Source organism: Chloroflexota bacterium (assembly GCA_018648225.1).
Classification (GTDB): Bacteria; Chloroflexota; Anaerolineae; order Anaerolineales; family UBA11858; genus NIOZ-UU35.
Window position 1 is genome coordinate 1 of sequence record JABGRQ010000104.1, and the last position, 46,559, is coordinate 46,559.

The following is a 46,559-nucleotide window of genomic DNA, read 5'->3' on the forward strand; positions in this document are numbered from 1 at the left end:
CCCGAACTTTTTTCACTTGTCTGTTTTCGGTTTTCAACTGACTGAACGAATACATTAATCCTTTCAGAATTTATTGGGATATAGTATTACTTTCAAGCCTTCGCGCGCTTGTGCAACTTTGAAGGCCTGCTCAAAGTTTAATAATGGATAACGGTGTGTGACGATGGAGCATACATCGACCAGTCTTTTTTCGACCAGCCCAATCGCCCGCGGGCAGGTATGTTTCATTCGCCGCGCCGCCAATGTCGAAAACATTGACGATCCAATTCCAGCTTTCGACGAGTACTTCATCCATTTTTTGCACAGATGAAAAAGGGCGCTCACAATATCAAATCACATTAGCGTGTCCAAAATGAGTATCAGCGGTGAACCAAGCCTTTATATTCTATCCTCATTCAGGCAAAATAGAGTCAAACCGATTTATGGGAGCGTAATATCCTAAAGAAATCATGGTTTCCAATAGCACATCGGCTTCTGCTAGAGTGCATAACTGCTCTACAACTGCGAGAATCAAGATGCCAATCGTTCCCGTAACAGGTACGCTCCCCAGCGCCAAGATGAAAAAATTGTCCCAAAGCATCTTCTATTTCTCCAATTGTCAACTTGACGATTGTTAGATCGCCCCAATTATTCGACGAGCTCTTCCCAAGGGAATGCCGCGTTGATACTCCCTTTTCACCGCAGGAGTGCTGTATAATAACTCTCATGACCGATCTCTTCGACCACGCCATGCAGCAACAGATGAAACACGAAGCCCCGCTGGCAGCGCGCTTACGACCGCGCAACCTCGACGAATACGTTGGGCAGGAGCATATCATCGGTGAAGGCAAGCTAATGCGGCGCGCCATCATTGCCGATCGGTTGTTCGCTTCTATCATTTTATGGGGACCTCCAGGGACAGGCAAAACCACCCTCGCAATGGTCATCGCCAATCAGACCAAAGCACACTTCGAGACGCTTTCCGCAGTGCTGGATGGCAAACCACGCCTGCGTGAAGTTGTGGATGAAGCCATTGAGCGCAGACGGCTCTATCAGAAGAAGACGATTCTCTTCGTCGATGAAGTTCACCGCTGGAACAAGGCCCAGCAAGACGCTCTGCTACCGCATGTAGAAAACGGCACCCTGACGTTGATTGGCGCGACAACCGAGAATCCCTATTTTGAAGTGATCGGCGCGCTGGTCTCGCGCTCGCGCGTTTTCCAGTTGCGGACATTGGGCGATGAGCATGTGCGTATTCTGCTGGAACGCGCCCTGCGCGACCCCGAGCGCGGCTACGGCAACCGCAAGGTTGATCTCGCCCCAGAAGCGCGTGACCACCTTATTCATGTCTCTGGCGGCGATGCGCGTAATGCCCTCAACGCCCTGGAACTAGCCGTCGAGTCCACGCCGCCGGATGATGCTGGGGTTATTCGCATCACGCTCGATGTTGCTCAGGAATCAATCCAGCGCCGGGCGGTGCTCTACGACAAAGATGGCGATTCGCACTACGATACAATTTCGGCTTTCATCAAATCCGTGCGCGGCTCAGACCCCGATGCAGCGCTCTACTGGTTGGCGAAGATGCTCTACGCCGGGGAAGACCCGCGTTTTATCGTCCGCCGCCTGCTCATTTTAGCTGGTGAAGATATTGGTCTGGCCGATCCACTGGGGTTGGTTGTTGCCAATGCTGCTGCACAGGCTTTTGAATTTGTGGGTATGCCGGAGGGGATTTACTCGATTGTAGAGGCCACACTCTATTTAGCAACCGCCCCCAAGTCAAATTCCGCTACACATTATTTCAAAGCTTTTCAATTAATAGAAAAAGACGGCGTCGGCGAAGTCCCTAATCACATCAAAGATGCCAACCGCGATGCAGTTGCCTTAGGTCACGGCCAGGGCTACAAATATTCCCACGCAGGTCCCGGTCATTTCATTCCTCAGCAATATCTTCCCCAAAAAGTTTTAGGTACGTATTTTTATCGCCCATCAGATCAGGGCTACGAGACTGAAGTCAGCGAGCGCCTGGAACGCTGGCGGGTGGCGCAGCGCAAGGCTCTGGGCATTGACAAGGCCGAAACCCTGCCCGAACTCACCGAAGATACCATCACCAATATCAAACGCAAGCACAAATAAAAAAATAACCGCAGATGAACGCAGATTTATAGTTTTTATCCGCGTGTATTTATGTTCATTTACGGTAAAAGAATGCTACCCGCAATACGCCAGCGCCGCGTCGGCCAGCACATAGGCCAGATCAATCGTGGATTGAATATCCACCCATTCTTCGGCGCTGTGCAAGCCATAGCCGATTGGCCCTAGCAGCACCGTTTCCATTCCGGCATCGGCAAACAAGGCTGCGTCTGTCCAGAAGGTTTGCCCGCTATGGGCCGATGATTTCCCCAGGCGGGATTCCAGCACCCGGTCGAGAATCTGCACAATGGCGGCATCCGGGGCGACCACGAAGGGGGCGCGCTCGAAAGTAGGCCTGATCGTCGCCCGGAAAGTTTCATCTTGCGCGGCCAGTTTGTCGATGATGGTCTGCAATTCAGCGGTGGCCTGCTCAACCGTTTCTCCGGGGGCGGTACGACGTTCGAGTTGCAGCAAACAACTCGCCGCGTAGATACTGACCTCCTTGCCCCCTTGCAGCCGCGCCGCATGGAGCGAGGGCGGCCCGGTTAGGGCGTGTCCCTCTCGTTTGAGCAAATCCTGTTCCAGCTTGTCCAACTCCCCCAGAAAACGCCCCATGCGCATATTGGCATCGATTCCCTCGGCGTAGCGGCTGCCATGCGCGGCGCGGCCAATCGTCTCGACATCGTACCAGATGAACCCGCGGTGCGCCCGGCAGACGTGCATATCGGTGGGCTCGGTGACAATGGCGGCATCGGCCTGCACTTGTTGAACAAGCGCCTCGGTGCCAATGCTGGCGTATTCTTCGTCGGCCACAGCAGTGATGATCAGATCGCCCGCCAGCGATATTCCAGCATCCACAAAGGCTTTGGCGACTGCCAGCATGGCGGCCAGACTGGCTTTCATATCTTGTGAACCGCGCCCGTAAAGCCGCCCTTCACGAATTTCTGCACCGAAGGGATCCATCGTCATGCCCTCCACACCGACGGTATCCATGTGGGCATTGAGCAGTAGCGAACGTCCTTGCCCGCGGCCTTTGAGAATGCCGACTACATTCACGCGCCCCGGCTCAATTTCGTGCAATGTGGTTTCCAGTCCCAATTTTTTTAGAGCATCGGCGACATACGCGCCCAGTTCGGCTTCGCCCTGGCCCTCCGGTGTCAGCGAGGGGTTAACCGAGTTGATTCGCACCAGGTCTTTCAGTGTTTCGATCAGATACGTTTCATCAAGCGTAATTTTCATAGATACTCCTTGGCTCCGAGGTATTATACGCTGTCAACCGTCGGACGTCAGGATGTCTGACGCCAAAAATAGAGTATCATATAGCACTAAACTTTCTGTCTTCAACTTTCAACCTATAACGTGCAAATATGCCAACTATTTTACTGATTCGCCACGCTGAAAATGAATACGTCAAGAAGGGCCGCCTGGCCGGACGCCTCCCGGGTGTGCAGCTTAATAAGAAGGGGCGGCAACAAGCCCAGGCATTGGCCGAGACCCTCAAGGATGCGCCGATTAAAGCCATCTACGTCAGCCCGCTGGAGCGCACGCTGGAGACTGCCGCGCCTATCGCGGCCGCCCTCAACCTAGACGTGATCCCAAATTCGGGTTTGCTGGAAATTGACTTTGGCGACTGGCAAGATAAAACGCTCAAGGAATTGCGCCGTCGAAAATTATGGCGTACCGTTCAGCAAGCCCCCTCACGCATGTGTTTCCCCGGCGGGGAGAGTTTTGCCGCCGCGCAGGCGCGAATTATAACTGCCCTCGAAGCGCTCTGTCAGAAACATAGCCCCAAAGAAATGCTTATTTGCGTTTCGCACAGCGACAGCATCAAACTGGCCGTAGCCTACTACCTGGGGATGCATATTGACCACTTCCAACGGCTAATGATTGCGCCTGCGTCGATCACAACCCTGTTTCTTGGCGAAGGGCAGACGCGGGTTATTAATGTGAATATGGATGCAGGCCACAAGTTGCAGGCTGAACATTAACGTAAACGTGTAACCTTCAACCCGCAAAATGGTATACTTCTCAAACAAATTATTAACCCATCGGAATAAATCATGCCAAACCAAGAATTTGATCTTAACCCCGTTGACCATATCACCGTAGACGCGCTTGGAGCCGCCGGACAGCGCGTTTTTTATATTCAGGCTCAAAAAGGCGCTCAAACGATCACGCTGATCGCCGAAAAATTCCAGTTACAATCGCTCGCCATTGGTATCGAGCGCTTTTTGGCCGAAATCGCCGAGAAATTCCCTGATCTACCTGCTCCCGTAGCCGAGTTTTCTGAAACCCAGATGCACATTCACCCGCCGGTTGACCCGCTCTGCCGCATTGCCAATATCGGGCTGGGATTTGACATTGAAGCCGATCTGGCTGTACTGGTCATCCACGAATTGCTGCCCGAAGGCGATATCATGGAGGAAATCGAGGATGCGATCCAATCCAATGACGATACCATCGAAGGGGATGTACCCAACGTGGTGCGTCTCTGGTGCAGCCGCGATCAACTGCTGGCGCTCAGCCGCTGGAGCATCGAAGTTGCATCCCGTGGTCGGCCCATTTGCCCCCAATGCAACGAACCAATGGAGCCTGAAGGCCACTTCTGCGTCAAGAAAAACGGCGGACACGCGCGCAAATGAATGCATGGCGAATAGCAAATCGCCATCCGTCTTCCCATGCACGAGCCAATTCTCACCGCGCTAAACTCTGGCACGTTCTCCCTCGAGGGGGAATTCATCCACGGGGCAAATTACTCCTTTCTCGTCCAGATTCAGCACCAGGGCGAAATCACGCGCGCGGTCTACAAACCCGAGCAAGGCGAACGCCCGTTGTGGGATTTCCCCGACAATACCCTGGCGCACCGCGAAACCGCCGCTTATCTCGTCAGCCAGAGCCTCGGCTGGGAGTTAGTACCCCCCACGGTTTATCGCAGCGATGGCCCCTACGGCCCCGGCTCACTGCAATATTTCGTTCCTCACGACCCCAATTATCACTATTTCAATCTCAGCGAAGCGCATTTTCAGTGCATGCCGCCCGTGATTCTCTTTGATCTGCTGGTCAACAATGCCGACCGTAAAGGCAGTCACCTGGTCTTTGATGCCGACGACCATCTCTGGCTGATCGACCACGGCCTCTGTTTTCATGTGGAGGACAAACTGCGCACCGTAATCTGGGATTTTGCCGGAGAGCCGGTGCCGCCTGAATTTTTGGTCGATTTACAAACCCTGAACGGGAACCTCGCGCTTGGCTCCGAGTTGGTTGCCGCACTCGCAGCGCATCTCGCCCCCGAAGAGATCGCCGCCCTGCACGCCCGCGCCGAAAGATTGCAAACTTTAGAGAATTTCCCGCATCCGCCCAACGACCGGAGAGCGTATCCATACCCGCCGTTATAACCCCTCACCCACCCTCCGCTACGCTTCGGATTTCCCTCTCCCTTAGGGAGAGGGGCCAGGGGTGAGGGAAATAGGAGAACCAATGCCTCATTATAATCTCGCCTTCCTCGGTTTTGGCAACGTCGGCAAAGCCTTAGCCGAATTATTGCTGCGTAAAGCCGCCGATATTGTAGCCCAGCGCGGCGTAACCTTCAGCGTAACCGGCATTGCCACCGGCAGCCGCGGCATCGCCATTGACCCCAACGGCATTGACCTTGCCAAAGCCCTCGAACTCGTCAAAAGCGGTCAATCTATCAACGAACTCAACCTTCAACCTTCAACCTTCAATTCACAAACTTTCATCGAAAACTGCGGCGCCGATGTACTCTTTGAAACCATCCCCGTGAACTACGAAAGCGGCCAGCCCGCCATTGACTATATCCGCGCTGCCCTCGAACTAGGCATGCACGTTACCACTGCCAACAAAGGCCCGGTGGTGCATGGCTATCACGAACTAACCGCTCTCGCTAAATCCAAAGGGCGCAAATTCTATTTCGAATCTGCCGTGATGGATGGCGCGCCGGTCTTTGGTCTGTTCCGCGAGACGCTACCCGCCGCCAATCTCAACGCCCTGCGCGGCGTGCTCAACTCGACGACCAATCTTCTGCTCACGCGCATGGAAGCTGGCGAGAGTTTCGAAGATGCCGTGGCCTACGCCCAATCGATTGGCATTGCTGAAACCGACCCCAGCGGCGATGTCGATGGCTGGGATGCGGCGATCAAAGTTTGTGCGCTGGTATCGGTGATGATGGGTGTGCCGCTCAAACCGCACGATGTAGACCGCACGGGCATCGGCGGTATCTCGGTTGACGATGTGGCGCAGGCCAAATCCGAGGGCAAACGCTGGAAACTGGTCTGCGAAGCGCTTCGGGATGGGGATCAGGTGCGGGCACGCGTGGCACCCCAAAAGGTCGGTGTCGAATCGCCCCTCTATGGGGTCATGGGCACCACCTCCATCGTCGAGTTTGAATCCGATGTGCTGGGCAAACTCTCGCTCATCGAGGCCGATCCCGGCCCCCACACCACGGCTTACGGTCTGCTGGCCGATTTCCTCAACGCCGTCGCCTGAACGACACAAATCCCCATGACTGATTTAACGCCTGCTTTGCTGCCCGCTATTGAAAAACATCGCCTGCCCGGTTTGGATTTGGACGCTGATTTTATTTACCCCAAATATGATGGGGATTCGATCCTCAACATTCCCAGTTCGATCTGCCGCTGGCTGAACGTGCCCGGCCTGGGGGCTGGCGCGCTGCGCCCGGAGATTTTACAACCCCCGGGGGAGGGTATCCGCAAAGTACTCCTGATCCTCATGGATGCGCTGGCCCTGCATCGTTTTCAACGCTGGCTGGATGAAAACCGCAACCCGGTGTGGAATACTTTGCTGCAAAGCGGCAACCTGGCCCCGCTGACCTCGATCAGCCCCAGCACAACTTGCGCGGCGACAACCTCGTTATGGACGGGTGCTAGCGCGGCCGAGCATGGGATCGCAGGCTACGAACTCTGGCTCAAGGAATACGGCATGGTCGCCAATATGATCTTGCACACCCCGATGGCTTTCCGCCGCGGGGTAGGTGAACTTGCCAAAGCCGGATTCAACGCATCGGAATACCTGCCGATGACCACGCTGGGCGAACATCTCAGCACGCACGGCGTACAGCCGTATGCTTTTTTGCATCACAGTATTGCCCACTCCGGGCTTTCGACGATGCAAATGCGCGCTGTTGAAGTAGCGCCCTTCAGCACGCCGGTTGATTTGTGGGTGACGATGCGAGAATTATTTGAAGAAAAAGCCCGGCAACGCCTGTATACCTGGGCTTATTGGGGTGTGGTGGATGGTTTTTCGCATCAGTACCAACCCGAAGACGAGCGCGTTTCTGCTGAATTTACACAGTTTAGCGAGGCTTTTGAGCGTCATTTTCTTAATCAACTTAGCGCCGCGGCGCGGCAAGATACGCTGGTGCTGCTGACTGCCGATCACGGGCAGATTCGCACCTTCGATCAGGGCCGTTATCACCTCAAGAACCACCCCGAACTGGATGCTATGCTGCATATCCGTCCAACGGGTGAAAACCGGCTAATCTATCTCTATGCCAAACCCGGGCAAAAAGAGGCCATCCGGCAATATTTCGAAGCGGCCTGGCCGGACGAGTTCGCTGTTTTCACCCCGGAGCAGGCTTTGGCCGCCGGTTTATTCGGCCCGGGGCTGGAGCACCCGCTTTTGCGCGACCGTCTGGGCGACCTGATTGTAATCCCGCGCGACAACGCCTACTTGTGGTGGGCAGACAAGCCCAATCCGCTGATTGGGCGACATGGCGGTCTGCACCGTGAGGAGATGTTGGTGCCATTTTTGGCAGCCCGATTAGGGTAAATACGCTCAAAGAACCATTTTCATAAATAAGGATTCGCCATGACCCAACCACTCAGTGAAAAAATATCCCAGATCATGCTTTATACCCGCCAAAGCCTGGTCTGGGGGAAAGTGCGTACCAAACCTGCCATCCGCATCAACACCTGGCTGCGTACAGACATGGCCCCAACATATATGAAACTCTTTGACGCTCAAATGTTGCCGCTTACCGGCGCGCAAAAGCCGCTAAAATTTCCCCAAATGTTTTTCCATACCGATCAAATTATCGCCTACCATATTTTGCCCCCCACCGAAGAACCGCTCGACTACGATCCCGGCGAACCCAACCGCAAACGGATACCAATGACTGCCATTGTCGGCGGCTTTCGCTTCGATGGTTTTTTACGCATGGCGCAACAAACCAAGATTGAGAGCTTTCTAAGCGTATCCAAGGCGAATTATCTTTCATTTTATGATGCGACCATGTCGTGTCCGGCGCTGCCCGCCATTAAGGGGGTGAGCGCTGCGCTGATGCTGATTCGCCAAAGTGATGCCAGTTTTATCCCAGGATAAGCGAAACGCCTGCGCGGCGCTAGACCCTTCGCTACCGCTCAGGGTGACAACGAATATCCCGCTCACTTTCTACATACTCAGCGGTGAAATAATTCCAATTGTAGTTGGAGAGTGCAATATGCAGTGGCAGCGCGAAAATTTTATCATCAGCGATGCACATAGCGCCGTAGACCTGGATTTTGTCGAGGCGATGTTGCGCAGCAATTATTGGGCGCCTGATCGTCCGCGCCCGGTGATTGAAGCGGCTATTCGAGGCTCGATCCCCTTCTCGCTTTTCGATGGTGAGCAGTCCGTTGGCTTTGCGCGTGCCGTCACCGACCGCGCCACCTTCGCCTGGATCGCCGACGTGATGATTGCCCCAGCATACCGCGGCCAGGGCCTGGGGAAATGGCTGATCCAATGCGTCTTGGAACACCCGGCAATCGCATCGACTGCGACGCAATTATTGCGCACGCGCGATGCCCACGGGCTGTATACCAAATTTGGATTTGAAGTTGTTGAAAGTATGGGGCGTAAACCCTGATGCTAATCGGCCCGGCAGGGGTTATCGGGATCGGGGTCGTTAGGAGGCATTCCGTCGGTGCCGGGGCCATATTCGCAGACCGCACGCCAGGGGATATAGTTGGTCGTAAATACATCTTCATTAATCACATCGCCGCCGCGTGTAACGGTGCGGGTTACAGTTACAGCCGCCCCCTCTACTGCCCAATCGACCTGATGAATTTCACCCGTGCCCAATTCTTCGTTTTCCTCATAGCGCGGTTCTGGTGCGTCTTGCTTGTTGGTCAGGCCGCTGGTGGACCAATCGACCGTGCGCCCATCGGAAGTAGAGTAGAACTTCCAGGTCAGATAATATTCCCCAATATACGTCTCCATTAGCAGCCAGTAACCAGTATCATTGGTGAATTTAAAATCCACCACGGGCACATAAACAGTGGCATCCAGCCCGGCCCAATCGGAATCGTGCCCGCCGCCGTAGGTCTGCTCGTAGTAGTAGACGCGGTAGGCGTGCGGATAACGTTCTACGATAGAGAAGCCGCCAAAAAACACGGTTCGGAATAGCGTGGTGCTGACCTGACACACACCACCGCCCACGCCCTTGATCGTGCGGTCGCCGAAAATAATCCAGGCTTCAGCATAGCCAGTATCCAAACTGACATCGCCCAAAATCCGAGCCATCGAAAAGGTTTCGCCGGGGGCTACCAGCAAGCCGTGGAACCGCGAAGCTGCCGTGCGGATATTTTGTTTGCGCGAGGCGCTGGAGCCATAAAAATAGGTCGTGTGTGAATTGACCAGTTCGGTAATACCCAATTCGGCAGCGGTGGCATCATCATTGACTTGCGGGGCTTCGTAGTCCATGTCCAGGTTGATGTCGTGCTCGCCCGCCAGCACTTTACTTTGCACCGCCAAAATAGTGGCTTCAATATCCAGCGATTGGCCCTGGGTAGCATGGGCAATCGCTTCTAGTTCGCGCGTATCATCATCAAAAATAAAGCGCGCGTTTTCGGGTCTGCGCTCCAGGCCGGGGGCAATTTGCTCTAAAAAGCTGCGCAAACGCGCTTCGTCCAGGCCAATTTGGTATTCTTCCCCCTCGGGGGTGGGTACGCGCTCGAAAACCAGCATCCCGCCCAAGTCTTCGCGGGCGAATCCCCACGGGCCGGGGCCATCTTCTCCCGCTCCGGGCATGCGCAGCGTCAACGGGGCGCTCAAAATCTGGCGGGCAATCTGCGCCTGGGCCTCCACATCCATAATCACTGGCGGGTCTTCATCCACCACCAGATCAATTTCGCCATCGATCAACGCCCGCGTCAGGGTTTCAATTTGAGCAAGATTGGCGGCGATCTCCAGCCTGCGCCCAATTTGACCGCGCTGAACAACCACATCGGCGGCCTCAACCCGCAGCGAGGCCTCAATGGTGGGTACATTAATTTGATTGGCAATATTGGTAAGTTGATAGTGGGCGATGCGCTGATCGAAGGTCATGCGCGGCGGCAGGGTGAGGCCCTGAAACCAGCCCTGAAAACGTTCGCCCAGACGTGTGGGCAACGGCCCTGTGCGGCCCAATTCAAAAGCCATTTGTGCATTTTCAGCGGGATCAATAAAAACGCCCAGTTCCTGGGGAGTCGCCATCCAGAGATTTTCGCCATCTCGCAGCAGGATTTGCCCGCGCTGGGGATAATCGTACGCCGCTCGTAGCTGATCGGTGGCCTCGAGGGAAGTCAACCCCGAGAGATCAACCCAGCCCACGCGCACCCCGGGGAAGATGCGCCCCGAATAGCGCAGGCCATAACCGAGGCCGAGCAGCATCAGCGCCAGCCCAAAGAGAAACAGGCCGCCGATGAAGGCGATGATGATGCGTTGCAGGGGAGATGGGGCATTTGAGCGTTGCATACTGGGAAGCATTGTACCAAATAACAAGCCCCAAAGGTTTGGCTATGCGGCAGCAGGTCGCTTTCTGAACCAAATCCCAAAGCAATCTAAATAAGTTCTGAATATCTTCCGGGTAAGATAGGGGTCAGGTAATCAGGCGCATAGGTAATAGGCGCCCAATTGCCCAATCAACGAATACACCCGAATCCAGGAGTACATCATGAATACTAAAAAATTCATTCCCATCATCTTTATCGTAATTGCATCACTGGCTTGCAGCCTTTTTCAGGGAACGATACCCGAAGCGCAGGCAGCGGGAGATTCGCCCGCGAGTGAAGCGAGTGAAGCGAGTGCAACGAGTGCAACGAGTGCAGAATCCGCACCGGAAACAGAACCAGCCCTTCAATCCGTTCGGGACGAATCCCAAATCGCTTTTGATGAAGCGCTGCCCGATGATCTGCCCTATCCCATTGTCGACACGGGACAGGTTTATTGTTACGACGACAGCGGCGGCAGCCAACCCTGTCCCACGGCAGGCGAAACTTTTTACGGTCAGGATGCCCAATACAGCGGCTATGCCCCCAGCTACAGCGATAATGGCGATGGGACGATCAGCGACAATATCACCGGGCTGATGTGGCAGCAAGACCCCGGCGAGAAGATAAGCTACGCCCAGGCCGTGACCGGGGCTGATAACTTTACCTTGGCCGGATACGACGACTGGCGGCTGCCGACGATCAAAGAACTGTACTCGCTGATTTTGTTCAGCGGCTACGATGTGAGCGGCTGGAATAGTGGGGACACCTCGGGGTTGACCCCGTTCATTGACGCTGTCTTTGCCTTTGAGTATGGCGACACCACCAACGGCGAGCGCATCATCGACTCGCAATGGGCCACCAACAGCAAATACTTTAGCACCACCATGAACGGCACAGAAACCATATTTGGGGTCAACTTTGCCGACGGGCGCATTAAAGGTTATGGCACGCAAGACATGCGAGGGAACGGTGAGAAAACCTTCTTCGTAATCTACGTGCGCGGCAACCCCGATTACGGCATTAACGACTTCACCGATAATGGCAATGGCACGATCAGCGACAACACTACCGGCCTGACGTGGATGCAAAACGACAGCGGTAATGGCTTGGATTGGGAAGGTGCGATCAACTACTGCGAAAGCCTCGACTACGCCGGAAGCAGCGATTGGCGTTTGCCCAACGTAAAAGAACTGCAAAGTATCCTCGATTACAGCCGCTCACCGGATGCCACCAACTCCGCGGCAATTGACCCGCTTTTCAATGTCACTTCCATCACTAACGAGGCCGGGCAAGTTGATTACCCCTTCTACTGGAGCAGCACCACGCATGCCAATATGAAGAATGGTTCGGGGGGCGCGTATGTCGCCTTCGGCAGGGGCCTGGGATATATGAATAATCAGTGGATAGATGTCCACGGGGCGGGCACGCAGCGCAGCGACCCCAAAAGCGGTGATCCAGCCGATTGGCCCACCGGCCACGGGCCGCAGGGTGATGCCATTCGCATCAATAACTACGCCCGTTGTGTGACCGGCGGCGTGAGCAGCGAAGTCGCCACTGGCGGCGCAGCAGACCCGCAAATTGGCGCGGGCGCAGCATTCCCCGGCGGGAACGGCGCGCAAAACAGTCAGGGTCAGCAAGCACAAGGCCCCGGACTGGGCAGTCCCCCGCAGGAAGCCATCGATGCCTGCTCTGGCCTGAGCGCGGGCGCGGCTTGCTCGTTTAGTGTACCCGCCGTTGGCACCATCAGCGGAACCTGCACACAAGTTCAAACCGAACTGGCCTGTGTCCCGGAAGGCGGGCCTCCGCAGAGTGGCGGGGGACAACAACCATAGCGTTGATGAAAGCGCAAACCACAAAAATTCATCCGTGTTTATCTTGGGCCGTTGAAAAAAGGAAAAGCAGCGTGAAAACCCCAAAATACCTGAACTTGCTCACATTAATCCTGTTGACACTGGTCTGCTCGCTGGTCGGCAGCGCAAATGCCGCCGAAGAGCCAGAAGCGCTCTATCTCTTCGCCCCTATCCAATCCACCGAAACCTACCTGATGAACCGCGCGGGCGCCGCCCTCTACACCTGGACAAGCAACTACACCCCCGGCAACGCGGTTTATCTGTTGGAAAACGGCAATTTGCTGCGCACCGGCATGGTTCGCAACGGCGCATTCGATGTCGGGGGCGCGGGCGGGGTTGTGCAAGAAATTGCCCCCGATAGCTCAATCGTTTGGGAATACCGCCTGGCCGACGAGAACGCCCAACTACATCACGACATTGAACCGCTGCCCAACGGCAATATTCTAATGATCGCCTGGGAGCGCAAAACCCAGGCCGAGGCCATCGCCGCCGGGCGTGACCCCAGCCTGCTGCAAGATGGCGAACTCTGGCCGGGTTATATTTTTGAAGTTGATCCTGCCGCCAACGAGATCGTTTGGGAGTGGCACGCCTGGGATCATCTGGTTCAGGACTACGCCCCGGCGCAGGCCAACTACGGCGTGGTGAACGAGCATACCGAAAAAATAGACCTCAACTTCACCAGCGCCCAGGCCAACGCCGACTGGCTGCATATCAACAGCATTGACTACAACGCCGAACTCGACCAAATTTCACTCAGCGTGCATAATTTCAGCGAAGTTTGGGTCATAGACCACGGCGCAGCCCCCGCACAGGCCGATCTGCTTTACCGTTGGGGCAATCCTCAAACCCACGGGGCTGGAACAACTGCCGATCAGCAGCTTTTTGCTCAGCACGATGCCCAATGGATTGCAGCCGGACTCCCCGGCGCGGGCAATATGCTCATCTTCAACAACGGCGCACGGCGCACACGGCCCTATTCTTCAGTGGAGGAGATCACCCCGCCCCTCAACGCCAACGGCTCATACACGCTCGAAGCAGGCACAGCCTACACGCCCGCTGCACCCGCGTGGAACTTCACCGGCGACTTTTTTGCTCAGAATATCTCTGGCGCGCAGCGGCTGGCAAATGGCAACACCCTCATTTGCAACGGCCCAGACGGAATTTTCTACGAAGTTACATCGCAGGGCGAAATTGTTTGGGAATACAACTATGGCGGGGGTGTTTTTCGGGTGACGAAAATTTCCGCTGATGATCCCCGTCTGTCGGGGTTGAATTTGATACCCGGCGAAACTCTCATCGCCGAGGCGGGCGCAGCAGGACAGACCCCAGGGGTGGTGCCAGCCTCCGGGCAGGGCGGCCCACCCCAAAGGGCGCTAGACGCGTGCACTGGCTTGGCCGCAGACGCGTCTTGCTCGTTTGAAGGACAAAAAGGCACAGTCAGCGGCTCTTGTAAAAATCAGCAAAATCAGTTGGTGTGCGCGCCGCAAAACAAACCATAGCGGTACAATTGGGTACATGAGTACAGTGATTTCTACTATCCAATGGCCGCGCGCCCTGAGCGCCATGCGGCATCGCAATTTCCGTTTGTTTTTCGTGGGACAGCTCGTTTCGGTGGTAGGCACGTGGATGCAATCCACAGCGCAGCAATGGCTAGTGTATCGTATCACCGGCTCACAAACCAGCCTGGGCATGGTGACCTTTATCGGTTTTCTGCCGGTGCTGCTGCTTTCGCTGTTCATGGGCGTGTTGGTTGATCGAGTCTCCCGCCGTCGTTTGCTGGTCTTCACGCAAAGCTGGTTTATGCTGTTGGCCGTGGCGATGGCTGTACTAACCGCCACCGGCGTGGTGCAATACTGGCATATCCTGATTTTAGCCGGATTATTGGGCATCGGTAACGCCCTGGATATGCCCGCACGGCAAACTTTTGTTGTCGAGCTGGTCGATCAGGATAAAGGCGATGTGATGAACGCGATTGGCCTGAACTCATCTCTGTTCAATTTGGCGCGTATTGTTGGCCCCGCTATTGGTGGAGCCGTGGTGGCAGCCCTGGGTGAAGCCCCGGCTTTTGCCATTAACGCGGTCACGTTTCTGGCGGTGATCGCGGCATTATTGCTCATGCGCCTGCCAACTGTAGCAACAGAGACCAATCAACACCGCCCGTGGGAAAATTTGCTGTATGGCTTCCGCTATATGAAGCGCACTCGCCGGGTGTTGGGATTGGTGGTCATGGTAGCTGCCTTTAGCATGGTGGGCTTCGGCGCACTAACTTTGCTGCCGGTCTTTGCCAAAGATATTCTCAATATTGGCGTAACCGGCTTCGGGCAACTGCTTTCTGTTCAGGGTGTAGGGGCCTTGATCGGCGCGCTGTTGCTGGTTGTCGCTGAAGAACGCTTTCACAAAGGGCGTACCCTGCTTTTTAGCCGCGCCCTCATCGGGTTGGCGATCGCCGGTTTGGCGCTCTCGCGCATCCCCTGGGTGAGTATGCTCATCCTGGGAATCGCCGGATACGCCTTCATCACGCAGCTAATCATCACCAACACGCTCATCCAAACCATCGTCCCCGATGACTTGCGCGGGCGCGTGCTCAGCACCTACACCTGGGCGTTGGGCGGTTTTTACCCTTTGGGGTCGCTGCTGATGGGATTTTTGGGCGATCAACTGGGCGCGCCCAGCGCGGCGATGATTGCCGCCACAGGATGTCTGGTTTTGGTCGTCATCAATCTGCTGGCGTTCCCCAAGATGCAGCAACTGCGATGAGTGCGCGAAAAATTACCACGGAGCCACAGAGAACACAGAGATTCCCTGTGGTTTAACTTGCCTCTGAAAACTTTGGATGGAGCGATGAACAAAACGATTCTGGTTGTAGATGATAAAGCCAACGTGCGCACATTGCTGCGCGAGTATCTCAGCGAAGAGGGCTTCCGCGTGGCAACCGCCGAGAACGGGCAGCAAGCCCTGTATGTCGCCCGCGACGAAAAGCCCGATCTGATTATTCTCGATATTATGATGCCCGAAATGGGCGGTTATGATTTTTTGCGCGCTTACCGCAAAGAGTCGCAAACGCCGGTGATTTTGCTGACAGCCCGTCTGGAAGAGACCGACAAGGTGCTCGGCCTGGAATTGGGCGCCGACGATTATGTCACCAAACCGTTTGGGATGCGGGAGATCGTAGCGCGCATTCGGGCCGTGTTGCGCCGCACCGGGCAGATTGCGCCCCCCGCAGAGATTCTGCGCGGCGGGGATATTACCCTCGACATCGACGGGCATACCGTGCGCGTGGGAGGCGAGTATGTGGACCTAACGCCCTCGGAGTTTGATCTACTGGCAATTTTGATGCAAGCCTCCGGGCGGGTACTCTCGCGCATGGATTTGCTCGAAAAATTGCAGGGCGCGGCCTTCGAGGGCGTAGCGCGCACGATTGACGTGCATATTCGCAATCTGCGAACCAAAGTCGAGGCCGACCCCGCCAACCCGCGCCACATCGAGACCGTGTTTGGGGTGGGATACCGCTTTAGAGAATAAAACCAGCATCATGCGTTCACTTACCTTCAAACTCCTTTTGGCCTTTATCGCCGTCAGCCTGACAGTAGCGTTGTTGGGCGCAGCGATGATCCACTATACTACCCAGCGTGAATTTGCTGAACTGGCACTCAATAATGCCCAGCGCACTTTCATTAATCGCGCCCTGACCTATTATCAACTCAACGGTTCGTGGCAAGGGTTCAATCGGGCTTTGTTCCAGCAACTCGCTCCGCAGCAACAACTTCAGAATCCCCCCCCCCAGCAGCCGCAACAGCAATCCGTGCCTCCCGATCCGCAAAACTCGGCCTATATCTTCATGCTGGCCGATGCCGATGGCAAGGTGATTGTGCAGGTCAAGCCTTATCGCACCGGTGAAATTCTGCCTGCTGATGTGCTGGTCGATGGCACTCCCATTTATCTTGAAGGGCAGTTGATCGGCACGGTTATCATCAGCGGCAACGCGCCATCATTGGCTCCACGCGAACAGCAATATCTCGAAAGTGCCAACCTGGCTCTGTTTTATGCATCGCTGGGGGCGTTAGCCGTGGCAATTTTTATGAGCTTGCTGCTCACCAATAGCCTGACGCGTCCGCTGCGCGAATTAACCCAAGCCATGCGCCTCACCGCGCGTGGCGAATTTGGGCATCAGGCTGTGGTGCGCTCGAAAGATGAAATCGGTCAACTGGCACAAGATTTCAATCAGATGAGCGCCGAACTGGCGCGTCTCAACGAGCAACGCAAGCAAATGACCGCCGATATCGCCCACGATCTGCGTAGCCCGCTGACGGTGATTGCCGGCTACGTCGAATCGATGCACGATGGTGTACTCAAGCCAACCCCGGAGCGCCTGAAGGCCATTCAGGACGAAGTGCGTCATCTGGAGCGTCTGGTGGAAGATTTGCGCACGCTCTCTCTGGCTGATGCGGGTGAACTCTCGCTCAATCTCGCTCCGGTTGCTTCCGATGGGCTATTAGAACAGGTTTACGCGGCTTATAATCACGCTGCGGAACGCGTCGGGGTGGCACTCACCACTCAGGCCGAGTCCGAACTTCCCCACATTCAGGTTGATCCCGACCGCATGATGCAAGTTTTGGGAAATCTGGTCAGTAATGCTATTCGCCACACGCCGCAGGGTGGAATGGTCAGTGTACAATCTGCCATCCGTCGTCCGTCATCCATCATCTTCACTGTTACCGACACCGGCCCGGGAATTCCTGTCAAAGATTTACCGCGGATTTTCGACCGCTTCTACCGCGGGGATGATTCTCGTCAAAGCAGCAGCGAATCGGGCCTGGGGTTGGCGATTGCCAAATCGATTGTCGAAGCGCATGGGGGGAAAATTAGCGTTGAGAGCAAAATTGGCGAGGGGACTACGTTCAGAATCGTGTTGCCGATTTCAATTGCCTAAAGAACGATTAGATTCACATAGGTGCAACGCACTTTAGCGAGCGTATTGTAGCCACTGCTCTGGTTACAGAAAAAATTGTGGCGATATACCCGTGCATTTGCGGAAGTGCGTCGCACCTGCTAACGAGTATATCGATATTATGTTTGCCCTGGCCTGAGTCGTTGGCGCACGGTTTTCTTAAAGTCGAAAAAGGGTCATGCTGAGATCGCAGGTCGAAGCATCTAGCGAAGCGAAAAGTTCCATCTTCATCGAAAATCACGCTGCGCTAGACCCTTCGGCTCCGCCTCAGGGTGACAAACAGCATTTTCGAATAAACACGGTGCGACTTCATGAAAGCCGCACCCGTTGGCGGGTTGGCGGGTTGGCGGGTTTGACATTGCTCAAGAGTAGCGTATAATTCAGAGTGCGAATAATATCATTTGGCTTTATGAAAACCCCGCAAAATATCGGGGAAGCAACGAAACTAGCCAAAGAATGATGAAAGGAGGATTACAATTCAGTATATTTTCCCTTATATTCCATCCACCCAAGTTTCTATTTCGCTTGAACCCCTTCTAAGGAGGAAGATTTCATGAAAAGTAAGACCCTATATATTGTACTGGCTTTGCTCCTGGTCGCCAGCGTTGTTTTAGCGGCATGCCAGCCCAAGGCTGAAGACGTTGCCGTTGTTGAGCGTGCCTATGAGGAAATTGCCTATGGCGAACCCCTCTCGGTGGCCGCACCTGATTGTGAATATGGCGGAAAGATCGCCTCGATTGCAGCGGTTGATGAACTCACCGTTGAATTCACCATGTGTAAACCCGATCCGGCGTTCCCCACCAAAGCCGCCTTCACGCCCTTTGGCATTTATCCGCAGGAATGGTTGAACACCTACGCCAATGCCGAAGGTCAGGAAACCCTGCTTTCCCACCCCGTTGGTACCGGCCCCTTCTATCTGGATACCTGGGCACGTGGCGACAGCATTACCTTCAAGAAATTTGACGGTTACTGGGGCGAAAAGTCTGCCTATGATACCTTGGTCTTCCGCTGGGCAACTGAAGGCGCGGCCCGCTTGCTCGAACTGCAATCTGGAACCGTGGATCAGATCACCAATCTTAGCCCCGATGACTACGCGACTGTACAAGAGGATGCAAATCTGACCTTCTTGCCGGTTACCAACCCCAATGTCCTGTATCTGGCAATGACCAATACCTTTGAGCCGTTTAACGACGTCAAGGTTCGTCAGGCAATTGCTATGGGCATTGACCGCCAGCGCATCGTAGACAACTTCTACGCCGAAGGTTCCGTCGTTCCCTCGCACTTCACCCCCTGCAGCCTGCCTAATGGTTGTGTTGGTGATGCCTGGTACGATTTCGATGCCGCAGCCGCCAAGGCTCTGTTGGCCGAAGCTGGTTATCCCGATGGCTTCGCAACCACCATCTACTATCGCGATGTTTTCCGCGGCTACCTGCCCGAACCCGGATTGGTTGCTGTTGAATTCCAGACCCAGTTGCGCGACAACCTGGGCATCGAAGCTGATGTTGTTGTGATGGAATCGGGCGAGTTCATCGACGAATCCACCAATGGCCGCCTGGATGGCCTTTACCTGCTCGGCTGGGGTGCTGACTATCCTCACGTGACCAACTTCCTGGACTTCCACTTTGCGGCCTCTAACCCGCAGTTTGGCGATCCGCATCCCGAAGTCTACGAAGTGCTTGAAAAAGCTTCCCAGATTGGTGACCCGGCTGAAGCCGAGGCTCTCTATGTTGAAGCCAATAATGCGATCCGCGAACTCGTTCCGATGGTTCCGATTGCCAACGGCGCTTCTGCATCTGCAGCTCTGAACACGCTTGAGAACGCCCACTTCCGCCCCTTCGGCGCTCCGCTGATGGCGAAAGTAAATCCGGGCAAAGACACCTTCGTCTTCATGCAGAATGCTGAACCGATCAGCTTGTTCTGCCAGGATGAGACCGATGGCGAATCACTAGCTCCTTGCCAGCAAGTTGTGGAAACCCTCTTGGGCTACGCAATTGACTCTGGTAATGTTGTGCCTGAATTGGCCACCGGCTGCACAGCCAATGCAGACTCCACTGTGTGGACCTGCACCCTGCGCGAAGGCGTTACGTTCCACGATGGCACCAAGCTGGACGCCAACGATGTAGTCGCCTCCTGGGCTGCTGGTATTGACGCGGCGAATGCCAATCATATTGGTAACACCGGTGCGTTTGAATACTACTCATACCTGTTTGACGGCTTGATGAACATCGAAGAGTAAAATCTTCGTTGCCATCTAGCTCGATCTAACTAACTCAATGCGGGATGGTACAATGGCCTTTCGAGGCATATACCATCCCGTATTGTCCTTAAAAACTCAATCCGTGCCCCATACACTACTCGACGACAAAGCCTATGATTCAGTACACAATTCGACGCCTCTTGTTAGCAATACCAGTAATATTTGGTATTCTCCTGGTCACTTTTGTCCTGGCGCGCTCGATTCCCGGCGACCCCTGTAAAGCGATGCTGGGAGAAAAAGCCTCGGCAGAAGTCTGCGAACGCTTTACCCGCGAACGTGGTCTGGACAAGCCTATTCCGGTGCAATTCGTGATTTATATGAAAGAAATTGCACAAGGTGATTTTGGCAAATCCATTCGCTTTAGTCGCCCTGTGATGCAAATTCTGATCGAGCGGTTACCAACAACGATCGAACTAGGCTTGATTGCACTTATCATCGCCATTGTTGTGGGCATCCCGATGGGGGTCATCTCTGCGGTACGCAGAAACTCTGTCATTGATGTCACTACGATGATCATCGCCAATACTGGGGTTTCTATGCCGGTTTATTGGCTGGGGCTGATGCTGGCGTATGCCTTCGCGCTGCTGCTGAGGGGTACTCCTTTTTGGCTGCCTCCATCAGGGCGGCTTTCATCCGGTCTGGCATCCATTCCTTTTTTTGAAGCATTTGGCTGGAATTTGACACAAGGCACATTTGGCTATCAGTTTGCGGATTTCTTCTCGAATATGCTCATATTCAACTCACTCATCACTGGCGACTGGGTAATTCTGGGGGATGCGGTAAAACACCTGATTCTGCCTTCAATTGCATTGAGCACGATTTCGCTATCCATTATTGCCCGTATGACGCGCTCGAGTATGCTGGAAGTACTGCGGCAGGACTATATCCGCACGGCGCGCGCAAAAGGGCTTACCGAGCGCCTGGTGATCTTGCGGCATGGTTTTCGAAATGCGCTGCTGCCCATCGTCACAATCATTGGTTTGCAGGTTGGCACCCTTTTCGCCGGTGCCGTATTGACCGAATCGATCTTTAGCCTGGCGGGCGTGGGACGTATGCTCTTCGAAGCGATTACGGCGCGCGATTTTCCCATCGTCCAGGCTTTTACGGTGGTGATTGCCGTTGGGTATGTTCTCGTAAACCTGTTGGTAGACCTGTCATACGTATTTATCGATCCGCGCATCAAGCTGGAGTAAGGAAGAAGCAATTATCATGGCCGTAAAAACTGAAACAACTTCAAACGATGCTCAGAACGATTATCGTTCAAACAGCCTGGCTCGCCTAACTTTGCGACGCATCTTTCGGCAGCGCTCCGCAATTATTGGCGGCACGATCCTACTATTGCTGGTTTTGGTGACCATCTTTGCCCCCATTCTGGCGCCCTACGATCCCGAAGAAGTCCTCATCGGCAAGGAAGATATTACCCGGCGCTCTGCGCCCTGTATCCATTTATTGGGTTGTCCCGAAGACCAGCCCCAACATATTTTGGGGACAGACGGCAATGTGCGCGATGTTTTTAGCCGAGTTATTTTTGGGACGCGCGTCTCTTTGTTCATTGGCTTTTCAACCGTCGGCTTCGCCATCATCATCGGCACATTTTTGGGATCGATTGGTGGCTATATGGGGGGATGGGTTGACAACCTGATTATGCGCTTCATGGATGTGCTCTTGGCCTTCCCTTCGCTATTATTAGCGATCGCCATTGTCTCAGTGTTGGGACGCGGTCTACAGAACGCACTTTTGGCGATTGCGATTGTCACCATCCCCGTGTACGCGCGCGTGGTGCGTGGCAGCGTGCTCTCGGTAAAAGAACAGCCTTATGTCGATGCCTCCCGTGCGCTGGGTGGCAGCCATTTCCACATTCTTTTCAAACGGATATTGCCTAACGCAATCCCCCCGTTGATCGTTCAGGGCACCCTGGGGATCGCTACTGCCATCCTCGATGCGGCTGCGCTTTCTTTCCTGGGGCTAGGCGCGCAACCGCCCACGCCTGAGTGGGGCACAATGCTCGGCTCGGAACGCAATCAGGTGTTCACCGCCCCGCATCTGGTATTCTTCCCTGGGCTGGCAATTATGATTACTGTGCTGGCTTTCAACTTGTTGGGCGATGGGCTGCGCGATGCCATTGATCCGCGCTTAAAGCAATAACTGAATTTCCAATGTATCTGATGCTCAATAACACAATCCTCAGCCACAGATGAACACAGATACTCACGGATGAAAAAATAATCAGCGTTGATCTGTGGTTCTTGAAGTCATAAAAAAATTATGCCTGAAAACAACTCTCAACCTTTACTAGAAGTCAAAAACCTGAAAACCTACTTCTTCACCGAAGATGGCGTGGTACAAGCCGTGGATGGTGTCGATTTCGAGATCAAACCCGGTGAAATCCTCGGGCTGGTCGGCGAATCGGGTTGTGGCAAAAGCGTTACTTCTTTCTCTATTCTGCGCCTGGTGGATGATCCGGGGCGCATCGTGGAAGGCGAAGTATTCTTTGAAGGGCGCAATCTGTTGGAACTGAGCCAGGATGAGATGGTGGATATGCGCGGCAATCGCATCTCAATGATTTTCCAACAGCCGCACACCAGCCTCAACCCGGTGCATCCGGTTGGCAAACAAATTGCCGAGGTTTTCCACATTCATGACAAGCAAATTTCAAAAGAAGCTGCCTGGGAAAACGCGGTGGAGTTGCTGGGGCTGGTGGGGATTGCCGATCCTGAGAGCAAAGCGAAAGCTTATCCACATGAAATGTCGGGCGGGCAAGCGCAGCGCGTGATGATTGCGATGGCGCTGGCGCTGAAACCAAAGCTGCTCATCGCCGACGAACCCACCACGGCGCTGGATGTCACCATCCAGGCGCAGATTCTGGATTTGATGCTCGATCTTCGGAACAAAATGGATACCTCGGTCATTTTGATCACCCACGATCTGGGTCTGATCGCCGAAATGGCTGACCGCGTGGCTGTGATGTACGCCGGTCGGATTGTCGAGCAAAGCGATGTCTATACACTTTTCAAGGAACCGGTTCATCCCTACACACAGGGGTTGATCGCTTCTGTCCCGGTGTTGAGACAGGTTAAAGATGAACTGGCTGTAATCCCGGGGTCGGTACCCAACCTGATCGATTTGCCCCAGGTTTGCCGTTTTGCCGCCCGTTGCGAGGCCAGCATTGAGTACAATCTGAAGATTTGTGAGCAGGCCGAACCGGATTTGGTTGAAATACGCCCTGGGCACACCGTGCGCTGCTGGTTGTATCAAGATCACGAAGACCATCAGGCTCCGCTGAAAAATACGTTGAACGGCAAGAGTAAGTGACATTATGACAGCATTTACAGAGACGAACAAAAATACCAACAACGATTTGGTACAGGTCAAAAATTTGGTAAAATATTACCCCGTGCGCGGTGGCGTTTTTCGCCGCGTGGTCGCCTGGGTTAAGGCCGTGGACAATATCAGTTTCACGATTAAAAAAGGCGAAACGCTGGGCCTGGTTGGCGAATCGGGCTGCGGAAAAACTACCGCCGGGCATACCCTGTTGCAACTTGTCCCGCATACCAGCGGTTCCGTGACCTTTGGTGACGTAGATGTCTTTCAACTGAAAGGCACTGCGCTCAAAGAAATGCGCCGCAAAATGCAGATCGTTTTTCAAGACCCCTACGCTTCGCTGGACCCGCGCCTGCCGATTGGCGAATCGGTGGGGGAGGGTTTGAAAATTCATGGTATTGGCAACGCCAATGCACGCGTCAATCAGGTCATGGCTATGCTGAAGCGCGTCGGGCTGGAAGATTATCATGCTAACCGTTACCCGCATGAATTTTCGGGTGGGCAACGACAGCGCATCGGGATCGCCCGCGCCCTCACCTTGCAACCTGAATTCATCGTCCTCGATGAACCGGTTTCGGCGCTGGATGTTTCCATTCAGGCGCAGGTACTCAATTTGCTCAAAGAACTACAAAACGAATTTGGGCTGACCTATCTCTTTGTGGCGCATAATCTCGCTGTGGTTGAGCATATCTCCGACCGGGTGGCGGTGATGTATCTGGGCAAAATTGCCGAAATGGCGCCCCGCGACGATCTGTTTGGCAAACCGCTGCACCCCTATACCAAAGCCCTGATGTCAGCCATCCCGATTCCCGATCCGGAGATCAAGCGCGAGCGCATCATCCTCGAGGGCGATGTTCCCAGTCCGCTGAATCCCCCCTCGGGCTGCCGTTTCCATCCGCGCTGCCCCATTGCACAGACCAACTGCGCAGTAGACGAACCTGAGTTGCTCGAATTACATCCAGAACATTTAGTGGCCTGTCACTACGTATAGATTTTTTAACAGTAAACAAAAAGCGGGGCGCGCTGCGCCCCGCTTTTTGTTTTTCGCTTCTCTCCTTTGACATTCTGACAACCCCCGGCTACAATGGGGGGGATAAAATCCACCCGATTTATTAAGGAAATTGTATGAGCAGCACATGGCCCGATAAATTCGTGATTGGGGTAACCGGTAATATTGCCACCGGGAAAAGCGTTGTGCGAAAAATGCTGGAACACCTGGGCGCCTATGGGATTGATGCCGATGCATTGAGTCATCGCGTGATGTTGAAAGGTGCGCCGGGATACCAACCGATCGTGGCAACCTTTGGAAAATGGATTTTATCTCCGGAGGGGCAAATCGATCGAAAAAAACTGGGTGATCTGGTTTTTCCGAACCCCGAAGCGTTGGCGATGCTCGAAAAGATTTTGCACCCGCTCATACGCCAGTCCATCGATATCCTGATCCGTCGATCCACACAGCCGGTGATTGTCATCGAAGCCATCAAATTATTCGAAGGCGACTTGCACCAACATTGCGACACGGTCTGGGTTTCGGACGCGGATGAGAAAACTCAGTTTAAACGTCTGGTGGACAAACGCGGCATGTCCCATAACATAGCGCAGCAACGGGTTACCATGCAAGACCCCCAGGCTAAAAAACTGGCTGCCGCCAAAGTTATTATTCGTAACGATGAGTCTTTTGAAAAAACCTGGGAACAAGTTTCACAAGCCTGGGAAAAATATATCCCCAAATAGGCGCATCCGGCCCCCTCAAAACAGGTTGAAGCTGGTAAACTCGGTGTGCATCGTGCCGGGCCAAAAGAAGCCCAGAAAATCGCTGACTTTATTACCCGCACCAGTCAGGGCGCTCGACGCCTGACGCGTACTGATATTATGGCCGACTTCGGTGAAAAGGCTTTTCTGTTGCTCGAATCTGGCGATACGATAGCCGGGCTGGTGGGTTGGAAAGTGGAAAATTTGGTTGCCCGTGTGGATGATTTTATGCTCGCGAAAAACATCTCCATCAACGAAGCCATTCGCACCATGATGAACGAGATCGAAAGCGCCTCAAGCGAGCTGCTCTGTGAAGCGTTGCTGTTGTTCTTGCCGCCAAACCTGGCGCAACATACCCAGATTTGGACAACTTTAGGCTACACCCCCCGCACGGTGAAAGATTTAAGTGTGCGCGCCTGGCAAGAAGCTGCCATGGAGTCAATGACACCGGGCAGCGTATTGTATTTCAAGCAACTTCGCAAGGATCGAGTATTGCGACCGATTTAATTTGGCCCCATCCCTGAGGGAGCCTGCTTCCCCCTTACAAAAATGGACTATATTCTTTTTATCTTCGAGCGTCTGGACTGGTTTGGTGTTGTTGATATTTTACTGGTCACGGCGGTTTTTTTTATTATTTTATTGCTGCTGCGTGATACGCAAGCCATCGTGCTGTTGCGCGGCGGATTGATTTTGATAGCTATTCTTGGCATTCTCACCAGCCTCAAAGTCTTGCCTGCGTTTTCATGGTTGGTGGGCAATACCCTTCCCGGACTTTTGTTAGCGATCCCTGTAATTTTTGCGCCCGAAATACGCCGCGCCCTCGAGCGCCTGGGACACACCGGCTCTCTGGTCACGGCCAATTTGGGCGAGAATGGCAACACCATCGATGAATTAGCCAATGCTGTTACCCGCCTCTCAGACCGCAAACACGGCGCACTGATTGTTTTGCAACGCAGCGATAATTTGCAAGAATATGTGCAAACCGGTGTGCCGCTTGGCGCTATAGCCACCGCTGAATTATTGTTGCAAGTGTTTTACCCTAACACACCCTTGCACGATGGCGCCGTTATTATTAGAGCCAATACAGCGCTGGCAGCCTCCTGTGTGATGCCGCTTTCGACCAGCGGAAGCCTGATCACCACCCCCGAGCGCAAAATGGGTTTGCGCCACCGCGCCGCCCTGGGCACCTCCGAAGTCAGCGATGCGGTCTCTGTGGTTGTTTCCGAAGAGACGGGTACAATTTCCATCACACACCGCGGGCGCATGATTAGCAACCTGACAACCGAGCGTCTGAAAACCATTTTGCACACATTCTTCCAGCCCCCGAAGCCTAAAAATTTCTTTCAGGCAACTCTCGAACGCGTTTTTCCGGAATTATCATCATCTCGTTGGGAGGGACGCCCATGACCCAGCGTTTTCCCCGCTGGCTGGGGCGCAATATCAGTACGTTATTGCTGGCTTTCATTTTAGCTGTCATCGTTTGGGTTTCAGCCGTTACCTCGGCAGACCCAAACCAGGAGCAAACATACCTCATCCCGATCGAAATCATCGGGTTAGCATCTAACCAGGAGATCATTAACGAAGTTCCCGAACACTTCAGCCTGACGATTGGAGCGCCAATCACTATTCTGGAGCAAATCAACAAAGATGCCGCCACCGTGCTGCAAGCCTGGGTTGATCTAACCGGATTGACAAGCGGAACGCATAATCTCGAAATTCAATACCAAATCGCCTCCGGATACCGTCCGGTGCGCGTGAACAAATCCAGCCCCGAGAATATCGAGATCGCCCTGGAGGAGTTGATCGCCCGCACCTTCGCGATCAAAACCGGCATCCAGGGTGAACCCAGCCTCGGGTACCAGGCTGGCACTCCAATCTGGAGCGATAGCGAAGTCGTCATTACCGGACGCGCCTCCCTGGTGGATAAAGTCGCGGTTGTAGAGGCCACACTCGACATCAGCGATGCGAGCGAAACGCTGGATGAGACGATTGGCCTGATCCCTCGTGACCAGGCCGGGAATGTGACAGGCAATATCACCCTCACTCCGGCGCAAATCGCGGTTACGCAGCCCATCACGCTGCGCGGCGGCTACCGCAACATGGTTGTAAAAGTAGTCACGACCGGACAGGTCGCTTCTGGCTATCGCCAGACCAGCATCTCGGTCAACCCGCCCAATGTGATGGTATTTTCTACCGATCCAGCATTGATCGACCAACTCCCCGGTTATGTCGAAACTATCGCGCTAGACCTAACCGAGGCCACCGACGATCTTGAAACCAGCCTCAGCCTGAGCCTGCCCGCGGGCATCTCGGTGATTGGCGACCCCAACGTGCTGGTAAAAGCAGGCATTGCGGCTATGGAAGGTAACCTTAAAATCATCCGCGTAGTCGAAGTGATTGGCCTGCCGCCCGAATTCAAAGCCGCAGTAGCGCCAGATACCGTCGATGTGATATTATTCGGCCCCTTGCCGTTATTGGATGAACTTGCCGAAAGCGATGTGCGCGTTGTATTAGATTTAACCGATCTAGAAGCAGGCGTGTACCAACTCACCCCGGAGGTGATCATCCTCCCTGAGCGGATTCAAGCCGAAGCGCTTTCGCCCAGCACCCTCGATGTGGAAATTTCTCCCATCGAGGCCGAATCGACCCCTTGAGAAATGAGAATTAAAGGTGGGGTACACTTTCACAGATGCACCCCACCTAAAAAACGATGAACAAACCCATTGTCGCCCTGGTAGGACGCCCCAACGTGGGCAAAAGCACGCTCTTCAACCGTCTGGCGCAAGCTCGCCTGGCGGTTGTCGATGATATTCCTGGCACCACACGCGACCGCCTGATGGCGGAAGCCGACTGGATCGGGTATCTCTTCGATATTATTGATACCGGCGGCATTGACCCCACGCAGGTCAGCGCGGGTAAACAGGTTGCCCCGCTTTCCATTGGTTCAGCCGATTTCATTAAAGAAATTCGCACACAGGCCGAGATTGCCATCGAAGAAGCCGATGCCATCTTGTTCGTCACCGATGTGCAAAGCGGAGTCACGCCTGCCGATCAGGAAATTGCCCAAATATTGCGCCAAAAACAGCGCCAACACGAAGGGCAGCCCTGGCCGCCGGTGATTCTGGTAGTAAATAAATGCGAAACCCAAAATAGTTGGGCCGAGGCCTATCAATTTTACGAACTGGGCATCGGCGAGCCATACCCAATCTCGGCTTTGCACGGCCGCGGCACCGGCGATATGCTCGATGCGCTGGTAGAGACATTTAAAACCTGGGTTGAAGATGTAGAAGAAGACGATTCGGTCAAAATTTCGATTGTTGGCAAACCCAATGTTGGCAAAAGCACCCTGCTCAACCGCCTCACCGGCAAAGAACGCGCCATTGTAAGCCCAATTGCCGGAACCACACGCGATGCGATTGATACGCGCCTTACCTTTCACGAAAAAGAAATTACGTTGATCGATACGGCCGGAATTCGGCGGCGCGGCAAAATTGACCCCGGCGTGGAAAAATACAGCGTGATCCGCTCGATACAAGCCATTAGGCGCAGCGACGTAGCCTTGCTAATGATTGATGCAGTAAATGGTATCACCGCGCAAGATACCCATGTGGCCGGGTACATTCTCGACGAATGGAAAAGTGCCGTCGTTATCGTCAATAAGTGGGATGCCATCGAAAAAGACACCTACACCATTGAAGATTACACCTGGCATGTGCGCAACCAACTCAATTTTATGGACTACGTGCCTGTGCTATTCATCTCGGCTCAAACAGGCCGCCGGGTAGACCAGGTTTTGCCCACTGCGTTGACCGTGCAGGCAGAGCGTCTGGTGCGGCTTTCAACGGGGAAATTGAATCGCCTGCTCCGTAATGCACTCGATCAGCACCCAGCGCCTTCCAAACATGGGCGGCATCTTAAAATCTATTATGGCGCGCAAGTGACGAATAGCCCGCCCACCTTTGTGCTGCATGTCAACGATCCGGAACTGGTGCACTTTACCTATATGCGCTATCTCGAAAACCAGCTCCGCGCCGAATACCCCTTTGTGGGGACTCCCCTTCGGATTATGCTGCGCGGGCGCAAAGAACCAGAATAAACCTAATATTTCGATAATGGCTAAACTCCTTGCCGGAGTTTGCATGCGGTCTTATAATCTGCGCACTGGCGGGTTTTTAGCAGAATCCGCTTCGGAGGCAAATTTGGAATTTCCGGGCCAGGCACCCATCCCAGAGCTAGATCACGATACTCCCCCATCCGAAGAAGCCGGGACATCTAACTTCAAACGCTTTTTCCTGGATATTATCGAAACGCTGCTGTTGTCAGCGATTTTATTTATTGTAATCAATGCCGTCACGGCGCGCGTGCGCGTGGATGGTTATAGTATGGTGCCCACTTTTCAGGGGGGCGAGTTTATCATTGTCTCCAAAATGACCTACAAATTTGGCGAACTTTCTCGCGGCGATATTCTTGTTTTTCACCAGCCGCGCGACCCTGATCAGGATTATATTAAACGCGTAATCGGCCTGCCGGGAGAGACTGTGCGGGTGAATAACGAGCAGGTGCTGATTGATGGCCAGGTGCTGGATGAACCCTATATCAACGAAGCGCCGCGCTACACCGGAAGTTGGGTTGTGCCCGAGGGGATGGTTTTTGTGCTCGGTGATAATCGTAATAATTCATCCGATTCGCATAGCTGGGGGCCGCTCTCGATGAATAATGTCATCGGGAGGGCAATATTTGTGTATTGGCCGTTCTCATCCCTGGGTAAAATTGAACATCCCGAGGTGGTATTGGCGGCTCCATAGCGCGCACTGAATTATGATGACTGAAGATTCTACCACCAACGAAACCACGCTATATACTTGCCCCGAGTGTCAGGTGGGTGTTTTCCGACTGAAGCATATTACTTATTTCACGCGCATGAGGGATGAATTGCTGACTGTTCCGGAGTTCCCTGCCTGGGTGTGCGATATGTGCGGCAGGCGTGAATTTGATCAGCGGGCGCTCAACTGGCTCTCGGTATTGCTCGATTCGCAACGCGCCCTGAACTCATCGGCGCGCCGCCGAGCGCAACACAACGCTCCTGCCGATGAACCACCTCACTCAACAATATCAGAATGATGCTTGACCCCCTTGCTAGGGTCTGGTAGAATTTTGCCCGTTGCGCGCGTACAAGCGCAGCACGCCCCCATCGTCTAGGGGACCAGGACGTAGCCCTTTCAAGGCTAAGACCGGAGTTCGAATCTCCGTGGGGGCACCATCAAAAAGCCATCTCTCTTGAGGTGGCTTTTTTGATTCTTTTTGACTCTGTGGGAACTGCCGTGAACAACCCCGTATTTGGGGGATTTGAGTTCAACGATGATGATAAAATCTACTCAAGACTTGGATACAGCCGAGTAAAGGAGCCGCCCATGACCCTGTCCCCCTTTCACGGTGAGCGCGTTTACCTGCGCGCTTTCGAACCGGATGACGCACCCAATTTGCAACGCGATCTCAATCGCCCGGAATTGATCGGGCGGCGTTGTATTCCCTGGCGTTTTCCCGCCGAATTGCCGCTCTCGCTGAAACAGGCCCAGGCGATTATTGAACGTTGGGCGGAGGGCGAAAACCAGTTTCATCTGGCGGTGGTGTTGGCCCGCGATGAAAAACAGATCGGGCACGTCAACGGCGAATGGGGCTGGGATGCCCACTGCCCGGAGATTGAAATCCGCATCGCACCCGATTACCAACGTCAGGGCTATGGCAGCGAAGTCATGCAATTACTGCTGGACTACTTTTTCGAGCGCACACCGGCATATAATCTTGGCAGCGGCATGGCCGACTGGAATCAGGCGGCGCGCAAATTTGCCCAAAAATTTGGCTTCACCGAAACCGGCAAAATGCGCCGGGCAGGTTTGCGTGATGGCGCTTATTTCGACTGGATCGGCGTCGATATTTTGCGCCCCGAATGGCTGGCACAGAAAGGAGCCGCGTGATGGCTTTAGTTGGAAAAAACATCCTCCTGCGCGCGCAGCGCCCCGAAGATTTGCCCTTTCTGGCCGAATTGCGCAACGATCTCGAAACCCAGGCCTGGAGCAAAACCCTGCCCCCAGACTATACGGAATTAATGTTCACGAAGCAATTTGAAGCCCGTGAGTTTTCCTATGACCCGAAAGCTGCCCGTTTTATCATCGAGAGCAAAGAAAACGCCGAACGCATCGGCCACATCGGCTACAATGGCCTTGAATCGCGTTGGGATGTGACCATCGGGATTATGATGGCGAAAAAATTCTGGGGCGGCGGAACGGCAATGGACGCGCTGGAAACGCTACTGCGCTTTCTTTTTGAAGAACTCGGTGTGCGCGTGGTGCGCCTGTGGACGCATTCAGGCAACCCGCGCGCCGTTGGCTCGGCGGAAAAACTGGGCTTCCAGCAGTCCTACCGCCGCCGCGAATCCATTTTCAAGAGCGGCGAATGCTACGACAACCTCAGCATGGATTTGCTGCGCGAGGAATACTACGCCCTGCACCCCGAACTCCCAAACAACCTGCCGCCGCTCGAATTCGATTTGTCAGCCCCCTGAAATGCGGTACAATCTGCCCCCGTGTCAAATCAGGTGACTGTCACTGGATATGTGACAGTCACCTTTATGCGTAAGGAAACAAAAAATGAAACTCGGAATTATCGGCCTTCCTCAGGCAGGAAAAACAACTATTTTTAACGCCCTCACCCGCGGCGACCGCCCTACCTCCATGGGTGGGGGGCGATTCGATGTGCATACCGCGGTGGTGGATGTCCCCGATCCGCGCGTCGACGCACTCTCGGAGATGTTCCAGCCTAAAAAGACGACCTACGCCAAAGTGACGTATGCGGACATTGCCGGATTAGAGGGTTCTGCCAGTGGGGACCTTTCTGGCCCGTTGTTGAATCAACTCTCGCAGATGGATGGCTTCATCCATGTGGTGCGCTGCTTTGAAGATGAGAATATGCCCCACCCAGCGGGTAACATTGACCCCTTGCGCGACGTGGCCGCGATGGATACGGAATTTTTGCTCAATGATATGCTCGCCGTTGAACGCAAACTGGAAAAACTGGCCGAAGAGCGCAAAAAAGGCGCGGGGCGCGACAAAGCCGTCATCGAACGTGAATCAACCCTGTTTGAACGTCTGCGCAGCGCCCTTGAGGCCGAGAAACCCCTGCGGGAGTTGGAACTCTCCAAAGATGAGCGCAATATCATCGCCGGGTTTGGCTTCCTGACCCGCAAATATACATTATTGGTACTCAATCTCGCCGAAGGGCAAGCCCCACCTGAAATTGACTATCCCTGCGGAAAACGCATTTGCACGATCCCCCTGCAAGGCCAGTTGGAAATGGAGATTTCGAAACTCTCCGCCGAAGAAGCCGCCGTATTCATGGAGGAGTACAACATTTCAGAGCCGATCCTGAAACGCATGATTCAGGCCTCATATGAATTGCTCGATCTACAATCGTTCTTCACCGTGGGTGAAGACGAAGTGCGCGCCTGGACGGTGCGACGCGGCGCATTGGCCCCCGAAGCAGCGGGCACGATCCACAGCGACCTGGAGAAAGGCTTCATCCGCGCCGAAGTGGTGCCCTATGAAGACCTGGTAGAACTGGGCGGGATGGCCGAAGCGCGCAACAAGGGCAAATTACGACTGGAAGGCAAACAATATCTGGTGCAAGATGGCGATATTATGCACGTAAGGTTTAATGTCTGATAACCCTCACCCCCGACCCCTCTCCCGAAATCGGGAGAGGGACAGACCTGAGTGAAACGAAGGTCAGGGTGAGGGCTTATGGGGGTAAATTGAATCGAGTATAATGTACAAACATTTTTCACCCATTGAACAAAAGGAAGCATAAAGAAAATGACCGCATATCAACTATCACCCTGGTGTCTGAACGATCTTTATCCCGCCATCGACGCGCCGGAAGTAGAAGCGTCTTTCAAAAAATTGGAAGAAAAAGCCGCCGCGTTTGAAGTGCGCCGCGCCGCGCTGACCGAGGAGATTGATTTCGAAGATTTCATGGATGTGATTAAAGAAATCGAAGTGCTGACCCTCGAGGGCAGCCGTCTGGCGACGTACCCGGGGTTGTTGTTTGCTGCCGATACGCAAGATCAGGACGTGCAGTCGCTCTATGCGCGCGTGCAACAATTTGTTGCTAAAGTGCAAAACCTGACCCTGTTCTTCTCGCTATGGTGGAAAGAGTTGAACAACGCAAAAGCCAACGAACTGATGTCGCTCTCAGATGGCTACCGCTATTGGTTGGAGGAGATGCGCCACTTTAAACCCCACACTCTCACCGAACCCGAAGAGAAAATCATCAATATCAAAGATGTTACCGGCGCGCAGGCGTTGGTCACACTATATGATTCGATCACCAATCGTTATGCTTTCAAGGTTGAGGTGGACGGCGAAGTGCAGGAATTTACCCGCGGGCAGCTGATTCCGCTGATTCAGGGCGGTGATCCCGATTTGCGCGCCGCAGCCTATCAGGAACAGTATCGCGTCTATGAGGATGACGGCCCAATTTTGGGGCAAATGTACCAAAACCTGATCCGCGATTGGCAGGCCGAAAATGTGGAGTTGCGCAACTATGCCACGCCGATCTCGGCCCGCAATCTGGTCAACGATCTGCCCGACGATGTCGTTAATATTCTGCTGGATGTGTGCGAAAAGAACGCCGATATTTTCCAGCGTTATTTCAAACTCAAAGCCAAATGGCTGGGTGTGGAAAAATTGCGCCGCTACGATGTCTATGCCCCCGTAGCCGAGGCTGACAAAACCTACGCTTTCAACACTGGCGTAGAACTCACCCTGGAAGCGTTTGCAGAGTTTGATCCGCGCGTGGCGGAGTTGGCCGCAAAGGTCTTTGAAGACGGCCATATTGACAGCGAAGTGCGCAAGGGCAAACAAGATGGCGCCTTCTGCGCCTCGGTAGTGCCGGGGCATACGCCCTATGTCAAAGTGAATTACCAGGGCAAAGCCAATGACGTCGCTACGCTGGCGCACGAGTTGGGTCACGCCATTCATGCCATGCTGGCCTTTGATCATAATGTATTCACGTTCCACTCTGCGCTGCCGATGGCTGAGAATGCCTCCACCTTCGCCGAGATGCTGCTAGTAGACCGTCTGCTCGAAGTGGAAGAAGACCCCGCCGTGCGGCGCGATATTCTCTTCCGCCAGGTGGATGATGCCTACGCCACAATTATTCGCCAGGCATTTTTCGCCATGTTCGAAGTCACCGCGCACGATATGGTCGCCGAGGGCGCCACGGTGGATAAACTCTCTGAAGCTTATATGGAAAATCTCCGCAAGCAGTTTGGCGATGCGATTGAACTCAGCGATGAATTCAAATGGGAATGGGTCTCGATCCCCCATTTTTTCCATGTGCCGTTCTATGTTTATGCCTACAGCTTTGGGCAATTGCTGGTGCTCTCGCTTTACAAACAGTTTAAGGCCGAAGGTGAGGCCTTCAAGCCGCGCTATATCAAAATTCTCGAAGCGGGTGGCTCTGCATCCCCGACGGATATTTGTGCCGCGGCTGGCCTGGATATTACTAAAGCCGAATTCTGGCAGGGCGGTTTCGATGTGATTGCCGAGATGGTGGCACAGTTAGAAGCTATTCCGGTGGAGTAATTTCCCCCACCCCTTGCCCATCTGCGCCAAAAAAGATACGGGGCTGCGAATGCAGCCCCGTATCTTTTTTGGCGATTATTTTAACCCATCCGCCAGCATTTTCAGTAAATTCCCCAGGGCTTGCAGGTCTTCTTCTTCGAGGCAATTCCACGGGGGCAGGAAATACTCATTGGTTTTATCTTCCGCTTGTTGACGAAGTTCCAGCCCCTCGGGAGTCAGGTAATATTCCCCGGATTTACTTTTTGCCAACCCGCGTTCCACAATCTCGCGCAACGCATTCTCATATACCTTTCGGCTTTGCCGCCGATGATGCAGCTTTTTATGCAAATTGTCCAATGAGATGGATTTCTCGCGCCAGATCAGAGTGTAGGCTTCCCAGGCGGGGCCTTCAAAACCCAGCGATCCCCAGGCAGCCAGATGGGCGTCGTCGTGGTAGGCGGCCAGGTCGCTGAGGCATTGATCCACCTGAATGAGCAAGGGGGCATTTTCGCCGGGATCAAAGCGGCGGCTGTGGGTAATTGCCCATTTCGCGGGCGGTTCTGGCGAGGTGTGGCTGGCCTTGACCAGGCGGCGCAATAAAACGGTCAGATAATGCAAATCGGAGGGGCGCATGGGATTGAGATTTTCCATGCGGGCATAGGCGGTCAGGATGATCTGCTGCACCAGTTCTTGCCCTGTTTCAGTGAGCACATATTCGTTTGGGTGTACGGTTGCCAGCAATCCTTGCGCGGAGGTTTCCTCCAGGCGTTTGCTGAATTCCTGGCAGGGCGTGCGTTTTTGGAGCATTTTGGCGGTTACCGGTTCGGGATCGAAACTCATGATACTGAGCAACAACACCCAGGTGCCGCGATCTACCCCCATTTTTGACGCGACTTCATCCATCGCCGGGATGTAGTGATTGCCCAGCGTAGTCAAAGCATCTAATACCAGTTGCCAGAATTGGGGATCGCTCATGACGCCCTCCTCCTTACTTGAGGGTACTTACGCCAAAAAACTCTAGTCCTATTGTACCGCATTTGGAATCGGGCAAAGTTTGGACGGTGAGGTACCTTCTCGAATACGCCGCGTGTTATAATGACGCCGCATTGATGAGCCGACATTGTGGAGGTCGCATGTGAATATTGCTTTCTTTTCCGGACGACGGTTACGATTATGGCGGGAATATATCACCGCATATTTAATGATCGCACCGGCATCGATTCTCATCTTTACGTTTGGAATTTTTCCAGTGGGGTTTGCGTTATTTGTGAGTATGCACAAATGGCGGCTGAAACGGGGTGCTTTTTTGGGGGCCGAGAACTATATTCGAGCGTTGGAAAATTTAGCTTATATTGCCTTCTTTATCCTGGCAATTGGTCTTGTAGCCTGGGCTGTGATCAGCCTCCGGCGCGCATATCGTCAGACACAGGAATTTGACGACAAGCCCTGGGCGTTGTTGTTCCCTGCCGTTTTGCTGGCGTTAACATTCTTGAGTCTGGTGTATTGGGCTTTCCGCGTGCTGCCCGGCGCTTTGGATATTGCCGACAAAATCATTGGCGTGACCAAGACGCGGGAACTATTCATGCAGCTTTTGGCGGAAGCTTTTTATCTGCCACAAGCCTATACGCCATGGCTGGTTTTTCTGGCGCTGGGGCTTGCTGTGCTGATCGTACTGGTTGTCTATACATACGTACGCATGTTTGCCAATCCGCGCCATCTGGGGTATCTATTTCAATTTACTGGAGCCGTTTTGGGATTAATAATCGGCGGCTGGCTTTTATGGGTCAATTTTACACTGGTGAAAGCTGCCTACTCACTGGCGCTTGAAACCGGCCAGGATGCTGGAATCTGGCCACAAGTGATTACAGTGGCTTCGGGCGTGATCTTGCTCTACGCAGGTTGGAAAGTCTGGCAACGCGGCCTTGCACAAGCCAACAATATTTCGTTTTTTATCCATGTTTTGGGGGCAATGACAATGCTAGTTGGGGCCTGGCTGCTGATTGGCGAGTTGCCTACATTGATTGCCTCTGGCGATAAAGATATTTGGGTCGGGCTGAAAGTTACCATCTTCTACTCGTTGGGAACAGTCCCCTTTCAGTTAACCTTCTCGCTCTTTCTGGCGATATTGCTCTTCCAAAAATTATGGGGTTCTGAAGTATTCCGCATGTTGTATTTCTTGCCCTATGTCACGCCCACTGTCGCCAGCGCAGCGATTTTCCGGCAATTATTCTCTAATCGTTATCAGGCGCCAATAAATCAATTATTACTAAATCTGGGGATTGCCCCCCAGCAATGGATTCGCGAACCGCGCGGTATTTTCACACTTTTAGCAGAGGGCTTGAATATTGCCTGGCCGGAATGGGCTGCCGGGCCAAGTATGGCTTTGCTGGTAATTATGATCTACTCAATCTGGACGTATATTGGCTATGACACAGTGATTTACCTGGCCGGATTGGGGAATATTTCCACCGAGTTGATTGAAGCCGCCCAAATTGACGGCGCCGGGCGCTGGGAAACCTTCCGGCATATCACCCTGCCGCTGCTCTCGCCGACCACCTACTTTCTCTCGCTGTTGGCAATTATTGGCACGTTTAAGGCCTTCAATCATATCTGGGTCATGCGGCAAGGTTTGGCGCTTGGCACAACCGATACATTCAGTGTGGTCATCTTTGCTGAATTTTTTGAGAAACTACGCTATGGCTACGCCTCGGCGCTGGCGTTTGTGCTATTTGCTGTCATTCTTAGCCTGACGTATATCAATAATAAAATTCAGGGCGCGCGCGTATTTTATGGGTAATATTTAACGCCAAGGCGCCAAGATGCAAGGGCGCAAAGATTTTATATGTTTTTCTTTGCGACTTTATTCCCTTGCGCTGCCTGTGTCCTTTAGGGTATAACGTTGAGGAAAATCGTTTTATGAACAACGGACAACATTTCTGGAATCTATCTCGCAAAGTAGCGAAAAATATTTCGGTTTACTCATTTCTTATTTTGGGCATTGTGATTTCAATTACGCCCTTTATATGGATGATAATGACCTCTTTCATGTCGCTGGGGGAAGCCCAGGGCATCCGCTGGATTCCATCGGAACTGCACTTTGAAAACTATGTCAACGCCTGGAAAGAAGCCGCCTTCTCCGAATATTTCGTCAACAGTGTAGCGATTACCCTCATTACGCTGTCCGGTGAACTGACTTTCAGTATAATGGCGGCCTACGCGTTTGCCCGCATTAAATTCCCCGGGCGTGATGCCATCTTTGGGCTGTTGCTCAGCACGATTATGATCCCGGCGATGGTTAATATCATCCCCAATTTCCTCACCGTCACCTGGTTGGGGCGTATCGGCCCCATCAAATGGATCAACAACTGGCCCGCGCTGACCATCCCCTTCATGGGCAGTATCTTCTCCATTTTCCTGTTGCGCCAATTCTTTGCCCAAATCCCCGATGAACTTTTTGACGCCGCCCGCATCGATGGGGCCGGGCATTTGCGTTTCCTGGCACAGGTAGTGCTGCCGCTTTCCAAAGCGCCGGTGATGGTCATCATTGTACTTTCGTTCATCGGTTCGTGGAACGCGCTGGCCTGGCCGATGCTGGTCACAAACTCTCCGGAGTGGCGGCCTATCGCCGTGGGCTTATATAACTTTGTCGAAGAAGCCGGGCAAATGTTGCACCTGATGATGGCTGGCGCATTCATCACCATCATCCCCATTTTGGTGCTGTACTTCTTCACGCAAAAACAATTCACTGAGAGTATCGCCCGCAGCGGTCTGAAGGGTTAGGGATGGATTTTTAAGATAACCACCGATTAACTTATGATAAACTAATTTTGCATGAAGACCAGCTACAAGTATGTTCAATCACCTATTGCGGCAGAGCGAACGCCCCCTGTGTGGGTTGCCATAGTGGAGGGAATTCTGCCTCAATAGATGTTCGGGGGCCATCTCCCCGAATTGATTTAATTCCTATTCATTTCCCAAATTTCAAGGAGAGAAGAATGACGAAAAAATCTTTACCCATTTTGCTGATGCTAATACTAATGCTCTCATTGGCCTTAGTAGCCTGCAAGCCCGCGGCAGAAGAACCCGCTGCCGAAGAGCCTGTTGTTGAAGATCCGGTTGCCGCCGATGAAGCCATGGGCGTAAGTCTGGCCGATCTGGCAGGCACCACCGTGACCTTCTGGCATGTGTGGGGCACGGGCGATCCCGCCGAAGGCATGACCGCCATCGTGGATGAGTTCAATGCCAGCAACGAATGGGGCATCACCGTCGAAGCTGTTGACCAAGGTCACTACCGCGACGCTGAAGACGCCATGAACGCCGCCATCCAGTCGGGCGATGTGCCCAATGCCGTGGTTGGCTATGCCAATGCGCTGGCTGGTTGGTACTCGGTTGGCACCATTGCAGACATCCAGCCCTATGTGGATGACGCAGTAGTCGGCTTTACCGCCGAAGAGATTGCCGATTTCTACCCCGGAGCTTTCAATGGCAGTGTCATCGCCGATGGCTCTCGCATTGCGTTGCCACTCAGCCAGTCTGCCAATGTGATGTTCTACAACCAGACTTGGGCGCAGGAACTCGGTTTCGAGAATGCTCCCACTAATGCCGCCGAATTCAAAGAGCAAGCTTGTGCCGCGGCTGCGGCCAATGCTGCCGATGATGATCCCGACAATGATGGTATGGGTGGTTTGGTGATGTACACAGGCGCTTCCAATGTTTTCTCCTGGCTGTATGCCTTTGGCGATGACGGTCTTGCCGAAGATGGCGCTAGCTACGATCTAGGCTCACAGGCCATGCAAGATGTGGCTGCCTTTGTGAAAGAACTCTGGGACGAAGGCTGTGCTTTCCCCACCGAGAGTTACCCCAATCCTGAATTCGCTACCCGCAAAGCGCTCTTTACCATGAGTTCCTCCGTGGGTATCCCCTATCAGGTAGCCGCCTTCGAAGAAGCCGGTGTCGCTGATGAGTGGGTCTTTATTCCCTTTGTAGGACCTGAAGGCGAGCAGGCCGTGAATGCTTTTGGTCAATATGTTGCTCTGGTCAACACCAATCCTGTTGAAAACCTGGCGACCTGGTTGTTCCTGAAATCCTTCACCACGCCCGAAGCTCAGGCCACCTGGATTAGCGCTAGCGCCTACTACCCTGTGCGCATGAGTACTGAACCGTTGGTATCAGAATATAGCGCTGCACATCCGCAGTGGCAAACTGGCCTGGAATTCTTGTCCAATGGATACTCTGAACCGACCATGGCTTCGTGGGGTTCTGTGCGCCGCGCAGTGCAAGATTCCTTCGATGTAATTATCCAGGGTTCAGCCGATGAAATTCCAGCTTACCTTGAAGAACTCAACAATAATGCGGCTGAGTTAGTCGCAGAAATTGACGGGTAAATATAATGTATCCAGCCCTCCAAGGGTCTTAATTACACAAAAAGAGTTGCAACCGCATGGTTGCAACTCTTTTTGTGTGGGCAATATGATAAACTGTAATTGAACGATCGAAAACAACAACACGGTGGAAAAACAGCTATGAAACTCAAACTCACTTTCTTCCTCGCCCTGGTTCTCATTTTTTCAGTTGCGCTAATCGCTTGCCGTTCTAATCCAGAAACGATTGATAGCGAAACTTCGGCGGCTGTTACAGAGCCGTTGGAAAATGAAATTGTCGCTACAGAAACCATCGCACAACCGACCATCGCACAGCCAACTCCGGAAGCCATCACTGAAGTCCCCGCGCCAATCTCGTTGCCAGATTTATCAGACGAGACGGTCACATTCTGGCATATCTGGGGTAACGGTGCGCGCGGCGAAGCCATGACAGCCATCATAGATGAATTCAATGCTGCCAATCAATGGGGCATCACAGTTGAGTCGGTCGATATGGGCTTCTACCCGCAAATCGAAGACGCTATGTACACGGGTATGCAATCGGGCGAGTTGCCCGATGCCGTTATCGGATATGCTAATGCGCTGGCAAGTTGGCATAATATGGGAATTATGGCCGACCTGAATGCTTATTTTATAGATGAGCTTGTCGGTTTTACCTCACAAGAGCAGGAAGATTTTTTTCCAGGCACTTTATCGGGGGCTATCAATCCCACCGGAGAACGGATTGGTTTACCGTTGAGCCAGTCGAGTTATGTTCTATTCTATAATCTGAGTTGGGCGCAAGCATTGGGTTTCGACCAGCCGCCGCAAAATACCCAGGAGCTGCGCCAGCAGGCTTGTGCCGCCGCGGCAGCCACCGCGGGCGACACGGGTGGCATGGTCTTATATTCTGGCGCTTCGTATGTTATGCCCTGGATTTATGCTTTCGGCGATGATGGCCTCACCGAAGATGGCCTGGACTATGATTTCACAACCACCACGCTCCATGAGGTAGCCCAATTCTGGAAAACTTTATGGGATGAAGATTGCGCCTTTGCCACCGAGACTTACCCCAACCCGGAGTTTGCCACCCGGCAAGCCCTTTTTGTGATGAGTTCATCCGCCGGATTGCCGCATCAGACAGAGGCAATGGTTGCCGCCGGGAGTCCTGATGTGTGGACGGTGCTGCCTTTCCTGGGACCGGATGGTACGCGGGCTGTCAACGCGGCCAGCCAATACGCTGCGGTGGTGAATAACACACCGGAGCGGTCGCTGGCGGCTTGGCTCTTTTTGCGTTACTTCACCACGCCCGAAGTTCAGGCACGCTGGGTCGCCGCGGGAGATTATTACCCGGTACGCATGAGCGCCGTCGATTTGCTCAAGAGCTACGCCAAGGAACATCCCCAATGGCTCACCGGTTTGGAACTGCTTGATTACGGACATGCCGAGCCTGCCATGCCCTCCTGGGGAGCCGTGCGCAGCGCCGTTCAAGATGCTTTTGACGCCATCCTCACAGGCGCTCCCGAAGAAATTCCGGTGCATTTGATCCAACTCAATGATCTGGCGACGGAAATTAAAGCACAAGCCGGGCCATAATCCCCCCATGCCCTTTCCTCACGTTACGATCTACACCGACGGCGCTTGTTCTGGTAATCCTGGCCCTGGGGGCTGGGGCGTGTTGCTGCGTTTTGGCAGTCGTGAAAAAGAACTCAGCGGCGGCGCTGGTGACACCACCAACAATCGCATGGAACTGACCGCTGCACTCGAAGCCTTACGCGCGCTCACCAAACCCTGTCAGATTGATTTTTATACCGATTCGGAATATCTCAAAAATGGCATTACCCGCTGGCTGGCTGGCTGGAAACGCAAGGGGTGGAAAACCAGCGCAAAAAAACCGGTCAAAAACCAGGATTTATGGCAGGCGCTCGATGAAGCCGTGCAGGGTCACCAAATTAGCTGGCATTGGGTGCGCGGGCATGCTGGTCAGCGTGAAAATGAGCGCGTCGACCAATTGGCGCGCAATGCAATCGGATCGCAAAAATGAAATTTTTATACGAAAAACAAACCGAACATGTCTCGCCGATATTTAGATAGCCTCACCACGCGCCTGATGCTGACATTTGTGCTTGTTATGCTCGCAACGCTGGTTGCAGCAGGTGGCCTGGCATACTGGTTCTTGCGTACCCAACTCAAAAACGAAACCTGGCGCGAAGTTGCCGCGCAAATCGGCTATCTCATCATCACCCGGCCAAGCCCGGTGATCGCGTTGATCGGGGGGGCAATTCTGGTTGTGCTGGCGGGTTCGGTTTTGGGTGGGTTCACCGCCAGCCGTCTGACCCAACCACTCAGCCGCCTGAACGAAGCTGCCCTCGATATTAGCTCTGGTAACCTCGAAAAACCAGTGCCTATTCCCGAAAGTCCCTATGAAATTTCAGCACTGGCAACCGCCTTTGAAGTCAGCCGCCGCAATATGCGCCAGGCTATCGAAGACCTTTCACGCGCCAAAGCCTGGGCCGAAACCCTCATCCAATCGGTGGTGGAGGGCATTGTCACCATTGACGAACAGGGGCGCATCACCTCGTTTAGCGATGGAGCCGAGCAAATCACCGCCTGGCAGCGCAGCGAAGTTTTGGCACAATCGATTGATGAAATTTTTAAACTGCCCGGCAGCGGCACATTCACCCGGCAAATTTCCGCTGTGGGGGTAATGCACCAGGTTGGCATTCTCAATCGCTACGGGCAAGAGATTACTTTGGCTGTCACAGGTGCGCGCATGCGCTCACCTGAATCTGCCGAAACGCAAACCGCTCTGGTGCTACGCAATATCACCGATGAAGAAGCTGCCCAACAACTGCGTTCCTATTTTCTGGCAAATATTTCGCATGAATTCCGCACACCACTGGCCGCGCTAAACGCCTCGGTAGAATTGCTGCTCGAAGAGCTTCACGATCTCTCGCGTGACGAAATCACTGAATTGCTGGAATCGGTGCATTACAGCCTGATAGCCTTGCAAACCCTGATCGACAATCTATTGGAGAGTACCAGCATCGAGGCTGGGCAATTCCGCATTCACAGCCGACCCACACAGGTTAAGTCCGTCATCGGCGAAGCCGTCCGTGTGATGAAACCCCTCCTCGAACGGCGCGATCAGGCGCTTCGGTTGCAACAGCCCGATCACATCCCCACTATAAAAGCGGATCCCACTCGCCTCACGCAAGTATTGGTCAACCTGCTTTCCAACGCCAGTAAATACAGCTCGATGGGCGATCAAATTGCGCTGCGTGTTGAACTGCCCGCGGCCAATATGTTGCGCATCAGCGTAGCCGATCAAGGGCCGGGTGTTCCAACTGGAGATCAGGGAAACTTGTTCCGCCGATTTGTGCGCCTGGATGAGCGCGGCAAAGCCCAATATGGCGTGGGGCTGGGGTTATCGGTTGTGAAGGCCATCGTGGAAGAGCACGGCGGTTACGTGGGCCTGGATGAACGCGGGGGCGGCGGGTCGATATTCTGGTTTGAAATTCCGATGGATGGAGAGTTGCTATGAAGGCTCTGGTTGTGGATGATGATTTGGCGCTGGCCGATGTGGTTTCGTTTACGCTGCGGCGCGGGGGGTATGAGGTGGTCGCAGCGCATGATGGTTTGACCGCCCTCGAACGCTGGGAGAGCGAATCGCCCGATATCATTGTTCTGGACCTGAACCTGCCCAAGCTCGATGGCTGGGAAGTTTGCCGCCGCATACGCTTACAAGACAACACCCCCATCATCATGCTCACCGTGCGCGGCGGTGAAGACGATATTGTGCAAGGCCTCAAACTGGGCGCCGATGATTATATTGTCAAACCGTTTAGCCCGCGGCAATTGCTGGCGCGTGTCGAGGCGGTGTTGCGCCGGTCGAGCATCGCGGCGCTCACCCCAGGGCCATTATCGGCTGGCAGTCTCACATTGGATATATCTCGCCATCAAATCACCCGCGATGATGAACTGCTCGCCAAACTTACCCCACTGGAAAACCGCCTGCTCGAAGTGCTGATGATAAACCAGGGTCAGGTGCTCACAGCCGAATCTCTAATTGATCACGTTTGGGGGCCAGGCATGGCCGATAAAGCCATGCTGAAACAATTGATCTACCGTTTGCGCAACAAAATCGAGTTTGATTCTTCTGCACCGCGCTGCCTGGAAACGGTGCCAGGCGTGGGATATTCGCTGACAGAGCATTGCTAGGGGCGTTTTCTGTTACCACTTTGTGACCAGTGCGCGACCGGACTTGTTACTTATTTCACATATACTCCTATTAAGGCTGGCTCAGGCCGCCCTTTCCAATAAATATTGGCGAATACTTCGCTAAGTGATTTTTTGAAGTAGCTGCTACAGGAGTAAATATGAATACAAAGTTGGATATTCTCAATCGGGTACGCAGTCTGGATAATAAAACGGTATTGCTGGCTATCGAAGAACTCCGCGCCCGCGGCTTGTTAGCCGATGGCGCGCTGAGTGGCGCTACCCTGTGCTATGCGCAACTGCAAGATGCCGATTTGATGAGCGCAGATTTATGTTCGGTAGATTTTCATCAGGCTCATTTGGAGTATGCCAATTTAAGCGGGGTAAATTTACACCAGGCGAAGTTGACACGCACCAACCTGCATGGCGCCAACCTCGATCAGGCCAATTTGAGTGAGGCAGATTTCTATAAGACAAATTTGCGGCGAGTTCGCAATCTCACCGATAAACAATTGGCGAAGGCAAAACGCCTGTGGGGTTCCATTATGCCCGATGGCGAACCCTACGATGGGCGTTATCACCTCGGTGGCGATCTGGAACTGGCGCAATGGGCTAATGTAGATATTTACGACCCGGAAGCAATGGCGAAATTCTACGGTGTTTCGGTAGAAACCTATCAAGCTCACAACCCATCTATTGAAGTAGCCTAAGGTTATTTTGTGGATAAAACGAACGCAATACTCAAATTAGCCCGCGATATCGCCACTGCCTGGGATTGGACCGCGGAGTTTGAACAGCCCGCCACAAATCGTCTGGATATCTATCTTCCCTCGGTTGAGCAAGTTGTCAATGTGGCCGCGGGTTTCGTTGTAAAGCAATTAGGGTATTTGACCGCCATCACCGGGCTGAGTTGCGCCCATGAGAATCAGGCTCCAGAGGCGCTTTACCATTTTTGCCGCGACAATGCCATTATCACCCTGCGAGCGCAGATTTCCCCCCCGCTAAACGGCCTGCCCTCCCTCGGTCAGATGATCCCTAACGCCAAAAATCTGGAGCGACACCTGCATCAGATGTGCGCTGCCAGCGCGGAAAATCCCTGGCGCTATTATTTCCCCATAGATGAATTTCACCTGGAATTGAAAACTGAAAATGAAAAAATTACCGCTTTTACTTTGGCTGCTGATGCTGCGCCCGTCGCCAATCCATCGCTCGACTGGCAACAGACGCTGGCGATTCTAACCCAAATTTATCAGGCCAGTCCGCAAGCGCATCGTTTGGCTTATTGTTTAGGGCTGGAGCAACTTGCCGAGGTGGACGCTCCGCCGCGTGCGCAGGCATTGCGACTTGTGCTGGCAGAATTGGAGCGCATTGCCGAAACGATCCAGATGTTGGGCGAGATAGAGAAAACCGCGGGATTCGCCCCCTTGGCTGTGACACAGCCCGAGGGTGCAGCCCCTTTTTTGCACTGGATCAACCAGATGGGCAGCACGCAGGCCATCATTCCCGGCGGTGTCATTGCAGAGCTTTCTGTCTCTCAAGCCGACGATATTTTAGCCGCCCTCCATACGCTGGATACACAATTACGCCGCGCGCTCGATCAAATTACCAACGACTCCCAATATCAACAGCGTTTACAGGGCAAAAATAAACGCTCGGCACGCCAAACCGATTTGATGGGCGTAACCGGCCCCCTGGCGCGGGCTGCCGGTGTGCCGCGCGATCTGCGCGGGGATGCCCCCTATGCAGGTTACCTGAATTATTCAGCAAATCTCGTATTGGAAAGCACCGGTGATCTTTTTGCCGGATTGATGGTGCAGTTGGTTGAATTGGGCGAGAGTATTCAACTCATCCGTCAGGTGCTGCATAACCTGCCCGCAGGCAGCCTTGCCGCGCAAATGCCTGCGACTATTCCGGCTGGCGAAGCGATCAGCAGGGTCGAAGCGCCGCAGGGCGAATTATTCTATTTCCTTAAAAGTGATGGCAGCGCCACCCCCCAGAAAGTTTCAGTTTACACTCCAACCGCCTGTAATTTTAATAGCGTGCTCAAATTCGCTGTGGATGCTCCCCTGAGTGATTTGCCGTTGGTGATGTCCGGATGCCTGCCTGCATCTATTTTGAAAAATCTATCCCTGCATATTCAGAGCTTGGCAAACGACCATGATGAAATTACCCGCTGGGAGCAATTATTGGCCTATTGCTCGCCAGATGTTGTTTAGTATCTATCCGAAAAATATTTGATAGGCTTCATGGGCCTGTCATTCTGAGGAGCAAAGCGACGAAGAATCCCTAAAAATGGTTGCGAATAATCCACATAGTAGGGATTCTTCACCCCCTTCGGGGGTTCAGAATGACATTTTTT

The 46,559-nt window shown here is 53.6% G+C and carries 42 protein-coding genes and 1 tRNA gene; 39 read left to right on the forward strand and 4 right to left on the reverse strand.

Translation table 11 applies throughout. The features are described from left to right. Positions 1-130: 130 nt before the first annotated feature. The gene (locus tag HN413_09780; GenBank protein ID MBT3390689.1) at positions 131-295 is read right to left on the reverse strand and encodes a hypothetical protein; all 165 of its coding nucleotides are present in this window, start codon (positions 293-295) and stop codon (positions 131-133) included. A 410-nt stretch (positions 296-705) separates the two neighbouring features. On the opposite strand from HN413_09780, the gene HN413_09785 reads away from it, so the two are divergent. Continuing rightward, on the forward strand, positions 706-2,112 hold the full coding sequence (locus tag HN413_09785; protein MBT3390690.1) for an AAA family ATPase: 1,407 nt from the start codon (positions 706-708) through the stop codon (positions 2,110-2,112). 75 nt (positions 2,113-2,187) lie between these two features. Here HN413_09785 and HN413_09790 read toward each other — a convergent pair whose 3' ends face one another. Then, a complete protein-coding gene (locus HN413_09790) occupies positions 2,188-3,348 on the reverse strand; it encodes an ArgE/DapE family deacylase (protein MBT3390691.1) in 1,161 nt (386 codons plus the stop codon). 128 nt (positions 3,349-3,476) lie between these two features. Between HN413_09790 and HN413_09795 the strand changes: the two genes are divergently transcribed. From HN413_09795 to HN413_09825, 7 genes are all read left to right on the forward strand, one after another. Next, positions 3,477-4,097: an MSMEG_4193 family putative phosphomutase gene (locus HN413_09795; protein MBT3390692.1), complete on the forward strand. Its 621-nt coding sequence runs from the start codon at positions 3,477-3,479 to the stop codon at positions 4,095-4,097. Between the two features lie 72 nt (positions 4,098-4,169). After that, positions 4,170-4,751 carry a DUF3090 family protein gene (locus HN413_09800; protein ID MBT3390693.1) on the forward strand — a complete coding sequence of 194 codons (582 nt, stop codon included), beginning with the start codon at positions 4,170-4,172 and terminating at the stop codon, positions 4,749-4,751. 36 nt (positions 4,752-4,787) lie between these two features. Next, entirely contained in the window at positions 4,788-5,504 is a 717-nt protein-coding gene (locus HN413_09805) for an SCO1664 family protein (GenBank protein MBT3390694.1), read from the forward strand. Between the two features lie 82 nt (positions 5,505-5,586). Next, the gene (locus HN413_09810; GenBank protein ID MBT3390695.1) at positions 5,587-6,612 is read left to right on the forward strand and encodes a homoserine dehydrogenase; all 1,026 of its coding nucleotides are present in this window, start codon (positions 5,587-5,589) and stop codon (positions 6,610-6,612) included. A 15-nt stretch (positions 6,613-6,627) separates the two neighbouring features. Further along, positions 6,628-7,914 carry a hypothetical protein gene (locus HN413_09815; GenBank protein MBT3390696.1) on the forward strand — a complete coding sequence of 429 codons (1,287 nt, stop codon included), beginning with the start codon at positions 6,628-6,630 and terminating at the stop codon, positions 7,912-7,914. Between the two features lie 39 nt (positions 7,915-7,953). Continuing rightward, positions 7,954-8,466, forward strand: coding sequence for a hypothetical protein (locus HN413_09820; GenBank protein MBT3390697.1), 513 nt, complete (start codon positions 7,954-7,956; stop codon positions 8,464-8,466). 118 nt (positions 8,467-8,584) lie between these two features. Continuing rightward, complete coding sequence (locus tag HN413_09825; protein ID MBT3390698.1) at positions 8,585-8,989, forward strand: GNAT family N-acetyltransferase; 405 nt, start codon at positions 8,585-8,587, stop codon at positions 8,987-8,989. A 2-nt stretch (positions 8,990-8,991) separates the two neighbouring features. Here HN413_09825 and HN413_09830 read toward each other — a convergent pair whose 3' ends face one another. Continuing rightward, positions 8,992-10,857: a hypothetical protein gene (locus HN413_09830; protein ID MBT3390699.1), complete on the reverse strand. Its 1,866-nt coding sequence runs from the start codon at positions 10,855-10,857 to the stop codon at positions 8,992-8,994. A 199-nt stretch (positions 10,858-11,056) separates the two neighbouring features. Here HN413_09830 and HN413_09835 point away from each other — a divergent pair, with 199 nt between their 5' ends. From HN413_09835 to HN413_09940, 22 genes are all read left to right on the forward strand, one after another. Further along, positions 11,057-12,706, forward strand: coding sequence for a DUF1566 domain-containing protein (locus HN413_09835; protein ID MBT3390700.1), 1,650 nt, complete (start codon positions 11,057-11,059; stop codon positions 12,704-12,706). 71 nt (positions 12,707-12,777) lie between these two features. Then, positions 12,778-14,223, forward strand: a complete 1,446-nt coding sequence (locus tag HN413_09840) for an arylsulfotransferase (ASST) (protein MBT3390701.1) — start codon at positions 12,778-12,780, stop codon at positions 14,221-14,223. A 16-nt stretch (positions 14,224-14,239) separates the two neighbouring features. Then, positions 14,240-15,481, forward strand: coding sequence for an MFS transporter (locus tag HN413_09845; GenBank protein MBT3390702.1), 1,242 nt, complete (start codon positions 14,240-14,242; stop codon positions 15,479-15,481). Between the two features lie 84 nt (positions 15,482-15,565). Next, entirely contained in the window at positions 15,566-16,246 is a 681-nt protein-coding gene (locus tag HN413_09850; GenBank protein ID MBT3390703.1) for a response regulator transcription factor, read from the forward strand. A gap of 10 nt (positions 16,247-16,256) precedes the next feature. Beyond that, the gene (locus HN413_09855; GenBank protein MBT3390704.1) at positions 16,257-17,654 is read left to right on the forward strand and encodes a HAMP domain-containing protein; all 1,398 of its coding nucleotides are present in this window, start codon (positions 16,257-16,259) and stop codon (positions 17,652-17,654) included. A 571-nt stretch (positions 17,655-18,225) separates the two neighbouring features. Further along, positions 18,226-19,908, forward strand: a complete 1,683-nt coding sequence (locus HN413_09860) for a peptide ABC transporter substrate-binding protein (GenBank protein MBT3390705.1) — start codon at positions 18,226-18,228, stop codon at positions 19,906-19,908. 134 nt (positions 19,909-20,042) lie between these two features. Then, complete coding sequence (locus HN413_09865; protein MBT3390706.1) at positions 20,043-21,122, forward strand: ABC transporter permease; 1,080 nt, start codon at positions 20,043-20,045, stop codon at positions 21,120-21,122. A 16-nt stretch (positions 21,123-21,138) separates the two neighbouring features. After that, positions 21,139-22,074 carry an ABC transporter permease gene (locus tag HN413_09870; GenBank protein ID MBT3390707.1) on the forward strand — a complete coding sequence of 312 codons (936 nt, stop codon included), beginning with the start codon at positions 21,139-21,141 and terminating at the stop codon, positions 22,072-22,074. A gap of 120 nt (positions 22,075-22,194) precedes the next feature. Beyond that, a complete protein-coding gene (locus tag HN413_09875) occupies positions 22,195-23,241 on the forward strand; it encodes an ABC transporter ATP-binding protein (protein MBT3390708.1) in 1,047 nt (348 codons plus the stop codon). 4 nt (positions 23,242-23,245) lie between these two features. After that, on the forward strand, positions 23,246-24,241 hold the full coding sequence (locus HN413_09880) for a dipeptide ABC transporter ATP-binding protein (GenBank protein ID MBT3390709.1): 996 nt from the start codon (positions 23,246-23,248) through the stop codon (positions 24,239-24,241). 134 nt (positions 24,242-24,375) lie between these two features. Then, entirely contained in the window at positions 24,376-24,984 is a 609-nt protein-coding gene (locus HN413_09885; protein MBT3390710.1) for a dephospho-CoA kinase, read from the forward strand. 45 nt (positions 24,985-25,029) lie between these two features. Continuing rightward, the gene (locus tag HN413_09890; GenBank protein ID MBT3390711.1) at positions 25,030-25,509 is read left to right on the forward strand and encodes a hypothetical protein; all 480 of its coding nucleotides are present in this window, start codon (positions 25,030-25,032) and stop codon (positions 25,507-25,509) included. Between the two features lie 42 nt (positions 25,510-25,551). Next, on the forward strand, positions 25,552-26,409 hold the full coding sequence (locus HN413_09895; GenBank protein MBT3390712.1) for a TIGR00159 family protein: 858 nt from the start codon (positions 25,552-25,554) through the stop codon (positions 26,407-26,409). Next, positions 26,406-27,656, forward strand: a complete 1,251-nt coding sequence (locus HN413_09900; protein MBT3390713.1) for a hypothetical protein — start codon at positions 26,406-26,408, stop codon at positions 27,654-27,656. The genes HN413_09895 and HN413_09900 overlap by 4 nt, the downstream gene beginning before the upstream one ends. Positions 27,657-27,712: 56 nt before the next feature. Beyond that, positions 27,713-29,098 (forward strand): ribosome biogenesis GTPase Der, encoded by a 1,386-nt coding sequence (der, locus tag HN413_09905; protein ID MBT3390714.1) that lies wholly within the window; start codon positions 27,713-27,715, stop codon positions 29,096-29,098. 43 nt (positions 29,099-29,141) lie between these two features. Continuing rightward, positions 29,142-29,807, forward strand: a complete 666-nt coding sequence (gene lepB / locus HN413_09910; GenBank protein MBT3390715.1) for a signal peptidase I — start codon at positions 29,142-29,144, stop codon at positions 29,805-29,807. Between the two features lie 13 nt (positions 29,808-29,820). Beyond that, on the forward strand, positions 29,821-30,123 hold the full coding sequence (locus HN413_09915) for a YgiT-type zinc finger protein (GenBank protein ID MBT3390716.1): 303 nt from the start codon (positions 29,821-29,823) through the stop codon (positions 30,121-30,123). A 63-nt stretch (positions 30,124-30,186) separates the two neighbouring features. Further along, positions 30,187-30,262 (forward strand) — tRNA-Glu (locus HN413_09920). A gap of 151 nt (positions 30,263-30,413) precedes the next feature. Continuing rightward, positions 30,414-30,977 (forward strand): GNAT family N-acetyltransferase, encoded by a 564-nt coding sequence (locus HN413_09925; protein ID MBT3390717.1) that lies wholly within the window; start codon positions 30,414-30,416, stop codon positions 30,975-30,977. After that, positions 30,977-31,564: a GNAT family N-acetyltransferase gene (locus HN413_09930; protein MBT3390718.1), complete on the forward strand. Its 588-nt coding sequence runs from the start codon at positions 30,977-30,979 to the stop codon at positions 31,562-31,564. Before HN413_09925 ends, HN413_09930 begins: the two co-directional genes overlap by 1 nt. An 85-nt stretch (positions 31,565-31,649) precedes the next feature. Beyond that, a complete protein-coding gene (gene ychF, locus HN413_09935) occupies positions 31,650-32,720 on the forward strand; it encodes a redox-regulated ATPase YchF (protein MBT3390719.1) in 1,071 nt (356 codons plus the stop codon). A 150-nt stretch (positions 32,721-32,870) separates the two neighbouring features. Then, positions 32,871-34,643 carry a M3 family oligoendopeptidase gene (locus HN413_09940; GenBank protein ID MBT3390720.1) on the forward strand — a complete coding sequence of 591 codons (1,773 nt, stop codon included), beginning with the start codon at positions 32,871-32,873 and terminating at the stop codon, positions 34,641-34,643. Positions 34,644-34,718: 75 nt separating this feature from the next. Here the strand turns inward: HN413_09940 and HN413_09945 are convergent, their stop codons facing one another. Continuing rightward, positions 34,719-35,597 carry a hypothetical protein gene (locus HN413_09945; GenBank protein ID MBT3390721.1) on the reverse strand — a complete coding sequence of 293 codons (879 nt, stop codon included), beginning with the start codon at positions 35,595-35,597 and terminating at the stop codon, positions 34,719-34,721. A 160-nt stretch (positions 35,598-35,757) separates the two neighbouring features. Between HN413_09945 and HN413_09950 the strand changes: the two genes are divergently transcribed. The 9 genes from HN413_09950 (at position 35,758) to HN413_09990 (ending at position 46,416) form a co-directional block, all read left to right on the forward strand. Then, positions 35,758-37,419, forward strand: coding sequence for a sugar ABC transporter permease (locus HN413_09950; protein ID MBT3390722.1), 1,662 nt, complete (start codon positions 35,758-35,760; stop codon positions 37,417-37,419). A 119-nt stretch (positions 37,420-37,538) separates the two neighbouring features. Next, on the forward strand, positions 37,539-38,402 hold the full coding sequence (locus HN413_09955) for a carbohydrate ABC transporter permease (protein MBT3390723.1): 864 nt from the start codon (positions 37,539-37,541) through the stop codon (positions 38,400-38,402). A gap of 215 nt (positions 38,403-38,617) precedes the next feature. Further along, positions 38,618-40,006 carry an extracellular solute-binding protein gene (locus HN413_09960; GenBank protein ID MBT3390724.1) on the forward strand — a complete coding sequence of 463 codons (1,389 nt, stop codon included), beginning with the start codon at positions 38,618-38,620 and terminating at the stop codon, positions 40,004-40,006. Positions 40,007-40,144: 138 nt separating this feature from the next. Continuing rightward, on the forward strand, positions 40,145-41,578 hold the full coding sequence (locus HN413_09965; protein MBT3390725.1) for an extracellular solute-binding protein: 1,434 nt from the start codon (positions 40,145-40,147) through the stop codon (positions 41,576-41,578). Positions 41,579-41,585: 7 nt separating this feature from the next. Then, on the forward strand, positions 41,586-42,026 hold the full coding sequence (rnhA, locus tag HN413_09970) for a ribonuclease HI (GenBank protein MBT3390726.1): 441 nt from the start codon (positions 41,586-41,588) through the stop codon (positions 42,024-42,026). A gap of 27 nt (positions 42,027-42,053) precedes the next feature. After that, on the forward strand, positions 42,054-43,526 hold the full coding sequence (locus tag HN413_09975; GenBank protein ID MBT3390727.1) for a HAMP domain-containing protein: 1,473 nt from the start codon (positions 42,054-42,056) through the stop codon (positions 43,524-43,526). Beyond that, positions 43,523-44,203 (forward strand): response regulator transcription factor, encoded by a 681-nt coding sequence (locus HN413_09980; protein MBT3390728.1) that lies wholly within the window; start codon positions 43,523-43,525, stop codon positions 44,201-44,203. Before HN413_09975 ends, HN413_09980 begins: the two co-directional genes overlap by 4 nt. A gap of 158 nt (positions 44,204-44,361) precedes the next feature. Beyond that, entirely contained in the window at positions 44,362-44,910 is a 549-nt protein-coding gene (locus HN413_09985; protein MBT3390729.1) for a pentapeptide repeat-containing protein, read from the forward strand. A gap of 9 nt (positions 44,911-44,919) precedes the next feature. Then, positions 44,920-46,416 carry a hypothetical protein gene (locus tag HN413_09990; protein MBT3390730.1) on the forward strand — a complete coding sequence of 499 codons (1,497 nt, stop codon included), beginning with the start codon at positions 44,920-44,922 and terminating at the stop codon, positions 46,414-46,416. Positions 46,417-46,559: the final 143 nt, after the last annotated feature.

Bases quoted from the DNA above. Each gene is read 5' to 3' on its own strand.
- HN413_09780 (MBT3390689.1), bottom strand. From the start codon at position 295: ATGGATGAAGTACTCGTCGAAAGCTGGAATTGGATCGTCAATGTTTTC.
- HN413_09785 (MBT3390690.1), top strand. From the start codon at position 706: ATGACCGATCTCTTCGACCACGCCATGCAGCAACAGATGAAACACGAA.
- HN413_09790 (MBT3390691.1), bottom strand. From the start codon at position 3,348: ATGAAAATTACGCTTGATGAAACGTATCTGATCGAAACACTGAAAGAC.
- HN413_09795 (MBT3390692.1), top strand. From the start codon at position 3,477: ATGCCAACTATTTTACTGATTCGCCACGCTGAAAATGAATACGTCAAG.
- HN413_09800 (MBT3390693.1), top strand. From the start codon at position 4,170: ATGCCAAACCAAGAATTTGATCTTAACCCCGTTGACCATATCACCGTA.
- HN413_09805 (MBT3390694.1), top strand. From the start codon at position 4,788: ATGCACGAGCCAATTCTCACCGCGCTAAACTCTGGCACGTTCTCCCTC.
- HN413_09810 (MBT3390695.1), top strand. From the start codon at position 5,587: ATGCCTCATTATAATCTCGCCTTCCTCGGTTTTGGCAACGTCGGCAAA.
- HN413_09815 (MBT3390696.1), top strand. From the start codon at position 6,628: ATGACTGATTTAACGCCTGCTTTGCTGCCCGCTATTGAAAAACATCGC.
- HN413_09820 (MBT3390697.1), top strand. From the start codon at position 7,954: ATGACCCAACCACTCAGTGAAAAAATATCCCAGATCATGCTTTATACC.
- HN413_09825 (MBT3390698.1), top strand. From the start codon at position 8,585: ATGCAGTGGCAGCGCGAAAATTTTATCATCAGCGATGCACATAGCGCC.
- HN413_09830 (MBT3390699.1), bottom strand. From the start codon at position 10,857: ATGCAACGCTCAAATGCCCCATCTCCCCTGCAACGCATCATCATCGCC.
- HN413_09835 (MBT3390700.1), top strand. From the start codon at position 11,057: ATGAATACTAAAAAATTCATTCCCATCATCTTTATCGTAATTGCATCA.
- HN413_09845 (MBT3390702.1), top strand. From the start codon at position 14,240: ATGAGTACAGTGATTTCTACTATCCAATGGCCGCGCGCCCTGAGCGCC.
- HN413_09850 (MBT3390703.1), top strand. From the start codon at position 15,566: ATGAACAAAACGATTCTGGTTGTAGATGATAAAGCCAACGTGCGCACA.
- HN413_09855 (MBT3390704.1), top strand. From the start codon at position 16,257: ATGCGTTCACTTACCTTCAAACTCCTTTTGGCCTTTATCGCCGTCAGC.
- HN413_09860 (MBT3390705.1), top strand. From the start codon at position 18,226: ATGAAAAGTAAGACCCTATATATTGTACTGGCTTTGCTCCTGGTCGCC.
- HN413_09865 (MBT3390706.1), top strand. From the start codon at position 20,043: ATGATTCAGTACACAATTCGACGCCTCTTGTTAGCAATACCAGTAATA.
- HN413_09870 (MBT3390707.1), top strand. From the start codon at position 21,139: ATGGCCGTAAAAACTGAAACAACTTCAAACGATGCTCAGAACGATTAT.
- HN413_09875 (MBT3390708.1), top strand. From the start codon at position 22,195: ATGCCTGAAAACAACTCTCAACCTTTACTAGAAGTCAAAAACCTGAAA.
- HN413_09880 (MBT3390709.1), top strand. From the start codon at position 23,246: ATGACAGCATTTACAGAGACGAACAAAAATACCAACAACGATTTGGTA.
- HN413_09885 (MBT3390710.1), top strand. From the start codon at position 24,376: ATGAGCAGCACATGGCCCGATAAATTCGTGATTGGGGTAACCGGTAAT.
- HN413_09895 (MBT3390712.1), top strand. From the start codon at position 25,552: ATGGACTATATTCTTTTTATCTTCGAGCGTCTGGACTGGTTTGGTGTT.
- HN413_09900 (MBT3390713.1), top strand. From the start codon at position 26,406: ATGACCCAGCGTTTTCCCCGCTGGCTGGGGCGCAATATCAGTACGTTA.
- der (MBT3390714.1), top strand. From the start codon at position 27,713: ATGAACAAACCCATTGTCGCCCTGGTAGGACGCCCCAACGTGGGCAAA.
- lepB (MBT3390715.1), top strand. From the start codon at position 29,142: ATGCGGTCTTATAATCTGCGCACTGGCGGGTTTTTAGCAGAATCCGCT.
- HN413_09915 (MBT3390716.1), top strand. From the start codon at position 29,821: ATGATGACTGAAGATTCTACCACCAACGAAACCACGCTATATACTTGC.
- HN413_09925 (MBT3390717.1), top strand. From the start codon at position 30,414: ATGACCCTGTCCCCCTTTCACGGTGAGCGCGTTTACCTGCGCGCTTTC.
- HN413_09930 (MBT3390718.1), top strand. From the start codon at position 30,977: ATGGCTTTAGTTGGAAAAAACATCCTCCTGCGCGCGCAGCGCCCCGAA.
- ychF (MBT3390719.1), top strand. From the start codon at position 31,650: ATGAAACTCGGAATTATCGGCCTTCCTCAGGCAGGAAAAACAACTATT.
- HN413_09940 (MBT3390720.1), top strand. From the start codon at position 32,871: ATGACCGCATATCAACTATCACCCTGGTGTCTGAACGATCTTTATCCC.
- HN413_09945 (MBT3390721.1), bottom strand. From the start codon at position 35,597: ATGAGCGATCCCCAATTCTGGCAACTGGTATTAGATGCTTTGACTACG.
- HN413_09955 (MBT3390723.1), top strand. From the start codon at position 37,539: ATGAACAACGGACAACATTTCTGGAATCTATCTCGCAAAGTAGCGAAA.
- HN413_09960 (MBT3390724.1), top strand. From the start codon at position 38,618: ATGACGAAAAAATCTTTACCCATTTTGCTGATGCTAATACTAATGCTC.
- HN413_09965 (MBT3390725.1), top strand. From the start codon at position 40,145: ATGAAACTCAAACTCACTTTCTTCCTCGCCCTGGTTCTCATTTTTTCA.
- rnhA (MBT3390726.1), top strand. From the start codon at position 41,586: ATGCCCTTTCCTCACGTTACGATCTACACCGACGGCGCTTGTTCTGGT.
- HN413_09975 (MBT3390727.1), top strand. From the start codon at position 42,054: ATGTCTCGCCGATATTTAGATAGCCTCACCACGCGCCTGATGCTGACA.
- HN413_09980 (MBT3390728.1), top strand. From the start codon at position 43,523: ATGAAGGCTCTGGTTGTGGATGATGATTTGGCGCTGGCCGATGTGGTT.
- HN413_09985 (MBT3390729.1), top strand. From the start codon at position 44,362: ATGAATACAAAGTTGGATATTCTCAATCGGGTACGCAGTCTGGATAAT.